This is a genomic window from Oceanobacillus indicireducens (assembly GCF_014647195.1).
GTDB lineage: Bacteria > Bacillota > Bacilli > Bacillales > Amphibacillaceae > Oceanobacillus > Oceanobacillus indicireducens.
The window spans coordinates 741-58,411 of record NZ_BMOS01000005.1; the positions used below are offsets into that span (position 1 = coordinate 741).

The window sequence follows — 57,671 nt, forward strand, 5'->3', positions numbered from 1 at the left end:
TTTCCAAGAAGTGGATAAACGCTTTGATAAAATTGATCAAAAGTTCGATAGCCTAAACCAAAAAGTAGGTGGAATTCGGATTGAACTTCACGAAACGCAGGAAACAGCTGAATTTGCCGCAAGTAAAGTTATTCAACACGAGAAAGAACTTCGCCACATTAACACACAATAACTGTCCCCCCATACGATAATATTTCCTTACAATAAAGCCCTTGGCAACTTCCATTGAAGTCTTCAAGGGCTTAAAAGTCTCCAGGGAACGTTACGAATTCTTGCTTCATATAGTTGAACCGCCGTATAAGGAACGGTACGTACTTGCTTAGGACGCGATATTCTTGTTTTCTCCATTTCTCATCGACAGTTAACATTTCCAGTAACTTTTTCTAAAATATTTTTATCTATTTGTTTACCGTTTACATTCCCATCATTTCAACCAAACGCTCAAAACGATGGCTTTGTTTGCCATTTTTCCCCACTTGAGCAATAAACTTCAATAAGCTATGATAATAAGCATTATAAGCATTTTTTTGATTCTTTAATCAGCAAGATTTTTACATCTAAGAGGGAAGTGATCGTTTGGAATGGATAAAGTTAATTGGTATTGTCGTTATCGTAGTCGGCTTTTTACTGAAATTTGACACGATAGCAATTGTAATCATCGCAGCTCTTGCAACTGCACTTGTTTCTGGTTTATCTTTCCCGGAATTTTTGTCCAGTTTAGGGCAAGCATTCGTGGATAACCGCATTGTTACCTTATTCTTACTTACGCTGCCATTGATTGGACTAGCTGAATCGCATGGGTTAAAAGAACAAGCAGTAAAAATCATTCAAAAGGTGAAAAGTTTAACAGCAGGGAAATTCTTAAGCGTTTATTTATTTATCCGCGAATTGGCGGGATTGTTCTCGATCCGTCTAGGTGGACATCCGCAATTTGTTCGTCCATTAGTTCAACCAATGGCGGAGGCTGCTGCAAAAACTACTGTTGGTGAATTAGATGAGAAAGAAAAAGAACAAATTAAAGCTCGATCCGCAGCTATGGAAAACTACGGTAATTTCTTTGGTCAAAATACGTTCGTTGCAGCGGGTGGTGTCCTATTAATCTCTGGTTCACTAGAGTCACTAGGCTATCATGCACCAGCTATTGAAATTGCAAAAGCCTCTATTCCTATTGCAATTATCATGATTATCGTTGGGATTATAGATAACCAGCGATTTGATAAAAAACTTAAAAACAATCAATCTAAAAGGAATAGGGGGTAGAGGTTATGGAAACATTTTTCGCTAATTTATTAGAATTTTTCTTTATTCTTATCGGAATTCAATTAGTTTATACAGCAGTTCGCGTATTTATGGATGAAACAAACCCTACCCGCTTAGGCAGTGGTTTATTCTGGTTGATTATCGGGGTTCTATTCGCTGTAGGTGAATACATCCCTTCTATGATAAGTGGTATTTTAGTAGTCATTCTTGGTGTGTTGACACTGTTCAAACAAGTAAATATGGGAGACGTCTATAATCCGGATCCGAAGAAAGCTGATGCTGAATCCGACCGTTTGAATAACAAAATTTTTATCCCGGTCATTTTACTAGCATTAATTGCATTAGTGGTTGCTACAATAATACCTGAATCTAGTGCATCGGTAATCGGTATTTCATCTGTCATTGCGACGATCGTTGCTGTTGTTATTATTAAACCTAAAAATAGAGAGATTCTTATTGAAAGTGATCGGATGGTACAGCAAGTCGGTACAACAGGTATGCTGCCGCAATTACTTGCAGCCCTTGGAGTCATTTTTACGATCTCTGGTGTTGGAGACGTTATTGCTGATATAATTGGTGGTATTGTTCCCGAGGGCAGCCAGTTAGCAGGTGTTATTGCATACGTCATGGGGATGGTTATCTTTTCGATGATTATGGGTAATGCATTTGCGGCATTCACGGTTATTACAGCAGGAATTGGAGTTCCGTTTGTCATGGCCGCGGGCGGTGACCCTGTTATTGCCAGTGCGCTCGCCATGACTGCCGGATTCTGCGGGACGCTCTTAACACCGATGGCTGGGAACTTCAATGCTCTCCCGGTTGCACTCCTGCAAATGAAGGATCAATTTGGCGTCATAAAAGCTCAAGCACCAGTTGCTGTTACAATGATCGTTATCCATATCGGGTTAATGTATTTCTGGGCATTTTAGTATTCATTAACACACACAACATGAGATATAGGAGATGAAAGAAATGAAAATTTTAGTTACAGGTTTTGATCCATTCGGTGGAGATACGACGAACCCTGCGATTGAAGCAGTGAAAAGACTGCCTGATGAAATCAAAGGGGCTACAATCATCAAATTGGAAATCCCGACTGTTTTCTTTAAAAGTGCTGAAGTTGTAAAAGACGCAATGAAGAAAGAGGAGCCGGATTATATACTAAACATTGGCCAGGCAGGAGGCCGTTTCGGGTTAACACCTGAGCGTGTAGCAATCAACCAAGATGATGCACGCATTCCTGATAATGAAGGGAATCAGCCAATTGATACGCCGATTCAGCCAGACGGAGAAAGTGCTTATTTCTCCCAATTGCCGATAAAAGCGATGGTCGATGCGATGAAGAATGCAGGTGTTCCAGCATCTATTTCCAATACGGCAGGTACTTTCGTTTGTAACCACATCATGTACCAAACACTTTATTTGACGCATACAGAATTTCCAAATGCGAAGGCTGGTTTCATGCATATCCCGTTCTTAACGGATCAAGTGATTGATCGCCCGGAGACAGCATCGATGAGCCTGGATGATTTAGTAAAAGGGATCACAGCTGCAATCGAAGCAATTGTTGAATTTGATGGAAAAGAAGATGTGAAAGTGGTTGGTGGGGCGACGCACTAATCATCTATAACGATTAAGGAAACCACAGGGATGTTATCCTCCCTGTGGTTTTTTACTATAGAAAAAAGTAACACATAGCATAAATGGACGGATAAAATTTGATGTCAGGACAGTTCTTGTGGTTTATTTTAACAAGAACTGTCCTTAGGTAATTGAATCATCTAGTATCGTAACATTCTTGCTTTAAACCATCTCTTCATTCCTATACTCAAAAATGCGAAATCCTAATGGAGAGACTTTTATCTTATCCAACGCTGTCAGTTGAACAGGCTCCCGAGAATAGACTGTATCTATACGAGTTCCAACAACTAGTTCGCTACGATATTTTTCGGGAAAATCTGGTAAACCTAACGTCTGTTCCTCCGTGCTATTATTTATAACAAAAAGGATACGCCGGTTATCTGCTTTCTTTTGATAAACCAATGTATTTGCTTCATTATCGTACATAACGATTTGGAATGTACCATCATTCCCAAAAGCAGGAATTGTTTTTCGCATTGCAATCAGATTTTTAACATACGTAAACAGCTCTCGATTCTGCTTCGTTTCGTCCCATATCATACATGCGCGGCAACCCGGATCTTGACCGCCTTCCATCCCAATTTCATCCCCATAATAGATACAAGGTGTACCAATGAAAGAGAGTTGAAAGAGATATAGAAGTTTCACACGATCTATCTCGCCATCTGCTAATGTCAAAATCCGCGGTGTGTCGTGACTATCAAGCAAATTAAAGGCAACTTCATTTACATTCGCCGGATACATATGCAATACATTGGTAATGGAATTCGCGAAGTCTTCAGGAGAGCGCTCATTTTTTGCAAGGAAATTGATTGCACTATTTGTAAACGGATAATTCATGACAGCATCGAATTGATCGCCGCCAAGCCAAGGCATTGAATCATGCCAAATTTCTCCTAATATATAAGCGTCCGGTTTCACTGCTTTTACTACACTTCTGAAATCTCTCCAAAAATGGTGATCCACCTCATTCGCGACATCTAAACGCCACCCGTCAATATCAAATTCTTCAATCCAGTAGCGGGCAACTTTCAATAAATAGGCTTTCACTTCCGGATTTTCCGTATTGAGCTTCGGCATGGATCCAACAAAGCCAAACGCATGATAGTTTGGTACTGGCTCTGGTTTTACAGGGAATTCTCGAAGATGGAACCACTCCGTATAAGCTGATTTCTCTTGTTTATCCAGTACATCTTGAAATGGTGGGAAATAATAGCCGCTATGATTAAATACCGCATCAAGCATGACACGAATTCCCCGCTGGTGACATTCACGAACAAGGCGGCGGAACGTTTCCTTATCCCCAAATTGCGGATCAATTTCCATGTAATCAATCGTGTCATATTTATGATTGGAATACGCTTTAAAAATCGGTGTGAAATAGATGCCATTAATTCCTAAATCAACAAGATAATCCAGGGAATCAATAACACCTTGGAAATCACCGCCAAAGAAGTTTGTTGCAGTCGGTGCAGCTGACCCCCATGGTAAAGTTCCCTCTGGATTTAATGATGGGTCGCCGTTTCCAAATCGTTCCGGGAAAATTTGATACCAAACAGTGTCCTTAACCCAGTCTGGTGCCTGGAAGACATCGATTTGATTCAAGTACGGGAAGCAGAAGTAATTGGAGATTTCTGCTGGAGGATCAGAATAAATACCACTCTCCGTGTAATAGCATGTTTCACTAGAATCCGTGCAGCGAAATCCATAGCGCATCCGGTAGAACTCAGGTTTTACCGCGATAAACCAATAATCATGTAAGGCGGTCGATCCCGACTTGATCATTTCAACCGTTTGCGTCTGCCATACCTCATCTTTCCAGTCATACGGGTCTCCAAACAGAAGTGCAACAGACTCCATATCATTCTTTTTCGTTTGCAGTACGATATGTAATGTGTCTTTGTCATAAGCGTATGCGAAGTTATTCTTTGGACGGTGGTAGATTGCTTCTTTTAGCATTTAATTTTTCTCCTTTCTGAAATAAAAACCCCGATTTCCATAGTGTTGGAAATCGGGGTTGTTGTCATTTGTACAAAGCATTGCCCTTAAGTTGTTCTCCATTTAATGTAATGTAAGCGGATTAGGTTGTCAACAAAATTTATTGTTGCCAGTCTACAATTACTGTATCAGTCCCATCGTGAGGAGTTGTAACAGAATGGTTAATACCGGACTCCCACTCCACGTTTCCTACAGCGTCTTTTTTAATGAATTTAAACTCTATGCTTTCATTGGCAGGAACACTTATATCATAATACCAACTAGGATACTCATATACAACCTGATTAAACATTGGCCCTATTGCTTCATCAGGATTCCAATTTCCTAGTTCACTTACATTACCAACAATATAAACGTTCGAACCAAGAGTAGTAAATGCGTTATTTACCACAAAACGCATCGTTATTTGTTTACCAGTTAGTAATTCGAAATCATTATATGAATTACTACTATTATTATTTGCTGTGTTTACGGTTATATCATGTTTACCAGGATTGATGTTTGGAAGAAGAATTTCTATCTCTGTGTCAGACCAAGATTGAATCTCTACAGTAGATGAACCTAATTGAACTGTTCCCTCTTCAGTACCAAATCCCTCCCCATTTATCGTAACCGTATTTCCAGCTTTACCTACCATCGGACCGACATGTCCTATAAGTGGTGTAGTAGAAGACTCAGTGTACTGCCAAACCGATACGGCTCTTGGGCTGAGATTAAACGAATCAACTGAACTATTTGAACTTACGGTTATATTAGCACCGTCTAATAGAGTGTTCAGTTCATCATTATACCCTCCCTCTGGTAAAGAGGTATTCAAATTGGTAATATTATAACTTTCATGTCCACGATTTACAGCGGTAACAACAACATTATTTCCAAATTTTCTTTCATAAATATAAACATCAGAGTTTATCCAACGTTCATTGGTATCTCCGTATCCAAGTGCAGGGTTGGATTGTCTCAGCGATGTAAGTTGACTAGTAATTTGATAGGCGTTTGTTGATGTATCAAAATTAGTCAGCGGTTTTCTGTTATCAGGATCGCTATCTCCAGTTAAATACTGTTCAGTTCCATAATATATAGTCGGAACACCTCGAGAGGTAAGTAATACAGCAAGGGCGATATCTGTATGTCTATTCGAGGATGCTTCTTCTGAAAACCTGCTCATGTCATGATTGTCTATAAAAGTTACTTGATCGATAACTTCATTATAATCTACAGCAGAGCTGTCAATCATTTCATGGAAATCGTACCAGTCAGAACTCCCGTCTTTCAATACATCACGGATTGATTGTCCGAATTGAAAATCCAGAAGACTCATGCCGCTCTCATTTGCAAAATGATGATTTTGTGGATCAATCTCACCCGATCCTAAAAACCACTCACCAAATGTAAAAACGGGTTCATAAGCATATATCTCACTCATTAAAGAAGTTTGCCAACCCTCTGGCATATGTTTAACAGCATCAACTCTGATTCCATCTATGCCTTTATCTAACCATAGCTTAATAGAATCTTTTAAATATTGATCCATTGTATCATTATGCAAGTTATAATCTGCCAAATCGTATAAGTTTCTATAGATACTGTCTTCATAGGAGGAAAAGTCTGTCCCGCCATTATGATGAAATATATTTAATGGATCATTTGAATAGCTTCCCAATAATGTTCCGTTATCGTATATGGCGCCATTTTCTGCATAAGAAGGATCAGTCTCTAAAGCAGGGGAAGAATGATTAGGCGTGAAATCTACAATGACTTTTATATTATTTGCATGTGCCGTTTCGATTAAACGGTCAAAATCATTGAAATCTCCATAATAAGGATTCGTTTTCTTATAATCTCTAGCCCAATACCCATGATAAGATGTATACCCACTGGGATGAAGTGCATAAACGTTTTCAACAGGTTGTGAGATCCAAAGTGCAGTTATTCCTAATCCAGTTAGGTAACCATCGTCTATTTTATCGATAATCCCTTGCCAGTCTCCTCCACAATATTTGTGAAGATTACTGCAGTCTGAACTATAAATATTGCCAGATGGATTATTTGTTGAATCTCCGTCGTAAAATCTATCAGTTACTATTTGATAGATAACATCTCTAGAATAATCAACCTTGTTTGAAACATCAGACTGCGCAGCCGTTGAAAAAGAAAAAGTGAAAAATAAAAATAAACTTAATGCAATCGATTTCATTAAAAGTCTTCTTTTATTCACCATATCACTCCTTAATAGTATGAGATTTTTTAACTACACTCTCCTTCCTAGCAATATAATTAACCCCGGCTTTTAATTGAATAAAAGCCGGGGTTGTCTGTGATAACAAATCATTGCCCTCAAATTTTATATTTAAGTATTTTCATGGATGTTACTCAATTAATATCATAAATAAAGGGACTTATCAATGGGTATTTAGTATTGCTTTTATCATTTTTGAAAAGTTTATGAAAACGCTTGCCAAATTAAATAGCTCGTTATAGAATGATATCAAAGCTAGAGCAAACGTTTGCGCAAAGCTATTGTACTAATCTGATTTAGGCATATGTTTCGTTGCTAGCTAAATTAATTTAAAAGGGGAGAGGAATTGAGATGAAGAAAAGATACTTGTTATTATCGTTCGTTATGTTTTTGTCCCTATTTGTTTTTTTGGCAGCCTGTGCACCAGACCGGGAGGAAGAAGTGAACAGTGGAAGTGAAGGTGAAGATAATGGAGAACAGGCGGAAAAACCAGAGGAGTTAACAGTCTGGGCAAATGATCAAGAAGAACAACTAGAAGCTGTTCGGAAAATAGCTGCCGATTATGAAGAGCAAGAAGGAATTAAAGTTAATGTGGAAGCGAAAAGTATGCTGGATCAATTACAAGAATTGTCATTAGCTGGCCCAGAAGGAAATGGCCCAGATTTATTCTATCAACCGCATGACCAAATAGGGAATATTGTGGCTCAAGGTCTTGCAGACCCGATTAATCTGACAGATGATGAACTAAGTCCCTATGCTGATGCTGCAGTGGAAGCAGTAACGTACAACTTTGATGGTGAAACTGATATATACGGAATCCCGGCAGTATTTGAAACATATGGGTTATTTTACAATACTGATATTGTGCCAGAAGCTCCTGAAACGATAGAAGACTTGAAGACGATCTTAGAAGAGAATACGAATGCAGCTGAGGACAAATATGGATTCTTAATGAAACCAGATGATTTATACTTTGCTTATCCGTTCTTCAAAAATTATGGTGGTTATATTTTTGGTGGAGATATAGGGGAGTATGATACTTCCGATATTGGTTTAAATAATAAGGGCGCTATAGAAGGTGGAGAGCTATTCCAATCATTCTTTGGGAAAGGATTGATTCCTTCATCAACAACAATTGATGTAATTGATGGATTATTCTCAGAAGGAAAAGTAGGCGCAGTTATTAACGGACCGTGGAGTATACCAGGTTATAAAGAAGCAATTGGTGATAGTCTTGGATTTGCTCCATTTCCTGCAATTAATGGTGAACCAAGTTCCACTTTAGTTGGAGTAAAGGCTTGGATGGTATCTTATTACTCTGAAAATAAAGATTGGGCTAAAGATTTAGCTTTGTTTATGACAAATGAGGAGAATTTGGAATATTACTTTGATGTGGCAGGAGAGCTCCCTCCAAATACGGCAGCATTAGAAAGTATTGATGACCCAATTTATGCTGCGTTTGCAGAACAAATTGAATATGGCGTACCAATGCCAAGTACACCTCAAATGTCTCAAGTTTGGGAACCAATGAACAATGCTTTACAATTCCTTGCTGAGGGTGAAGAAGCGCAAGCAGTTCTTGACGAAGCAGCTGAGCAAATTCAAACAAATATAAATGCAAGTGGTGGAGGTCAATAAAAGCAAAATAATAATGGGAAGGTTATTCTTCCCATTATTACTTTTAATGTTTAATAGAAAAAAGGAGGCAAACCGTTTTGTCTACTCCAGCAAAGAAAAATCCAGATGAAAATATAGAACAAAAGAAAGTAAGGAAGAATGACAAATGGAAGAAACATAGTCCGAAAGTGGCAATGATATTATCGATTGTTTTTGCAGGGTTCGGTCAATTATACAATAGGCGATATCTAAAAGGAACAATCTTTATTATCATGGAATTAGCTTTCCTTGTTGCATTTTTAGAATCTATTAACTATGGTTTATGGGGTCTACGTACATTAGGAACTATTCCCGGTACGGACCATTCTATCAGATTGTTAGTTTTAGGTGTATTGTCATTGATTGTAACCGTTATTGTGATCACTCTTTATGTATTTAATGTTATCGATGCAAAAAAACAAGCTGAAAAATTACGAGATGGTTGGAAGCCATTAAAGTTGAGAGCATCATTTAAAGAATTTTATGACCGTGCATTTCCTTATATAATGACGTTTCCCGGTTTACTACTTATGATTTTTGTTGTTATCTTCCCTTTATTATTTTCTGTGCTTTTGGCTTTTACGAATTATGATTTATATAATTCACCACCTCGTAATCTAGTCGATTGGGTAGGATTTGATAATTTTAAAAACTTGGTCACAGTACCAATCTGGCAAGATACATTTATAAGTGTGTTTTCGTGGACTATTGTATGGACAGTTGTTGCAACTACATTACAAATTGCACTTGGTTTCTTTTTGGCTGTTCTTGTAAATGATCCACGAGTTAAATTTAAAAAATTGATTCGTACCATTTTAATTCTACCTTGGGCAGTACCAGCGTTTGTAACTATACTAGTGTTCTCAGCGATGTTTAATGATGATTTTGGAGCTATAAACAGGGATATTATTATTCCGTTATTAGGTGGAAATGGCGTATCTTGGTTGAGCGATCCTTTATATACTAGAATAGCTATTGTCATGATTCAAACGTGGCTTGGATTTCCGTTTATTTTTGCTTTAATTACTGGGATATTACAGAGTATTTCCAAAGATTGGTACGAAGCAGCTGACATGGATGGTGCCTCGCGTTTTCAAAAGTTTAGAAACATAACATTTCCCCACGTGATGTTTGCTACTGCACCATTATTAATTATGCAATATGCTTCAAACTTTAATAATTTCAATGTCATTTATTTATTTAATGAAGGTGGCCCACCTATTCGAGGGCAGAATGCTGGAGGAACGGATATATTAATTTCCTGGGTATATAAGCTAACTTTTGATACAAATAATTACTCTATGGCTGCAGTAATCTCAATTATAATGGGGTTAATTGTTTCAGGATTTGCATTTTATCAATTCAGAAAGACAAGATCATTTAAAGAAGAGGGTGAAATCTAATGAATAGAAAGCAAAAGTCCAGAATGGAGTTAGCCTTCATTTATATAATAATTGCAGTTGTAGCAATTATTATATTTTATCCTTTAGTATGGACAGTTGGTATGTCTTTCAACCAAAGTACTAGTCTATATTCATCCAGTTTAATACCAGAAAATTTCTCATTAGATCATTATAAATGGCTATTTAGTCCAGACAGTGATTATTTAGTATGGTACAAAAATTCATTAATTGTTTCTATTGCAAATGCAATAGGAAGTGTAGTTCTAACTTCATTAGTTGCTTATGCATTTTCTCGATATAAATTTGTTGGAAGGAAAAATGGTTTATATATCTTCTTACTCTTGCAAATGTTTCCAGTTATGATGGCGATGGTTGCTTTGTATATCTTTTTGAATATGCTAGGTTTATTAGACACCCTGTCTGGTTTGATTTTAATATATCTTGGTGGTCAAATTCCGTTTAATGCATGGCTTGTTAAAGGATATTTTGATACAATACCTCGCGAATTAGATGAGGCAGCAAGAATAGACGGAGCAGGACATCTAAGGGTGTTTTGGAGTGTAATGCTACCACTCGCAAAACCCATTCTTGCAGTAGTAGCTTTATTCAACTTTATGACTCCTTTATTTGATTTTTTGCTACCCTCAATTGTACTTTCAAGTGAGGAAAATTATACATTAGCGGTTGGTCTATACAACTTTATTAATGATCAATTTTCAAATAACTTTACTAGGTTTGCCGCAGGATCTGTCTTAGTGGCAGTACCTATTGCAGCAGTATATTTATTCTTGCAGCGATATCTGATATCAGGACTGGCAGCTGGGGGAACGAAAGGTTAAACTTCTTAATAGAAACACTAAAAATTCTTAAAGTCTTGGAATCCTGTCCATTCTATGATGAATTATTGATTTCATTAATTATACCAGAGGACAGCTTGCTATTTCAGACTGCAAAAGTTGAATGATAAATAAACAGGAGGGTGAAATGGAAAATGGTAACAATAAAAGACATAGCAAAGGCAACAGGTGTATCACCCTCTACTGTTTCTAGGGTAATTGCCGATAATCCGAGAATTAGTCCAGATACAAAGAAAAAAGTACGAAAAGCAATGAAAAAGCTAGGTTATCATCCGAATATCCATGCACGAAACTTAGTTGCCAAATCAACAAAGGCAATCGGTGTTATCTTGCCGTCATCTGCTGACAAAGCATTGCAAAACCCATTTTTCCCAGAAGTATTGCGGGGAATTGGATCTGTTACACATAAGGAACAATATACGATGATGCTTTCCAGCGGACAAACAGAGGAAGAAATACTTGCGGAAGTTGAACGTATGGTTTATGGCAGTTATGTTGACGGCATGATCTTACTTTATTCCCGAATGAATGATCCTGTTACGCAGTTCCTGAGGGAAAGAGAATTTCCATTTGTCATCGTTGGAAAACCCTATGAGAACATCAGCGAAACAACCCATGTCGATAATGATAACTTTTCAGCAGGAAAAGAAATTACCGAACATCTTATTGAACAAGGGCATAAAAAAATCGCATTTATTGGTGGGGCGAGGGATTTATTCGTAACAGTTGACCGTGAGGAAGGCTATAAAGCAGCACTGGATGAAGCTGGGCTAGAAAATAAAGAAGCGTATCAGATTCATACCGAATTTCTGAAATCAGGAGGGCGGGAAGCTGTAGAGAGTTTATTAGCGCTCGAGACCCCTCCGACAGCGATTGTAATTAGTGATGATTTAATTAGCTTAGGTGTTTTAAGCATGCTTGAAGATTCAGGATTGCATGTTCCAAAGGATATTTCGTTAGTAAGCTTCAATAATGTATATTTATCAGAAATTACGCGTCCTGCGTTAACAACAATTGATATACAAATCTATGAATTAGGCGCACAATCAGCTAAAGCGTTAATAGAAAAGACAGTTAATAAAAAGGAACCGGCAAAACGGATCATCATTCCGCACAACGTAATTTACCGTGAATCCGTAAGTGAATATAAGTCTGAGTGAATATGGAAGATTGACTAAACCCCTGCGCATGGAAAAGCGGATTCACCAGAGAAATAGCCGAGAAATAAACGAAGGAGGAATCGTCCTATGACAAAAATTCGTGTTGCTGTCATTGGCTGTGGAAGTATTGCAAAACACCGCCACTTAATCGAATACAACAATAACCCACATGTGGAGATTGTCGCAGTGTGTGACATTAATGAAGCAAGAGTAAAAGAAACTGCTGAAAAATATCATGCTAAAGCATATACAAGTTATGAAGCATTGCTGGAATCAGAAAATATCGATGCAGTGAGCGTCTGTCTCCCTAACTATTTACATGCAACAGTAAGTATCGCTGCCCTAAATGCAGGCGCTCATGTCTTATGTGAAAAACCGATGGCAACTTCCCGTGAAGAAGCTGAACAGATGATTGAAGCAGCCGAGAGAAATAATAAGAAACTCATGATCGGCCATAATCAGCGCTTCGTTTCTTCTCATCAAAAAGCAAGGAAATTAATCGAACAAGGTGAAGTTGGAAAAATTTATAGTTTCCGTACGAGTTTTGGACATGGTGGTCCAGAAGGCTGGAGTGCAGACGGAGCGGACAGTTGGTTCTTCAAAAAGGATCAGGCCTTTATCGGAGCAATGGGTGACCTTGGTGTACATAAAGCGGATTTACTGCGTTATCTGTTAGGTGAGGAATTCGTAGAGGTAGGAGCTTTTGTCGAAACGAATGCGAAAGAAAATATCGATGTCGATGATAATGCAACGTTAATTTTAAAAACAACAAGCGGCATCGTCGGTACACTGGCAGCAAGCTGGGCATATACCGCAAAAGAAGATAATTCAACGATTCTTTATGGGGAAAATGCAACGTTAAGGCTTGAGGATGACCCCGAATATTCCCTTATTGTGCAATACAATAATGGGGAGGTAGTGAAGTATGAGTTGGATGGCATTCAATCGAATGAAGATGGTGGTCAAACAACCTCACATACAATCGATCATTTCGTCGAATCCATTCTTCATGATACAAATCCATTGATTGATGGCGAGGAAGGCAAGAAATCATTGCAAGTGATTCTAGGTGCTTTGGAATCAGTGGAAACGAAACGAATTATCAGCTTGGAGAAGTGAAATTGATGCGGAAATTGAAAATGGGAATCATCGGACTAGGTGGGATAGCGCAAGATCGCCATATCCCAGCCTACCAGGCATTATCAGACAAAGTAGAAATTACCGCAATACAAGATCTTAAAATTACAAAAGCAAAAGAAGTAGCGAAAAAATTTAATATCCCTTACGTGTTTTCCAATTATGAAGAACTTTTTGCCGCCGTTGATGCGGTGACAATTTGCACACCGAATAAATTCCATGCAGAAATCTCTATCGCGGCATTAGAAGCGGGAGTCCATGTTTTATGTGAAAAACCCATGGCCATCACGGCCAAAGAGTGCGATTTAATGATTGAAGCAGCAAAGAAAGCGAATAAATGTTTAAGCATTGCGTATCATTATCGGTTCATGGACTCTGTTCAGCTGGCCAAACAAACGATGAAAGAAGTCGGGGACCCGCTTGTAGCAAGGGTCCAGGCATTGAGGTGCCGGAAAGTTCCAGGCTGGGGTGTGTTTACGAATAAACAATTACAAGGCGGAGGAAGTCTGATAGATTGGGGTTGCCATTTTTTGGATGCAGCACTTTGGCTATTAGATGAACCCAACGCAGTAGAAGTAACAGGAACAACGTATAACAGATTAAGCAAAACGCCAAATCAGCTCAACGACTGGGGCAGTTTTGATCATGAATCTTTTGATGTGGATGATCATGTATCTTCCTATATCCGATTTGAGAATGGTGCCTCTATGTTATTTGAATGCTCTTGGGCAGCAAATATAAAAGAAGATACGACAAATGTAAGCATATCCGGTTCGGATGGGGGATTGAATGTATTCCCATTTGAATTCTACCAGTCAAAAACTGGAGCATACCTAACAACCACAGCAAAAGTGGAAGATGATCAAGCAAAAGCAGGATATCTTCAGGCTAAAAACTTTATTGAAAGCTGTCTTGGGGAAGCTGAATTAGTGAACAAACCTGAGCAAGCGAGAACGGTTACCAAAATAATTGAAGCGATTTACAAAAGTAGTGAAAGCAAATCAAGTATAACATTAAATTAACTGGAGGCGGTATCCATGAAATTAGGCGTATTTACAGTATTATTTAATGAAAAACCTTTTGAAGAAATGTTGGATCATGTAAAGCAAGCTGGATTACAAGCAGTTGAAATTGGTACTGGTGGGAACCCTGGTACTGCTCATTGTGATGTGGATGAACTACTCGCGAGTGAGGATAAACGGAAGGAGTTTATCGATAAAGTTCATTCAAGGGGCTTAACGATCAGTGCATTCAGCTGTCACGATAACCCGGTTTCCCCAAATAAAGAACATGCAAAAAAATCCCATGATACGTTCGTGAAAACCGTGAAACTTGCGCAAATGTTGGATGTACCAGTCGTCAACACGTTTTCCGGTACACCAGGAGCGCATGAAGATTCCAAATACCCTAACTGGCCTGTCACACCATGGCCAACCGAATACACGGATATTTTAAATTGGCAATGGGAGAAAAAATTGATTCCTTATTGGAAAGAGCAAGCCCAATTTGCAAAAGATCATGGGGTGAAAGTTGGATTGGAACTTCATGCAGGTTTTCTCGTTCATACTCCTTATACATTACTGAAACTGCGAGATGCAACGAACGACGCAATCGGTGCTAATCTGGACCCAAGTCATTTATGGTGGCAAGGCATTGACCCGGTTGCAGCGATTAAAATATTAGGTAAGGAAAATGCGATTCATCATTTCCATGCGAAAGACACATATATTGATCAAGATAATGTAAACATGTATGGCCTGACAGACATGCAGCCATATGCAGATGTAAAGACGCGTGCATGGAGTTTCCGTTCAGTCGGGTACGGTCATAGTATCCAAGAATGGTCTAACATTGTGAGTGCGTTACGGACGTATGGTTATGATTATGTCATGAGCATTGAACATGAAGATCCGATCATGTCGATTGATGAAGGCTTTCGCGCAGCAGTTCGAAACTTGAAAGCTATCAATATGGAAGAGGCCCCCGCTAATATGTGGTGGGCATAATCTTGCTTTACAGGAAAACAATTAGCTGATGTTTGATATCAAACCGTTCAGCTAAAGGAGGAAATAAGTATGACTAGCCAGTGGTGGAAGGAAGCGGTAGCCTATCAAATTTATCCGCGAAGTTTTATGGATTCAAATGGAGATGGCATCGGGGATATCCAGGGTATCATCTCGAAATTGGATTATTTACAGGATTTAGGGATTGATGTCATTTGGGTCTCACCAATCTATCCGTCTCCGAACATTGATAATGGTTATGATATTAGCGATTACCAAGGGATTTCAGCCGAATACGGAACGATGGAAGATTTCGATGAATTGCTGCGGAAGGTACATGCCCGTGGTATGAAATTGATTATGGACCTTGTCATTAACCATACATCAGATGAGCATGAATGGTTCATTGAATCCCGTTCTTCAAAGGACAATGCCTACCGGGATTATTATATTTGGCATCCTGGAAAAAACGGCAAAGCCCCGAATAATTGGGAATCTATCTTTGGAGGATCCGCCTGGGAGTACGATGAGAAGACTGGAGAATATTACATGCATGTTTTCGCCAGTAAACAACCAGACCTCAACTGGGAAAACCCGGAAGTTCGTCACGATTTGTATAAAATGGTGAATTGGTGGTTGGACAAAGGAATCGATGGTTTCCGGGTCGATGCGATTTCACATATTAAAAAAGTTCCCGGGTTTCCAGATATGCCGAATCCCGACAATCTAAAATATGTTCCTTCGTATGAGGGACATATGAATCGACCTGGAATTGAAGTTTTCCTGGAGGAACTGAGAAAAGAAACGTTTGATAACTATGATATTATGACCGTCGGAGAAGCGAACGGAGTCAAAGTTGAACAAGCGGATGCATGGGTCGGTGAGGAGAATGGCTTTTTCAATATGATCTTCCAATTTGAACACTTGGACCTTTGGGGCAAGAGTGCAACAGGCGGACTCGATATGCAAGGACTTAAAAAAGCGCTCAGTAAATGGCAAAAAGGTCTGGATGGTGTCGGTTGGAATGCGCTGTTCTTAGAAAACCATGACCAGCCTCGTTCTGTTTCCACATGGGGAAATGATACGGACTTGCGGGAAAAATCGGCAAAGAGCTTTGCAACCATGTACTTTTTAATGCAAGGAACACCGTTTATTTATCAAGGGCAAGAGATTGGGATGACGAACGTCGAGTTTGATTCCATTGATGATTATAATGATGTTGCAATTAAAACACTTTATAAAGAAGAACGGGAAGCCGGTAAGAGTCATGAAGAGGTAATGAAAATCATCTGGAAGAGCGGCCGGGACAACTCCCGAACACCGATGCAATGGAATAGTAAGGAAAACGGCGGATTTACAACGGGAACACCATGGATGAAAGTAAACCCAAATGTGAAGGAAATTAATGTAGAAGCCGAGCTGAAAGATCCTGATTCGATTTATCATTACTATAAAAAGTTGATTGAGCTGCGCCGTGGAAATGAGACACTCATATACGGCAGCTATGAACTTATCTTAGAAGAACATGAGCAAATCTATGCTTACGTACGAACGTTAGGCGAGGAGCAGTATGTTATTTTAACAAACTTATTGGATGGTACTGCTGATTTCGAGTTCCCTGAAGATTTACTAGGGAAGCAGGCGGAATTGCGATTAAGCAACTATCAGGTGGAAGAGGCTCATGAAACACTGGATACGATGACTTTCCGTCCGTATGAAGCCCGAGTGTATCAAATAAAATAAGATGTTGCTTGATCATTCAGGAGTAACCTGCTCATAAGGAAGCAATCCGCTAATCTTACATGATAAGGAGTACATCTAAATGGATGAGTTGATGATAGGTATAGATATTGGAGGCACTACTGTAAAAATCGGCTTAATCAATCATAATGGAGAACTTTTAGTTAAATGGCAAATACCAACGAACAAAGATAATGCAGGAAAGACAATTGTAAAAGATATTTGGGCATCGATAACGGATACCTTATCAAAGCACAAAATAGAAAATAAAATAATAGGAATAGGTGTGGGCGCTCCCGGTTTTATACATCCAGAAACTGGTATCGTTGAAGAGGCTGTGAATATTGGCTGGAAAAACTTCAATCTGACAGAAGAACTTCACCGATTATCAAGTTTACCTGTATTTATAGAAAATGATGCTAATTTAGCAGCATTAGCAGAGAACTGGAAAGGGAGCGGCAACTCTGCTGAAAACCTTATATTCATTACGCTTGGCACCGGAGTTGGTGGCGGAATTATCGCAAATGGAGAGATTTTGAACGGAACGAATGGCACTGCCGGTGAAATTGGACACATCTTGGTTGCGCCAAACGAATACCGCTGTAATTGCGGAAGAATGGGATGTTTGGAAACAATAGCTTCAGCAACAGGGATTGTGCACATGGCCATGGATCATATAAAAGAAGCTCCTCACGGTGTGTTGGCTGAGCGTTATAATCAACAGGGTACGTTGGAAGCGAAAGATGTTTTTGATTGTGCAACGTCCGGAGATGAAGCGAGTCAAAGGATTATTGATCGAATGAGCGATATGTTAGGTATGGCAATGGCAAATATGGCAGTTACGATCAACCCTAGTCAGATCATAATTGGTGGCGGCGTCTCTAAAGCAGGGGAGCCGCTGCTCGCTAAAATAACAGCAGCATTCAAAAAGTATGCCCTCCCTAGGGTAAGTGAATGTTGTGAAGTGAAGCTCGCACAATTGGACAATGATGCAGGAATGATTGGTGCGGCTTATCTTGTGAAAAGTCGATTTGAGAAGCAAGGGATTAAGCTGTAGTTTTTACTGAAATTGAAAATGATGCAGGGACATAACGATTCTAACTTGGATTAAATCTGAACAAATCTACTGACTAGTTCCAGAATATAAGGAGAATACTGTAGTAAGAAAGGCATCAATGAGACCTCGCAGTGCACCGCGCCTGAGGAGACTAATCAGCCGCTAAAGGAAGCGCGAACTTATATTCCTGGAGCGGCTGTTGCTGTTCCTGCACTTTGTTTAGATCGATCGCCATATTTGGAAGTTATGTCTCGGCTATTATATAACTGGACAAACTGTTAGCTATAAATTTCAGAATACTAAATATAGATGATATATACATAATAATCAATCTTGTGGTAAACTATAAAGTAAACTTGCTGAAAGGGAGGCAGGATTGATAGAAAACATGGCTGTTCTTGTAGTAGAATTTAAAAATTCCGAGGGGGAATGACGGATGCAACAGATGCTTTTCAGCGACCCAATCAAATTAAATGCAATTCGCTATGGAGAAAAAGAAGCAATATCCTTTATGGAGAAGAGATTTACATATCACCAATTCAATAACCGTATTAATCAGCTGGGACATGCCTTGCAGCATATTGGAGTTAAAAAAGGTGATAAAGTAGCGTTTATGTTAATGAATTGCAATCAGTTATTTGAAATTGTCTTTGCATGCAGTAAAATTGGTGCAGTTTTTGTTCCGATTAATTCCAGGTTTGTTGGCCCGGAGATTAAACACGTACTTGATGATTCAGATTCGCTTGTTCTTATTTTCGATAGTCGGTTTTCAAATGAAATGATGGCTATTTCAAATGAGGTTCGAACGACAAGGCATTTTATAAGTGTTGGGGGTGCAGCAGATATCGCAGCTTTCGAGTATGAAGCATGGATTTCTGGTTTTTCGAATGAGGAGCCTGTCCCATCTGAAACTTTACATGAACTTCATAGGATATCGATCATGTATACTGGTGGAACAACTGGCCGTCCAAAAGGAGCTGTAAGAACGCATCGAAGTTTATATTTGGTTGCTTTGCTTTTCAGTATCGAGTTCTCTATAGGAAGAAATGGTAAAGGCTTGGCATCAGGTCCATTATATGGTGCAGCAGCCTTTTCAATTGCGTTGCCAAACTTTTTTGTCGGAAACCCGGTTCATATCCTAGAAAAGTTTCATCCGATTGAAGTTCTAGAAGCAATTGAAAGAGAAAAGCCGACTTCTACTTTCCTAGCCCCGCCAATGTTTGATGCCATTTTTTCGTTGCCGGAAAACATTCAAAATAAGTATGATGTTTCATCCTTGCAATCTATAATCTCTGTGGGAGCACCTCTCCATACAAGTACAAAAAATGAAATCATGAAACACTTCAATACTGCGGACCTTAACGAATTTTACGGAGCAACGGAACTTGGTGGTGCTGCAAACTTATTCCCGGAAAACCAAAGGGATAAAAACCGTTCTGTTGGAGTACCAATGCTTGGCATGGAGGTGAAGCTTCTGGATAAAGCAGGGAATACTGTCCAATCAGGCGAGGCGGGAGCATTTTACGTAAAGGGAATTACATTGTTTGATGAGTATTATAATAGACCTGAGGCAACAGCCGAATCATTTAAAGGCGAATGGCTCGGTTTAGGCGATATAGGTGTACAGGATGAAGAGGGATTTTACTATATCGTTGATAGGGAACAGGATATGATTCTTTCAGGTGCTATAAATGTTTACCCTGCAGAGATTGAAGAAGTTCTACATGAGCATCCTAAAGTTGCAGACGTGGCAGTCATTGGTCTACCTCATGAAAAATGGGGAGAGATACCAATTGCCATTATAGTTTTAGGAGAAGGTGAATCTGCAAATCAAGAGGAAATAATAGATTTTTGTTCCGGGAAATTAGCTAAATATAAGATCCCGCACCGCGTTGATTTTGTAGATGAACTGCCGCGAAGTCTACAAGGAAAGTTACTAAAATATCAGTTACGTGAGAAATATATAAACAATGTAACGAGTGAATAAGCCGATTTTCAATTGATAGGTAAAGGCTCGAATAAAATACTTAAGTTAGAAATCAAGGAGGTATATTTCATGGAGAACATCGGAAACAAGATTCAATTTGATATTTATTCAACGATGCACAGTCCTGATCCCGAAAGACTTCCAGTGATTCTAGAAGATTGGGAAAAACTTGCCCGTGAAAAATTAGCAGATGGCCCATATTATTATATCGCGGGTGGAGCTGGTGGAGAACATACAATGCGAGAAAATTTGAAAGCGTTTACTGACGTGAAAATTGTTCCGCGAATGCTTCGGGATGTTGATAAGCGGGACTTGTCGATAAATTTATTCGGTGATATTTTCCCGTCTCCTGTTCTGCATGCGCCCATTGGTGTGCAATCGATTATTCATAAAGATGGAGAAATTGGTTCGGCATTAGCTTGCGCGGAATTGGGCGTACCTTATATAGCTAGTTCTGCATCGACTGTTCCCATGGAAAAAATTGCGGAGGCCATGGGCGATGCACCACGTTGGTTCCAGCTTTATTGGAGCAGAGATCCGGATATTACTGCAAGCTTTTTAAAACGGGCAGAAGCGTCTGGCTATTCAGCAATTGTTGTTACGTTAGATACGCCAATGATGGCTTGGCGGGAGTATGATTTGAAGAATGTATATCTACCGTTTCTTGCTGGTGAAGGAGTAGGGAATTATTTTACCGATCCAGCATTCCAAGCAAAACTTGAAAAAAATCCTCAAGAAGACCCACAAGCCGCGATTATGCATTGGACGAAAGTTTTCGGAAACACATCTTTATCGTGGAAGGATATTGCTTTTTTACGAGAGCATACGAACCTTCCTATCATTTTAAAAGGAATCCTCCATCCGGATGATGCGAAACTTGCTATGGAGCAGGGAGTCGACGGTATTATTGTATCTAATCATGGGGGACGCCAGGTAGATGGCGCAATCGGAGCATTGGATGCTCTTCCAGAGATTGTAGATGTAGTCGAAGGAAATATCCCTGTACTCATGGATAGTGGAATTCGCCGAGGTTCGGATATTATAAAAGCAATAGCTCTAGGAGCGGAGGGGGTATTAATTGGTCGCCCCCTTATGTATGGTCTTGCAGTTGCCGGTCAGCGGGGAGTTAAGGAAGTATTGCAGCATATGCTCGCCGATTTGGATATTACAATGGGACTTGCCGGACAAAGTTCTGTAAGTCGGCTGGATAATTCGATTTTAAGAAAAAGTGAGTAGGGGCGTTTTAGATGCGATTTCTTTCGCATATACTTACGATTTTGAAAAACATGTCCCAAATGACAATATTGATTTCTTGATTGTTGTAAAAGAAAAATAGCTATATATTGAGATATGATATGCTCCCCCGTATAGTATATTAGACTGAGAAATAATATAAGTCTCTTCTCCTGTAGGGGGAGCATATGAGTGTTGTTGCTCTTTTATTATACAGTTTAGATTAAATACTCAAGTGGTGGTACGATGTCATTTTCATAGTTTGTTCCTCTTGTCTTACTTACTGACATTTACTTCAATTGGTTTGGAAACCAAATTCCAGTCTTCATCCAACATATTAAATGTATGCACAGCGAAGACTTCAGCTCTCCCCGGTGCCAGTGCTGTTATAGTATTGCCGCTCACATTTACATAACTATCATTATCGTGGCTATAAAGAGTAGTTTCCAGATTTTCTGAACGATCCATTCGATAGTTTACAAATGTTTTTGCTTGAATGGTTGCGGATTTACCAACTTTTAAATTCCGTTTTTTTATTGGCGTTTCAATAAATGTCGGTCCGTCGCTCAACCATTGTGTATAGTCAGTGATTGGGCCTATTAAGCCTTTTTTCAATAAATCCTTAAAAGGTTCTTGACTGCGGAAAGTCCAGTGCATATTGATTAATCCCCGTTGTCTCATATATGTTATAGATTCTTCAGAAAGGCTGCCATAACTTGCATTCAAGCGGGCGCCAATACTTGTTGCATAGTTCAACATTCGTTCAGCATCTTCTATTCGTTGTTCCGGTGAATCGGGAACTGATGTAGAGTAAAGATAACCTACACTGATTTGCGGTGCGATTTCCCGAAATTTTTTCACACTTTCCATGTCAAAGCTTTGCAGGACGACATTTTCTTCCATGCCAATCTCGATGATTTCCTGAAGTACTTGTTCTTCTATTCCAATTCCTTTCAATTCCACAAGGAGCAGCACATCTTTGCCCTTGAAGCCTTCTAAAAACTCGCGGAAAGTAGGAACTTTTTCACCTGCGAATTCTTCATCGAAGTGACTGCCGGCATCAAGCCCACGAATTTCTTCCAGTGTCAATTCACTTACTGCACCTGTACCATTTGTTGTACGGTCGACTGTAGTATCGTGCATGATCACAAGATGACCGTCTTTTGTACGCTGGACGTCTGTTTCAATTAAATCAGTACCCAATTCATATGATAAGTGGTAACCAGCCATTGTATTTTCAGGTGCCAGGGATGGAACACCTCGGTGTGCGACTACTATTGGACGTTGAACAATCGTTCTTTCAGGGTAATTTTCGAAAACTGCTGTAGTTTCTGCAGGATTACTGGAAATTATTCCATCGACCCCAGCATGAATTAAATCACTAGCATTTTCTCCAATGCCCCACACAGAAATTGCCCGGGTATGGAAGTAGTGTGTATTGTCAATGGAAATATGTTTCTCCGGAAGAACTACTGTAAAGGAACGACTAATATTTGCATCTTCCACTAATTTCTTCAAGTCATGTTTATTCAAATGATTTTTCTCATAGAGAATGGCTCCACGAGCGATTGGATAAGCAGATTTAATATTTTCCAATATGTCTACATTGGCTGATAATATATGCACATCATTGATTGATGTGGATTGTAAAGCATCAATGACACCTTCAACCGCATTCGGATCATCCACTTGAATGATTGGGATGACTTTTTCTTTTGAAGCGGCTAGAATATCCGTTAAAGGGGAGCCCTCGACCGTAACATGTCCATCATCATTTAATTCTGCTGGAAATAATACAGATGATACTCCTTCAAGTTCATCAAATTGATTAGGAATCTCACTTGATATTACAGTTGGTGCGTTGACGATATTTGTTTCAGGTTCATCTGGCAGAAAGGCATTTGATTCTTCCAGTGGCGGGAGTTCCTGGGTTCTTGTTGTAACTTTAACATTGTCAAAAGCAACCGTGGCACCGGAAACTTGAAATCCTAGATCTCCTTCTAAATAGGTGCCGACAAGATCTGAGTCGATCACTAATTGATCATTGATATATTGTTGTACACGATCATGCTTTGCAATTACCTTTAACCGATATGTCTCATTATATTGGAAATCCTCTGGATAAAAGTTTGTCGCTTGTACATCCCACGTATTGGAAGGAGTACGTAAAGCCAACTCTATACCATTTAGTGCAGCTGTGCCTTTTCTAACAGCAAATTGGTAGTATGGATAGTCTTCATCTTGAATTCTATACATCAGAGAAGCCCAGCGACCATCATTCACTGCTGATTTAAAAGAGACATCAGCCTCAAAGATATAATCACCCAGATCCTCCCCAACTGAAAATATAACTCGTGAAGGTTGAGACGTACTTGGTGACGTCAGCTCAAGCGCCCCATCTACAACGGATGCATTACCCTCAATTACTTCAAAACCATCTGGTAATCCTTCTTTTTCGAAGTCTTCTTCCAGCAGGATTTGCTCACTTGCTGCGGTACTTTGGGAATTCAGAAAACAAACACATAGAAAGGTAACGGTGAATGTTAATAGAAATGATAAGAATTTCTTCAATTTAAATCCTCCTTGTATATTTGTTTCTGTCTATTCTAAGAGGTCTACGTTCCTGGGTTAATCCCTCCTTTACAAAAAAAATAGAGAAGACACCGAAGAGCCCCCATAAAAGGGTGACTCACGGTATCTTCTCTAAGACTCTACCTAAGTAATTATGAAATTACCATCAGTATAGCTGCGAAATAAATCCCTTGTCTATGGGGTTAATGGTTCATTTTGGAAAAATATCTAAGGAATAGGTAATGGATATCTCAATATTTCACTTTAACGCAATATTTTAACGGTTATGTATTTACAAATATGTAAGCGTTCGCTATAATGTTGATTAATCGAATAACTCTCGGAGATTAGAAGAGAAGAGAATGAAATAATACTTCTGCCACAGGAGTATGTTTTTTCAATCTCTTCTCTATTCATTTCCGAAAGTTTTTCGTAAATAGCAAAAGGGGGATGTAACATGAAGAAATTTCTATTGACTTTATTATTTTTAGTTTTATTTGTAGGGGCTCTTACAGCATGTGCAGGTGAAGAGTCTGAGTCTGAAGATGGGGAAGGCTCTTCAAGTGATCCAATAACATTGTATTCACCGGAGACACCGGATTTAACTAATGAACTTGCTGCAAAATATGAAGAATTATACGGACAGAAGGTTAATGTTCACTATGCGGGAACAAACGTTTTAGTGAATCAAATGATGGCGGAAAAAGGTAATCCCCAGGCGGATGTATGGTATGGGGGAGGAGGAATCCTTCCATTTGAATCTGCAGTCGAAAAAGACATCATAACACAGTATATACCGGAAAGTGCAGAGGATTGGGAGGTAGTCGAAAATGGAATTAAGATGAAACATGAAGACGACTATTATGTCGGAACAGAATTATTTGTTCTAGGATTTTCTTATAATACTGACTTTGTGACGGAAGAAGAAGCTCCAAAGACATGGGAGGATTTATTAGATCCGAAATGGGAAGGGAAAATTCAGTTTCCCAATCCAGCAGCATCGGGAACGGCTACTTTAATGGTACTTAGTTATATGATGCAACATGGAGAGGAAGAAGGTTGGGAATATTTTCAGCAGCTAGCTGCCCATTCCAATTCTATTCCTGACTCCGGGTCAGCTCCAACAAAAGCTGTAGCTATGGGGGAAGCCCATGTTGCAATTGGTTTTGACTTTATGGCGTATGAACATCAAGCTAAAGGAGAAACAGTAGATTTTGTTGTGCCGGATAAAACTCCTATTTTAGTAAATCCAGCCACTCTAGTTAAAGATGGGCCAAACCCAGAGGGTGGTAAGAAATTCATAGACTTCATGTTAGAGGAAGAAGCACAGCAAATTTTAGCGAATTGGTATCATATCCCTATCAACCCAGAAGTAGAGTCTCAGACACCATTAAATATTGATTCCATAAAGGATAATGCGGTGGACTTGGATATTGATTGGGTTAATGAACATTATGACCGAATTCGTAACGAGTGGACCAATAAAATAAACTAAAGGATGTTGATAAAATGGGGTCAGTTTTAATTGAGCAACTTAGAAAGGATTTTTCGGGATTAACTGTACTTCAAGATATAAACCTGGACATTAAAGAGGGCGAGTTTTTTGCCCTCCTCGGTCCATCCGGCTGTGGGAAAACAACGACAATGAGATGTATAGCAGGTTTTGAAACACCAACTAGTGGCACCATTAAAATTGGAGATAAAAATGTGGCGAATTTAGCACCAAACGAACGAAATTGTGGAATGGTTTTCCAGAGCTACGCACTTTTTCCCCATATGAATGTATTCGATAATGTCGCTTATAGTTTAAATATTAAGGAATTGAAAAAGAGCAATTTCTTTAAAAAAGCTGGAGTTTATACACGAATGCTAAATAGTAAAATTGTAAAATATCCACAACATATCGAGAGAAAGGTAATGGACATATTAGAGTACGTCGAATTAACAGAACATGCAAAAAAGCTTACCAGTGAATTATCTGGAGGGCAACAACAGCGTGTGGCATTGGCAAGAGCACTAGTAATGGAGCCTGAAGTACTTTTAATGGATGAGCCTTTGTCCAATCTGGATTTAAAGCTACGTCATACAATGCGAAATACAATTCGGCGAATCCAACAGGATTTAAAAATAACTACAATTTTTGTAACTCATGACCAGGAAGAGGCAATGAGCATGGCAGACCGGATAGCTGTAATGAAGGATGGAAAGATATTACAGGTAGGAACGCCTACCGATTTATACAGCAATCCCAACACGCCATTCATTGCAGATTTTGTGGGTACGTCTAACATCTTATCTGGTAAAGTTGTTGGAAGTGAAAAGGGAGAGACAATTGTTCAGATCGGTAATCAACAAATTAAGTCATCCGCCCAAACGGATAAGAAAGATGTACAGGTAATCATTCGACCTGAAAATATTAATGTGTTAAATGGTGCTCCGGATAACTTTGGTAATTCCTTTGAGGGGACCATCCATTTAGCGACCTATCTTGGCTCAATTGTTCGCTACGATGTAAGAGTCGGTGAACATCAATTACTAATAGATACGACATATGAATCAGGTGACAGCATTAAGAAAAATGGTTCAACTATCCGTTTAGGTGTATCACCTGAAAGGGTGTTACTAATATGAACAAATTCAAACAAAACTTTATGGGATTGGGTTTAATTAAATTATTAATATACGGATTTTTTCTTTTGTTTTTAATCATCCCTTTATTATCTGTTTTTTTAGTCGCTTTTACAGATGAACCTATTAATGTGTTTGGTTCGCTCGTTAGCTGGGAGCAAATGCAAATTACAATTGACCAGTTAAAGAACGCTACATTAGATAATTTTAAAGCTATGTTTACTTATGGAAGTTATTTTAGAGGATTAATTAATAGTTTAAAGCTTTCTTTAATAGTTTCTTTATGGGTACTTATTATTTGTATTCCAATAGCATATGGAATTGCACGCACAAAGATGCCGTTTAAAAGGACGATTAGCGCATTATGCACCGTGCCTCTAGTTATCCCGACATTTATTTCTGCCTATGCGTTCATTATTATGTTTGGACGTTCCGGATGGGTTACTTATATTTATGAAAAAATGGGTGGAGAAGGAATGTTGATTGATCCGTATTCGATGACTGGGATAGCGATTGTGCAAATTTTCTTTTTCTTCCCGTATGCACTTTGGCCAATGGTCGCGGCTTTTAAGATTAGTGATATATCCTTGGAAGAAGCCTCCCGTAATATGGGTTCTAGGGGTTGGTTAACATTTATAACAGTCACATTTCCACTGGCTTTGCCCGGTATGCTTTCGACTTTATTAGTAATATTTGCTGTCAGTTTTTCAGATTTCGGAACACCGATTATTTTGGCGCCAAATGATTTAAATCTTATCGTTGTGGATGCTTATCGGGAAATCTCTGGGTTCTTTAACTGGGGCGGGGCTGCTATTCTAACTGTAATTATGATTGCGGTTGCTGGGGTTGTCTATTGGTTGCAAAACTATCTTCTTAAAGATAAAAATTATGACGTACTTTCTGGCAAGCCGAAACAAGTGAAACTTAATAAAAATAAAGCTTTAACAATTCCGCTTACTATATTCTCAGGCATAGTTGTATTGATTCCAATTCTTGCTATGATTACAGTTTTCTTGCAGTCCATAGCGACAACCTGGGGAAGGGATCCATTACCTAGTGGATATACATTTGATCATTATCGTACCATATTTACTTCTTCTTTGGGGAATATCCAAAATAGTTTAGTCCTAGCAGGTGGAGCACTTATTCTAAGTGCGGTTATCGCTACATTTGTATCGTACTTTGTTGTCCGTCAGCGCTCTACAACCTTAGATTTTATGACAACTATTCCGTTGATTGTACCGGGAATTGCTTTTGGTATCGCCTTAATTCAAACCTTTAATACTGCACCTTTACAGTTGACTGGAACCGCATTAATTTTAATCATTGCCTATAGTATCCGTAGATTACCATATATGGTTCGTTCTACAGTAGGAACGATGAGAGCTATAAAACAAGATATTGAAGAAGCTGCTGTCAGCCTAGGAGCTTCTACATTAACGGCAGCTACAACAGTCGTTGGTCCATTAATGCTTCCAGGTATTGCTGCTGGTTCTATTTTAGTATTTGTAACAGTTATAAAGGAAACCAGTGTTTCTATTTTAATGGCTCCTGCTGAATGGGCACCCATGAGTCTGGCGATTTTTCAAAATGTATTGAGAGCTGAATACTACTCAGCGGCAGCGATGTCAGTTATTTTAGTTATTATAGTTCTCGTACTGCAAGCTATCGCAAATAAGTTATCTGGAGGAAATAAGTCACACGAATAAAAAGGGAACATTTTTGATAAATTTTAAGGGAGGATTAAGGTGAAAAGGGGATTTATCTTTGATTTGGATGGAACTGTTTATATTGATGATCAATTAATTGAGGGTGCACGAGAGGCTATCCAAGAATTAAAAGAACGTGGCGATAAAATAGTATTTTTAACAAATAAATCAATTGAAACAATTGCAAGCTATGTGAAAAAACTAAGGAAACTAGGAATAGATGTAAATCAAGAAAATGTCGTTAACTCAAACTATCTTACAGCTCGCTATTTAAAATCCAAATTACTTCCAAACGAGAAGGTGATGGTCATTGGGGAACAACCATTATATGACGAAATAACGAATATGGGGATAAAAATTTCAGGAAATGAGAATGAAGTTCGTTACGTTGTAATAGGATGGGACAGGAAGTTTACCTATGACAAGTTGAATCAAGCTTTTCAAGCCTGGAAAAATGGAGCGATCGTAATTGCTACAAATCCGGATCGAACTTGCCCTATTGAAGGAGGGCAAATACCGGATTGTGGCGCAATGATAGGAGCCCTGGAAGGGGCAACCGGTGAAAAAGTAGAACTCATTCTCGGAAAGCCCTCCCAGTTAGCGGCCAAATTCATTGTTGAGGATATACTTAAGCTCCCGCATCGTAGTTGTTACATGGTTGGAGATCGATTAGAGACGGATATTCGAATGGGAAATGACTATGGTTTGAATTCAGTTCTTGTCCTAACAGGCATAACAGAAAAAGCAATGTTAGAGCACGCAGAAGATCAACCAGACTTTATAATTAATAGTATTAAAGATTTACCAGAGTTAACTAAAGACTCAAATTCCAAAGCTTTGAATCACCTGCGGACATAGCCAAAGCGCCCGCTTGCAATCCATCTGTAATTTGCTTTTTATTACTTACTAGCCCACCTGCTATGATTGGAAGGTGGGTTAGTTTTGTCAAATTGTCAATGATATCGGGCATGATTCCGGGAAGAACTTCAATCGCATCAGGTTTACTTGAATGAGCAATTTCAATACCTTTTTTCATCGCATTTCCATCGATTAGGAATATACGCTGTATAGCCATAAGTCCTTCCTCCTTCGCAAATTTAATTAGATTACTTTTCGTCGTAATAATTCCTTTCGGTTGCCAGATATTTGCAATATACTCAATCGCACTTCTCGTATTTGCTAATCCATCAATAAAATCTATATGAACAAATATTATCTTATTATATTTTTTTAAATGATTTATGTATTTTTTCGTCGTAATAAGATTTCCAGTTAATAAAAAAACAATATTAGCCTTAGAATTGGCTGCGAATTCTAACTGTTGTTTACTTTTTACAGAAGCAATTACTTGAGATTCAACTAAATCAACGATACTACTCACAAATATTCCTCCTAGTCATAAGATTTTATATTATTATACCATAGTGATTATACGGTGGGTTGTGTAGAAGAAAATGCTTCGTAATTAATTTTTGATAAGATTTTCTGTCATATCTGATATAGGCAAATATATCACTTCTAATATTCTTTGATATTTTCCTGTAAATTGAAGAAACTAACAGGCAGAAAGGAGGTATTACAATGTCTATTAAAAATCCGTTAATAAGGTTAGTTAGTGTATTTGCGGTGATCATGGTTCTTTCTAGTTTTGGCTCGCTACATGGGGTTGCGGAAACTGAAGCTCAGAATGCAGATAATGAGGTCGTGGTCGAATTGAACGATGATTTCTTTAATCCGGACGTAATTACGCTTCCCAATGAAGAAACCACAATTCTACTGCTTCAGAATAAAGGAATGAAAGAACATACCTTCACTGTAAAAGGACTAGCCATTGATGTGGAACTTCAACCGGGAGAAGAGAAAAAAATATCGATAAAGCCTGGAAAGACCGGCACGTATGAATTGATATGCCGATACCATGAGCAGGAAGGCATGGTTGGAGAAGTAGTGGTTGAATAATGAGGATTTGTTAACCATTGTTCTAATTACGCGTGTAGCATGACATCTCGGACAGAGAGGGTCATGCTTTTTTTATCGACAGGTGCTAGATACTTGCTGAAATAAGCTGCCGTTTTACCTGTTCTATTTATTCATCTAGGATGAGGGAAAAGGTCGTAATCGCCGGGTGGAAATATTGCTGGAGTATGAGGTGGATGAAAATTAAGGGACAAACTGTTCTTATCCCGCCAAAGAGTGTATGATGGAACCATCACAACTTCAATATTTTAAGGAGCATACCACATGCCTAAAAAGAAATCTAACTTCCGGCAAGATGCCAAATCTATCATCGTCCAGGTGAAAGAACCCGATGAATTATTATCTTTTTTATTCAAAGTAATGCCCAACCGAAGCAGGAATTCGGTAAAATCAATCCTGGGCAGAGGGCAAGTAATGATTGATGACACGATCGAAAAACAGTTCAATTATAAATTAAAACCTGGTCAAACGGTCACCATTTTAAAAAACAAAGCTGCCATCAAACAAGATGCGTTAATTGGGTTGCAGATTCTTTATGAAGACGATGATATTCTTGTTATTAACAAAGAAGCCGGATTATTGTCAATCGCTACTGAGAAAGAGAAAAGACATACCGCCCTGCATCAATTAATGAAATATGTGAAAAGGGAAAATCCTGATAACCGAATTTTTATCGTGCATCGTTTAGACAAGGATACGTCGGGGATTATGCTGTTTGCCAAGTCGAATGACGTGAAAAGAAAACTGCAGGATAATTGGAAGACTATGGTGAAAGAACGGACATATGTGGCTCTCGTGGAAGGAAAAGTTTCAAAAAAAGAAGGCTATATCACGTCTTGGCTCAGGGAAACGAAAACGCATGTTATGTACTCCAGTCAAACGCCAAATGATGGATTACTCGCAAAAACCCGTTATAAATTTATACAGGGTAATGCAGATTTTTCTTTATTGGAAGTGAATCTTGAAACGGGCAGGAAAAATCAAATTAGAGTTCATATGCAAGACCTGGGTCACCCGGTTGTAGGGGATAAAAAGTATGGATCAAAGGAAAGAAATGCAATCGGCAGGCTCGGATTACATGCGAAGCTCTTAGCAATGCATCACCCAACGACAAATAAATTGATGACGTTTGAAGCTGATGTACCAGCATCTTTCATAAAAAAGTCTAAATAATAAGAGAAGGGTGCAGTTTATCTGTCACTCTCCTCTTTATCACGTATTAACGGTCTGTAATACTCCCACATCTAAACATGAGGTAAGCCCAACATGTGAAGGTGGGGGATATACAGTCCGTAAATACCTGATTCTGTTCAACTAACATTCAGTGGGGAGGTAAGGAATTCCCCACTGAATGAAGTTTCACTTTATCACGTATTAACGGTCTGTAATATCCCCACATCTAAACATGAGGTAAGTCCAACATGTGAAGGTGGGGGCTATACAGTCCGTAAATCCCTGATTCTGTTCAACTAACATTCAGCGGAGGAGGTAAGGAAACCTCCACTGAATGAAGTTTCACTTTATAAATGAAATTTCCTGGCGATTTTTTGCTTGATTCGTTCGGGCATGCCATATTTGACATAAAGCATAATTAATAAGACAGGCAGTAATTGCAGGGCAGTAACAATAATCCAATTCAAGGGATTTGTTTTATTTTGATAACTTTGAATGAAGAAGTTAATCCACATCGTCAGAATAACAATTGCGATGAATAAGAATCCAATCACATTAAAGCCTCTAACCGATAACGCCCGAATCACACTCCAGTAACAGATTCCGATAACCGTTGTGCCAGTTACAATTGGAAATGCTAATGGGATAAACCAATCCAAGCTGCCGTCGAACCTATCCAATCCAAATAATAATATAAGAGCGTCTATGCCGATACCGATAATTATTTTATAATAATTTTTCACATATCCGAACGAAAAGTAAATCAAGACCCAACCTGCAAGCACGCTTAAGTTACTATATCTAGACCATGTAAATGTATTATTCAGTTCATAGTCGATGTAAAACATAAGACTGACAGCTACGAATACTAATAACGTTATAAAGATGAAGATTCGATTTAGAACTCTTCTCGTATAAGTGGGATAGGGGTTTGTCGTTTTAGGGAATTTCTTGACCCTTAGAACTTCATCACTTTCTTCATGCACTTTTGGGATATGGAAGTTGCATAGTGGACATGGCCGGTTATCCCTCTCCACTTTTATACCGCATTTTGGACAATAGGCCATTTTAATTCTCCTCATCGTTTGTTTCTACAGTTACTTCAATTCCGAGCTGCCTGAGACTCCGGAAAAATTCTCGCTCAACCACTCGATCTCTGGATAGATTTCCAAATGAAATATACATATGCTGTTTGTAGCTAATTAGTATGACCTTAACTTTATTTCCAATACTAGGAGGCGGATAGCATTCGATCCTTTCGATGAATTCCTCCATCTCACTAGGGACTTGAACAATCCCCAAGTTGGATAAGCCACTTGTATATTGACCCTCGCCAAAAAATGAATATATGGACGGAGCAACAATGTCTTTAATTGGTGAGGGCATTAAGCGTAACGCCAAAGATTTCTCGCTGATAACACTACGCTTGATGTACTGTTTTAATTTTTTCGGTGTCAATAGGCGGCTGAATTCAATGTTTAACTCTTGAATAATTTCTTCAAAATCGTATTCGCCGAGCCGCGCATCAATCGAAGGTGTAATACTTACAAAAAAGTTCCGCATCGTGTCGCTTGGAAAAAAAGCACGCATATTAACTGGAACATTGATGACAATCGGCCGTTTACGCCTTGACGTTTTTTCTTGAATTTTTAACAGACACTGGATATAAACAGCGGTAAGAAAAATCGTAATCGAGACATTATATTCTTTCGCTTTTTGCTTTAAAGCTTCTACCGAGACAATTCCCGTTACGATATGATAATATCCCTTCTTATCTAGTTCCAGCGGCAGTTTGTATGAACTTCCCACACGCGTTCTGGGAGCAGGAATTTTTTTATCATAATATTTGCGGAAAGCATTTTCTGTCTCCAATTGCAATTGCTCATTACTTATATTCTCTACCTCAATAGGGATAGATTCTTGCAAATGCAAGTATTGTTTGATGAGTTCATTTAAAAATTGCAACCCGCCAGTACCATCCGTCATGCTATGCGACAATTCCAAAGCAATTCTATTGTTATAATAATATACCCGGTAAGGGAAAGAACCACGCTTTTTAATCGATAAACTGATACAAGGATAATACATTTCCTTTTCTACTTTCGGCATTTGTTCGGTACCTTCAAAATAATACCAAAAAAAGCCTTGTTTTAATTGAACTTTGAAAAAAGGATAGCGTTCCAGTGTTAATTCGAGTGCTCGCTGTAAATAGGTTGGATCAATTTGGCTTGTAAGTGTGGCAGAAAGTCGGAATAAGGTTGTCGCGCGCGAGGATATGATAGAGGAATACAGTTTCCCAGCATTATCTAATTTATACCATGATTTTTCATTACCCATAGCTCCGAGCTCCTTCCTGCAGTATCTTTATTACCTGGTCATTATACCATAGAAACTGGGACAGGGGGTCAGAGCATTTGTCCCAAAATTCTGGGACAAATGCTCTGACCCCCTGTCCCGATGCCTGACCCCTTTTTCATCACCTCGTATTTTCCGAAGATGTTTGAGCTAAGTTCTCCTGCAAATCTTTAACAGCTCCTTTATTGCGAACAAACATAAAGTAGGAGGCGACAGTAAATACGGCTACTAGTGAAGTAAGAATCGCTTGGATTCTTAACGATTCAATAAAGAACATCGCACCGTAAATTCCAACAATAAATAGAATGGTTGCGTAGGTTAAATACGGGAATAACCACATTTTTATTTTCAGAGATCCCGGGTCTTCCGCTTCTAGCTTTCTTCTCATTCGTAAATGGGAGAAGGCAATTACAAGATAAACGAGTAATGCAACCGCTCCTGACGAATTTACGAGGAAGAGAAACAGTGTATCTGGTGAAATGTAACTGAAAATCACAGCAACATAAGCAAATGACGTACTGAATAAAATAGCTCGAGCTGGTACACCTTTTTTACTCAACTTCTGGAAAGCTTTCGGTGCTTCACCTTTCTGCGCCATTCCGAATAACATCCGGGAATTGGCATAGAGTGCTGAGTTCAAACATGAAAGGACAGCCGTTAGTACGACGAAATTCATAATCTGAGCTGCGGCCGGTATGCCGACATAGTCAAGCACAGCAACAAATGGGCTGACTAAGATATTTGCTGAGTTCCATGGTAAAAGTGTTACAACGATTGCGATTGAACCAATATAGAAGATAAGTATTCTCCAAATGACACTATTCGTTGCGATTCGAACGGATTTTGCTGGGTGTTTCGATTCGCCTGCCGCAATGGCGACAATTTCAGTTCCCATAAATGAAAAGATTACAACGGTTATTCCAATTAAGACGGAACTAAAACCGGTTGGCATGAACCCGCCATTACCGAATAGGTTGGATGTACCAGGTGCTGCGATCCCCGGGTACCAGCCGAAAATAACGCAGAGTCCTAATATTAGAAATGCAACAATACTAACAACCTTGATGAGGGAGAACCAATATTCAAATTCACCAAAGGATTTGACGGAAAATAAATTCGTCATAGTAAGGGAAACGGTTAGTATAAGTGCCATTAACCAGAGTGGAAAATCTGGAATCCAGTACTGGATAATGGCTGCACCAGCAATCGCTTCTATCGCAATTACAACCGTCCAGAAAAACCAGTATAACCAACCAATCGTAAATCCTGCCCAGGGTCCAATTGCTTCACTTGCATATGTAGAAAATGATCCACTTGTTGGACGAGCTGCTGCCATTTCGCCAAGCATTCTCATAACGAGGACGACAACCAGCCCGGCAAAGGCGTAGGATAGAAGCGCGCCTGGTCCTGAGGAATTAATGACTGCACCACTACCAATAAATAATCCTGCCCCGATAACACCTGCTATTGAAATCATGCTTATATGTCTAACTTTTAAATCTGATTTCAATTGTCCTTGTTGATTACCCACTAAAACCCCTCCCACTGTAATAGAGTTATAATCTTGCTTCTTTAAATAAAAGATAACGCTTACAAGTAAGCGGGTTGTTTAAAGTACTTTAAATAATCATATAAAAAATCGAGGATAAAAGCTATAGATGAATTGAAAAAAGTGGGGTCAGAGCAATTGTCCCATCGGAATTTGGGACAAATGCTCTGACCCCATGTCCCACCGGAATTCGGGACAAATGCTCTGACCCCAATGTCCCATTGACAACTTGATTAGTTCTAGTGTATTATTTAAGTAGTACACTAATACAACATTTGGGAGGATGAAAAAATGAGTGCTTGGTTGGCGTTAACGAAGAAGGAGTTCAGGCTTGGTTTTCCAGTTTTTATTACTGCTTTGATTTTATATGCTGGAATGATGGTTGGTGCGTATTTTTTAGGGAAACAAATTAATCATGAAGAGGCGATAATGATGACGGCCTTTACAATTGTAATAGCCCTTCATGTTCTTTTCCTAGTTTTTTATCTTTACTATACCTTGAGTTCTGAAAGAAAAAGATTACACCTCTGGTTGCATACACCGATGTCCATTGCTGAGTTACTCCTATCGAAATTGTTCACAGGGATCGTGTTTATGGCTATCACCTTTATTGTTAGCTTGTCAGTAGCTGCCATGTTTTTCAATCAGCATTTTGACTTTTTCAATGAGCAAACAATCTTTAACATTATGGGACTGTCAACGATAACTGTCTTTAATGGGGCGATATGGTTAGCGGTCACATTTGTCTTCTTCTGGTCGATATTTCTAACCTTTAGTCAGCGGATAAATGATTTTTTTAGTTTCATATTGACATTTATCCTTTTTCTTATCATCGGATGGATTTATAGTCTGATCTTGAGTATCGGATTTGTTGAAACGATTACGACGTGGGGGCCAATTAACGTTGGCGATATTCTAGTTGGCTTTGAGTTTGGTTATATGGATAATGCTTTCGAAGCGAACACGCTGAGTGAAACTTCCATTTTCTATATTGGACATTTTATAAGAGACCTTATTGTTACCATTATTATGTTTTTCGCAGCTTGTTGGATGATTGACAGAAAAGTTGAGGTGTAGTGGAATGGCAGATTTATTCCATTCCTCAAAGCCGATTTATGAACAGATCGCGGAATTGATCAAGAAGCAAATTATTCGAGGGGAATTACATGCGGGTGATAAGCTACCGTCTGTTCGTGAGATGGCGATTGAGGTGAATGTTAACCCTAACACGGTACAACGAACATATAGGGAGTTGGAATCGATGGAAATTGCTCGGTCGAAACGAGGACAGGGAACTTTCGTTACGGAGGATACTGAGGTGCTTGCTGCAATCCGGGAAGAAATGAAAGCTGAAATTTTGCAGAATTTCACGCAACAAATGTATGAAATGGGCTATTCAAAAGAGGAAATCAAACGGGGACTGGCGGATTTTTTAAAAGAGAGGGAGGACTAAGGGATGATTAAACTAACGGATGTCACGAAAAAATATGGGACGAAAACGGCATTGGAACAAGTGAATTTAACACTATCTAAAGGGAAATTAATTGGTCTTGTCGGGGAGAATGGGAGCGGTAAATCGACGACATTGAAACTGATTGCTGGATTGAATCACCCGACGAACGGAGAAATTACGGTAAACGGTGAAAAAGTTACGCGGAAAATTGCTTCATCCGTTTCCTATCTATCGGAGCTGGATGAATATTACCGTTTCTTTACTGTAAAGGATGCGATTGAATTTCAAGCAAGTCAATTTGCGGATTTTGATATGGAGAAAGCGTATGAAATTATGAAGTTTATGAAGCTTGACCCGGAGAAGAAGTTGAAACATTTATCAAAAGGGAATCGAGGTCGGGTGAAAATTGTGCTCACTTTGGGACGGAATGCACCAGTCGTTTTGATGGATGAACCATTTTCTGGGCTTGATCCAATGGTGCGAAATTCAATTGTTAAAGGGCTTATTTCTTTTGTCGATTTAGAGAAGCAGCTTATCTTAATTACAACGCATGAAGTTATGGAAGTGGAAAATATCTTGGACGAAATTGTAGCAATCAAAGATGGAAGCATTATCGCGCACGATAACGTCGACGATATCCGAAAAGAAAACGAACAAAGCATCGTCGACTGGATGACAGAAATCTATGAATGATTGAGAGGGACAAAGGGGGTCAGAGCAAGTGTCCCAATTACTGGGACACTTGCTCTGACCCCCTGTCCCACTTATCCATTCATTGGAAAGAATATGAGTTGCAGGAGGAATAGGAATGCGAATAGGTAAATGAGCCAATGGACTTCTTTGCCTTTTCCTCTTGCTAGTTTCATGAGTGGGTAGGTGATGAAACCGACGGCGATCCCAGTTGCGATGCTTGATGTAAATGGCATGGCAATCATTGTGATAAAGGTTGGAAATGCTTCATCAAATGATTTCCAGTCAATTTTTGCCAAGCCTTGCATCATAAATGAACCAACGATTATCAAGACTGGTGATGTAATTGCCGGAACCCCAGCTACCACACTAATAATCGGCGTAAAGAATATTGATATTGCGAACAGCAAGGAAACGAAAAGGCTAGTCAGTCCTGTTCTTCCACCAGCCGCAACTCCTGAAGTTGACTCAATATAAGCTGTTGCCGGGCTCGTCCCGAATACAGAACCTACTGTTGTGGCTGTTGCATCTGCCAGTAATGCTTGTTTCGAGCGTGGTAATTTACCATTTTTCATGAACCCGCCTTGTTCAGCTACCCCAATAATTGTTCCGGTTGTATCAAATAATGTTACAAGTAAAAATGCGATAATAATTGTATAAAGTCCGTGTGAGAACACGCCAGCTATGTCTAAATCGAAAAAGACAGGGGTTGGTGGCGTCGATATGACACCTTCAAATTGGATTTGCCCCATGAAGTAAGCAAGAATTCCAGTAATAACCATTCCGAGAAATAAAGCGCCTCGAATGTTTAACACATAGAACACCAATGTAAGGAATAGCCCTGCAATCGTAAGCATCACCATCGGATTGGTCAAATCGCCCATCCCGATAATATTTGCTTCATTTGGAACGACAAGTCCTGAATTTTTTAAGCCGACGAAAGCAATGAAAAGCCCAATACCTGCAGTAATACCAAATTTTAAGCTGTCTGGAATTTTATTGATTAATGTCTCCCGTAAAGTCGTAAAGCTAAGGAGAAGAAATAAAATACCGGCGATGAATACAGTTCCGAACACGGTTTGATAGGACAATCCTTGTGTGGCAACAACCGAGGCGAAATATGCGTTCAACCCCATGCCTGGTGCAATGGCAATCGGATAATTCGCAAGCAACCCCATCATTAACGAGCCAACGATGGCGGTGATGACCGTTGCCATAAATACTTGTTCAAAAGGTACTCCCGCACTATGAAGGATTGCCGGATTTACCACAACAATATAAGCCATCGTCAGGAAAGTTGTGAGCCCTGCGGTGAACTCCGTCCGCACCGTAGTATTATTTTCTCTCAGTTTAAAGAAGCTCTCTAACATACACACCATTCTCTCTTCAGTTTATTGATCAACATTCCATATCATATATATTATTCCCCCATTAATCAACAAAAAATATCTATGATTAATCCATCGCTAATCCGGGAAAGTACATGCGAACGTACTTGGCAATCTTACATTCAAGGAGGCAATTCAACAATGGAAATGGAAAATAAGAATGGAAAGATAACCCCGCCTGCTCAGGTGCAGAACAAGCAGCCGGGAATTGAAGCGGAAATGAAGCCGGAACCGGAATATGCAGATCCGAATTATAAAGGAAGCGGTAAGTTGGAAGGAAAAGTAGCAATCATTACCGGGGGAGATAGTGGAATCGAGCGAGCTGTCAGTGTGTATTTTGCTAAAGAAGGGGCAGATGTTGCGATTATCTATTTGGATGAGCATGAGGATGCCGAGAATACGAAGCGGTTGGTGGAGCAGGAGGGACAGAACTGCTTGCTTATTAGTGGAGATACTGGCAGTCAGACGTTTTGTGAATCAGCAGTGACACAAGTGTTAAAAGAGTATAAAAAAATTGATATTCTAGTAAATAACGCAGGAGAGCAGCACCAACAGAAGGATTTTATGAATATTACAAGCGAACAATTGGAGCAAACCTTTCGTACAAATGTGTTCGGCATGTTTTATATGACGAAGGCCGTCTTGCCTAATTTGAAAAAAGGCAGCACCATCATTAACACTTCTTCTATCACTGCGTATCAAGGGAATGTGGATTTAATAGATTATTCTGCAACAAAAGGTGCTATCAATTCCTTCACACGTTCTCTATCCCAATCACTTGTGGAGAAGGGAATCCGCGTGAATGCCGTAGCGCCAGGACCTATTTGGACACCACTTATTCCGGCATCATTTGATAAAGAGAAAGTCGGAAAGTTTGGCGGCGATTCACCAATGAAACGACCTGGGCAACCGAAAGAGTTAGCACCTGCCTATGTATATTTGGCAAGTAACGACTCCAGCTATGTTACAGGGCAAACAATCCACGTAAATGGAGGAACCATCGTAAACGGATAAAAAAGTGGGACAGGGGGTCAGTGCTAGGCCACTGAAAAAGTGACGTTTAAGAAAAATAAAAAAATCAGTTCCCAATTTTTAGCTGTTTTTAGATATAAAAGTGGGGAATAACAACCTAAATTCTTTAGTTTTGGATATCTAAGTGGTGTCTGATAATTTGGAATTATGGTTTTTCGGTGGCCTAGGTCAGTGCAAGTGTCCCAATTGGGACATTTGCACTGACCCCTTGTCCCGATTCTAATAATAGTTACTGAATGTGTTTAGTTGTTCTAGGTTTGTGATATCTTGGGAAAGTAATGGTACGTGGATGAGTTTTTGCTGCTTGAATGTATGTTGAATTTGTTTCAAGTACCGCTTTTCGTATTCTTTTCTCTTTATGAGAAATGCACCGTCTGCTTCTTCTGGCAGTATTTTATTCACGACGACTGTACGGACATGCAGGTCATATTTAGCTAATAAATCAATTGCTTTTTTCGTTTCTAAAATTGGCAGCCTTTCTGGATTGAGTACAAAGATAAAGCCTGTCTTATTTTGATTCAACAGAATTTCCCGCGCTTTACCGAAACGATTTTTTCTTTCCAACAATACTTCATAAATTGGATCTTCAATTGGTTCCCCATCATTCAATAACTGTACATAGTTTTCATTTGTTTTTTTTCTTTTCTTAAGCATTCCTTCTATCCAAACCCCCATCAGTTCCGGCAAGGTTAAGAGCCTGATTGTATGTCCAGTAGGTGCAGTATCGAATACAAGATGATCATAATCTTCACTTCCCTCAATAATAATGGAGATGAGCTTATCGAATAATGCTGCCTCATCTGCACCGGGTGAAGCTTTTGCTGTGTCCAGCTGGCGGTATACTTCGTCAGCCATACTGGAATGAACGACTCCTTTTATATTAGCTTTGACTGAATTAATATATTTCGTCGTCTCATACTCCGGATCAATTTCAAGTGCATATAAGTTCGAAACGATTCTTCTAGCTTCTCCTCCAATCTTTACGGAGAAAATATCACCGAGATTATGAGCGGGATCAGTGGAAATAAGTAAGGTTTTTTTCCCTGCTGCGGCAAGTTTCCAGGCGATGGCTGAAGCTGAAGTTGATTTCCCTACACCGCCCTTACCGCCAATAAATAAAATCTTCTTCGTATCGTTTAGCATGTAAACCCACCTTTCAAGAATAATTCAACAGCAGCGAATACCAGATAGGGGAGACTTCTCCATGCCCATCCGTAAATGCCAGTCATGGAACTTTTCAATCATGTAAGGATAGAGTTCCAACGTATAGTAATAGACGGGATTGGGAATTCCGATCATCTCTGAGTATAGTAAGAGTAAAAATATATCATCCTCTTCCCGTAATTCACGAGCGATTTCGGTACGATGGGGCATACGGAGGATTTCTTCGTATATCTCAATAATCCGTTTCACACGGTCCAACATGATAACACCTTCTTTTTTCATTAATTAACTCAACTTTCACACCCTGAAAATATTAAAGCAAAATCATCCTAATTAAGCGCTCCTAACCTTCGATGTTGTACCCAGCCGTTATTAATTAAAAAAGTCTTCTCAAAATGAATGAATGCTTTCATTCAACGTAAGTATCTTGCTCGGCTATTATTTTGGTGCCCTGATTACCGTTAAGTTGCCCGGCGGACGGATACTTTCCCAATTAAGTAAGATAATCATGCGTATGGGAAAATGAAACCAAGTTGTTTTCCCATTAAAGTAAGATGAATATGCGAATGGGAGAATAAAACTGATTGTTTTCCCATTAAAGTAATATGAACATGCTAACGGGAGAATAAAACCTAGTTGTTTTCCTATTAAAGTAAGATGAACATGCTAAAGGGAGAATAACCCCCAGTTGTTTTCCCGTTAAAGTAAGATGAACATGCTAATGGGAAAATAAACCCTCGTTGTTTTCCCATTAAAGTAAGATGAACATGCTAACGGGAGAATAACCCCCGGTTGTTTTCCCATAAAGCCAGATGAAACGCTAATGGGAAAATAAAACTGACAGTTGCCAGAGGAGGCGAGGCTCACCAGCCGCTCAGCAGGTGCGAAAGGTGTCGGGACTGCGGACCTCCAGATAGCCAAGGAATACATAACTGTTTCAGACTGCGAATGTTGAGTATATAGGAAAAGGGACCAAATGAATGATCCCTTTACAATTACTTATCCATCGCTTAATCGTCCGTGTTCTCTTGCTCAAATTTCCCTCTAAATACCTGTATCGCTGTTAGTGTTATCCATACGGCAAAGACGAAGATAATTGCTCCAAGGACAAAGAGTAAATTATCCGCTTTATTTCCGAACCAAATCCATTCAAAGAACACTTGTTGGAACATGGCGTACAAGGTCATGAACATGACGAAAATCATCGGGATGAGTGTAACAGCATAGTTTATGCCTCTACGCTTCAACCAAATGGAGATGAGTAGTAAACTGATCCCCGCAAGTAATTGATTTGATGTTCCAAAGAGTGGCCAGATCAAATATCCACCAGAACCAAATCCGCTCGGGCCTTGAGGAAGGATTGCTAAGGCAGCACTAGATAGAACGGCAACAGATGTTGCAACATGTTTCCTCGTAAGTGGTTGTACGTTATATTCCGCACCAATCTCCGCAATAATATACCGCATCAGTCGCACTGCTGTGTCTAACGTCGTCGCCGCGAAACTTACAACAATGATCGAAACGATCGTTACTGAAATGTGAGCGGGTATTCCGAGTCCGCCTGCAAGTACGGATGCACCTTCGACGAAATTCCCAAGCCCACCAGCATTTGCAGCACTGAAACTGGAATATGCTTCTTTAAAAGCAGCTGTATTGTTAAATAATGTTGCGACTGCAAGGATGGAGATAAGAGCTAATATACCTTCTCCAACTGCTCCTAAATAGCCAACAAACCGAGCATCCGTTTCTTTATTCAATTGCTTCGCCGATGTTCCTGATGAAACAAGACCGTGGAAACCGGAAATGGCACCACAAGCGATCGTGATGAAGAGTAATGGCAGCCACGGAGTATCCGGATTTGCATTTGTTGCTGGTGCCGTAATCGTAGGATTTGTAAATAAGAGACCGAGGTAAAGAATACCTAGGCCAACAACAAGTTGATGAGAATTAATAAAGTCCCTTGGCTGAAGGAGCATCCAAACCGGCAAAGTTGAAGCAAAGTAGACATAAATCATTAATATGACGATCCAGATCATAAACGCTGTTCCAACTGCACCTAAACCGAAGAGACCGGCTCCATTTTCACCGCCCATGTATTGGACAAGATCGATTTGCAAAAATTGGTATTCAGCAGCAAGAATTGCAGCTAAATACATTACAGCAAGGGCAATTAACGAGGGAACGAGCATTTTCGCTTTCCGCTTGTACACCGCAAAACCAATCCAGATGGCTAAAGGAATTTGAATGAATACAGGGAATACACTTGCTGGATAGGAAATAAATAGATTAGCAATCACCCAAGCAAAGACAGCATTAACCATTAGAACGAGCGTAAGAATGATAAATAAAAACAGGATTTTCCCTCGTCTACCGATTAATTTTTCCGCAATGGTCCCGATGGATTGTCCTTTATTTCGCACTGAAATTGCCAGTGTTCCGAAATCATGGACCCCTGCTGCGAAAACCGTACCAAGGATAACCCATAAAAATGCCGGAAGCCAGCCCCAATATAATGCTATTGCTGGACCTAAAATCGGGGCAGCCCCCGCTACCGAGGTGAAATGATGTCCCCATAGAATAATTTTATTTGTCGGAACATAATCGACCCCGTCATTGTACCTGTGGGCAGGTGTGACATAGTTCGGGTCAAGTTTGAAAATTCTTTCCGCCACAAATCTGGAGTAATAGCGATAACCGAGTGCCAAAATAAGCATTCCAATTATGGCTACTAAAATTGCATTCACAGCATGTCTTCCTCCTTTATCATAAGCTACTACTATATATATTTTATTGGCTATAAAACATGCGAGATAATAATTTTAATCATAAATAATTTGGAGAATATATAGAAAATCTACTCAACTTTGTTGACTTTTCTTTCTGAATAGATATATTATTAGAACAAGTGAATAAAGAAGATACATCTACTTGGAAGCGTTTGCAGATTGAGTTGTTTTGTTTCCAGGAAAATTATCCAAAGGGAGGCTACATACATGCATACGGATGTTGGGGGAATTCAAGAAATCGTAAGGGAGAGCCAGTTGGTCCAGCCGACAGAGGAGGAACAGCGGAAAACGGAGCTTGGCAACAGTGAAGCTTTTACTGCATTTTTGAAACGTTCACAAGAAGAGCCGGAAGCGTTTTGGGCGGAAGTTGCGCGAGAGTTGCACTGGTTTAAACCCTGGGAAGAAACGATGACGGGTGAATTGCCGGACTTTGAATTCTTTAAGGGCGGAATCAGTAACCCGTGTTATAACCTGCTAGACCGTCATGTTGAAAATGGCGCCGCTAATAGGACCGCTCTTATCTGGGAAGGGGAAGACGGGAAGACTAACTTTTATACGTATCAGATGCTTTTAGCTGAAGTAAGTCGTTTTGCCAATGTCCTAAAGTCTTTTGGAATTAAAAAAGGTGACCCGGTTGCGATTTATTTGCCGAATCTTGCGGAATCCTTTATTGCGATTCTAGCATGTTTCCGGCTTGGAGCAGTATATAGCACAATTTTTTCCGGTTTTTCTGAACAATCTTTACGTGACCGTCTACAAGCCTTTGAGCCAAAAGTAGTTGTAACTGCCGATGCAGCTGTCCGGCGCGGGCAAACAATTCCGCTTAAGCGTAAAGTGGACCAGGTTGTTCGGGATATTACAAGTGTTGCTGGTGTGATTGTTGTCGACCGGTTAGGAACCGAAATTGCAATGAAAAAAGGGCGAGATGTATGGTGGCATGAGGAACGTAAAAAAGTATCGCTCCATTGTGAACCGACGCCAATTGAGGCGAATGAGCCTGGAATCGTGTTTTATACGAGTGGTACAACTGGGAAGCCTAAAGGGGTAGTACACTCGGGAATGGCTTTTGTCATTCAGAATTATATTTATGCAAAATATCATATGAACCATCGTCCTGATGATGTGTTTTGGTGTACGGCGGATGTTGGCTGGCTGACGATGCATATCTGGGGTGTCGCAGGTTCCTTGGCTAATGGGGTAACGACGGTTGTTTATGACGGGGCACCAAACTATCCAAATCAGGACCGAATCTATCAAATTATTGAAAAGTACCGTGTCAATAAGCTTTTTACAGCTCCTACAGCGCTAAGGATGCTGCGGAGTCTTGGGGAGAAGACGCTTGAAGCGTATGATTTATCTTGCCTGGATGTTGTATCGCTCGTCGGGGAGCCATTTGATCCAGATACGTGGCACTGGACAAGGGATGTTTTTGGCGCTGGCAAAATATGTGTGAATAATACGTGGGGGCAAACAGAAACGGCGGGGACTCCTCTTGCAGGAGCAGCTTGGTTGACACCGATGAAACCTGGTTCTGCCGGAGTTGGCTTTCTTGGAATTGACGCGGCCGTTGTCGATGCTGCAGGTGAACCGGTTCCAGCAGGTACACTCGGAAACCTTGTCATCCGTAAGCCATTCCCGATGCTCTGCCGGACGTTATGGAAAGAACCGGAGCGTTATCATGCGACTTATTTTAGCCAAGTAAAAGGGAGTTATTATGCGAGTGATATTGCTCTAGTGGATGAGGATGGTTATTTCTGGGTTGTCGGTCGTTCCGATGATGCCTTTAATGTATCCGGCCACCGCTTGAGTACAATGGAAATTGAAAGTGCTGTACTTGAAGTTCCAGGCGTGTCGGAAGCTGCAGTAATTGGTGCGCCGGATAAAATTAAAGGGGAAGTACCGGTTGTTTTTGTGACGGTTGCAGACGGTTATGTTGGCAATGAAGAATTAAGGGAAAATATTGAAGCGAGTATTGTTAAGGGGATTGGGCAAATAGCAAGACCACGTGATGTTTTCTTTGTCGAGGCGATGCCGAAAACAGTCAGTGGTAAAATTATGCGCCGACTATTAAAAGAACTGCAAGTAAAGGGGGATGTCGCTGGGGACTTAACCGGTCTAGAGGACCCGACAGCAATCCAGCAGATCAAGAAAATAGTCACTGCAAAGAAAAACTGAACGCGGGACATTGGGGTCAGAGCATTTGTCCCACTGGGACAAACGCTCTGACCCCATGTTTCAATTATCAGAAGGTGAGTTATAGATAAAACAATTAGATACCCAGGGCTAGCCACGTCCGGCTCCAGCGCCCAGCAACTATCAAACTTCACACTCCTCCAATCGATAAGTCAACATCAACTCACTATCGTTCGCTGTGTTTCCTTTATCTCATTCCGGAGTGCTCCAGTTTGTACGTTGCTAAACGGGCGCTTACGCCTTCGAAAGGTTTCAATTATCAGAAAGTAGGTTATAGATAAAATGTAGCATTACATAGTTGGCGGTGGGTGAACGGATTGCCATTGTGGCTACAAAAAACATAAGGGGAGAGGATTTTAGATGGAAAAAGGGTTAAGAAAGCTTGGGGTCTTAGCATTTTTGTTCGGGCTAGTAGCACTGCTTGCGGCATGTGGAACGTCCGATGATGGAGATTCAGACTCCGCTACGGAAGATGGGGATTATGACTTGGAAGAAGCTTATACGGTTGTTAGTGATAATTCCTTCGTGCCCTTTGAATTCGTGGAAGACGGGGAACTTGTTGGTTTTGATATTGAATTAATTAAAGCGATTGCGGAAGAAGCAGGCTTTGCAATTGAAAATGATGAAATTGAGACGACGAACTTTGATGGAATTATCCCGGGACTACAGACCGGTCAATTTGAAATTGCAATTGCAGGGATGAGTATTACGGAAGAACGCGCAGAAGTGATTGATTTCTCCGATCCATACTATGAATCTGGGATTGCTATTGGTGTGTTATCTGATCGGGATGATATTAACGGGCTGGAAGATTTGGATGGGAAAACGGTAGCAACTCGCCTCGGAACTACTTCTGGGAACTATTTAAGAGAGCATGTTCCGGGCGCGGAAATCAATGAATATGAGCAAATGGATCAAGTTTATCTTGCAGTGGAAAATGGGAGCGCCGATGCAGTTATGTATGATCTACCGAATATTGAATATTATATTGCAACAGAAGGAAATGGCAGATTGAAGGTCGTTGGTGATCTTTATCAGGCAGAAGACTACGGGATTGGCATCACTGCGGGGAATGAAGATTTAGTTGCCGCGATTAACGATGCATTAGCTACATTAAAAGAAAACGGAACATATGATGAGATTTATAATAAATGGTTCGGTGATGCAGAAGGTGACAACGGAGAAGAGGCGGAAGAAGACTAGACAAAACATGTAAATAATAAGGCTTATCCATTCTGATAAGATAAGCCTTATTTTAATTGGAGAGGTGAAAAGATGCTGGAGCGATTGGAGCGTTTTAATTGGGCAAGTGTGATTGATTTCTTACCAAACTTAGGGACGGGGCTTTATTATACTCTATTAATCTCAGTAGTTGGACTGTTAATCGGTTTTATTTTAGGCGGGATTTTCGGCCTCGGACGGATTTCTAAGAATAAATTTTTCTATGTAGTGTCTTCCGTTTATATAGAAGTGGTGCGCGGTACTCCAGTGCTTGTGCAAGCGATTTGGGTCTTTTATGCCTTACCGCTTATTACCGGGTACAATATGGCTTCCGTAGCAGCTGGGATAGTCGTTATTTCGATTAACTCTGGTGCTTATATTGCGGAAATTGTCCGTGGGGCCGTTCAATCGATCGATAAAGGTCAGCATGAAGCAGGACGTTCCTTAGGGCTCAATCAGTCACAGACGATGCAATATATCATTTGGCCGCAAGCATTTAAACGGATGATTCCTCCCTTAGGTAACCAGTTTATCATTAGTATTAAAGACACGTCGCTATTATCTGTTATTCTAGTTCCGGAGTTGATGTTCCAGGGTAGATTAATAGCTTCAAACCATTTTAATGCCGTGGAGATATATACGACAGTAGCGGTATTTTACTTGGTGATTACATTGTCCCTTTCTTATATATTACGTTACGTTGAAAGAAGGTTGGATATCCAATGATTACGGTGAAGAATTTGCATAAATCGTTTGGAAACAATGAAGTTTTAAAGGGAATTAATTGTGAGATTGCCGAGGAAGAAGTAGTTTGTGTGATTGGACCGAGTGGGTCTGGTAAGAGTACATTTTTACGTTGCTTGAACTTACTTGAAGCTATTACGGATGGGGAAGTAATTATAGATGGAGATAACCTAGGTGATCCGAAAATAAATATTAATAAGATCCGGACAGAAGTTGGGATGGTGTTTCAGCATTTTAATCTATTCCCCCATAAATCGGTTATTGAAAATTTAATGCTTGCACCAATGAAAGTTAGAAAAATATCTAAAGCGGAGGCGAGGAAACGGGGTATGGATTTGCTTGAAAAGGTGGGACTTGCGGAGAAAGCGGAACAATATCCCTCCCAACTTTCAGGCGGTCAGCAGCAACGGGTAGCTATCGCCCGGTCCCTTGCAATGGAACCGAAACTGATGTTATTTGATGAACCGACATCAGCCCTCGACCCAGAGCTTGTTGGGGAAGTGCTTGAAGTAATGAAACGCCTCGCCATGGACGGGATGACGATGGTAGTTGTTACCCATGAGATGGGTTTTGCCCGTGAAGTGTGCGATCGGGTCTTCTTTATGGATGAAGGGGTCATTATGGAGGAAGGAAACCCTAATCAAATCTTCACCGATCCGCAAAACAAACGAACCCAAGCATTCCTGAACAAGATCCTTTAAAGAATCGGGACATCGGGGTCAGAGCATTTGTCCCACTGGGACAAACACTCTGACCCCGATTGTCCCATTTTTTAATCATCTCATGTAGAACTTCATGCATGTTATACACCTTCTCGTTTTTTTTATAAGAATTTTTGTCATAATGAAATCGATAAGAAAAGGAAGGTGATGGAAGTGCTGAAGGTGGATCAGATAACAAAGAAGTATGAAAAGAAGACTGCTTTGGCAAATATCTCATTGGAAATTCCGGCAGGTGTATGTTTTGGATTGGTCGGTCCGAACGGGGCTGGTAAATCTACTTTGTTGAAAATCATTGCCAGCGTCATTCGCAATTTTCAAGGGAAGATTCGGCTGACGAATCCACGGATGAAGATTGGTTATGTTCCCCAGGAAATAGCTCTTGAAGAAACAGTCACCGCACAGGATAATCTTGTTTTTTTCGGTAAGCTTTATGGACTTTCCGGGAAGGCATTGACGTTAAGGATAGAGGAAGTCTTGGAAGAAATCGGTCTTACGGAACGCGCGAAAGATAAAGTGACGACCTTTTCCGGTGGGATGAAGCGCAGGTTAAATATCGGCTGCGCCCTCTTGCATCAACCTGATCTCATCATTATGGATGAGCCGACGGTCGGAATTGACCCGCAGTCTCGGCGGTATATTTTTCAGATGATTGAGCGGTTGAAACAGAAGGGCGCAACGATTATTTATGCGAGTCATTATATGGAAGAGATTGAACGAATTTGTGATGAAGCTGCATTTCTCGATCACGGTAAAGTTGTGGAAAATGGCAGGATTTCAATGATTTTAGAAAAACATGGTAAACCTTCAATTTTCGTAAGTGGAAATGACTGCATGCCGTCCGGACTAGAAAGCTTCGGAATGCTTCAAGAAAAAGCAGAAAGTTATTTGCTTATTACGCGTGATCCGCTTCAGGCAATGGAATATATCGTGGAATATTGTAAGCGGAGCGGCAGTCATCCGGAACGACTGGAGCTTGCGAAACCACGTCTGGAAGATATTTTCTTTTCTTTAACAGGAAGTCAATTAAGAGAATAAAGGGAGGGGCACACCATGAACGCAATCATCAAGTTAGAATTAAAAAAGAACATTCAAGACCGGGGAATGATTTTTTGGACGCTTGTTTTACCGATTTTGTTTACCGTATTATTTATCTCGGTATTCACCTCAGGACTTAATGAAGCAGAGAGCCAGCCTGTGATACTATCCATTGTTCCTGGCTATACCGTAATGTTCGTCTTCTTTATTATGATAACGATGACAGAATCGATGATAAAGGACCAAAACAATGGTCTTGTTGCTCGGATTGCAAGCACCCCACTATCAAGTTATTTATATTTACTAGGCAAATGGGTTCCCTACATGTATATTGTTTTTATACAGATTGTTATATTGTTATTGTTTGGTAAAGTTGTTTATAACGTTCCAATTGAACAGTTGTTTTATATCATTGTTCTTGCGTTCATTTTGACATTTATGGTGACTGGGCTAGGTCTCGCGCTCGCCATTCTTGTAAAAACGACAAATATGGGGATCGCACTTACTCAGGTGCTTGCATTAGGTGGCGCCTTAATTGGGGGATTGTGGATGCCGCTTGAAATGATGCCTGAACTATTGCAGACAATCAGCAGGTTCACACCGCAATATTGGGGACACCAAGGTTTTCGCGAGGCGATGACCGGGACGCTCGCGATGGGAGATTTCTTTAAAATCTCAAGTGTGCTGCTAGGTTTCGGTATCTTGGGATTTATACTAGCGCTCATCGGTTATCCGAACTTTCTTAAACGAACAACGGGATAGGGAAAAGGGGGAGCTTCGTGAAGATCAATATCGAAATTGATGATCAATATGATGAAACTTCCATCACGATTCAGACAAATGAATGGACAGAAGAATTGGAAGAGATTGTAAAGATCTTAAGGCGGAAAAATAGAAAGCGAATATTCGGGATAGAGGATGAGCAGACGATCCTCCTTGACCCGAAAAAGATTGATTTCGTTTATGCGGAAAGACGGAAAGTGTTTGCTTGTATGGGAAAGCGCCAAGTGGAAATTCGCATGAAACTGTACGAAGTCGAGGAGTTGCTAGCTCCGCATCAGTTCATGCGCTTTTCCAAATCGGTCATCGGAAATTTAAATAGAATTGAACGGTTTGAATTAGCTTTTAACGGGAATCTATGTGTGTTTTTCCAGTCGGGAAATAAAGAATATATTACACGAAAATATGTGACGGCAGTGAAGAACAAGTTAGAGATGGGAGGCGATAACGGTGGTAATGGAAGCAATTAAAAGAAGTATGATGGGAATAGCGTTTGCAGGTATCATTTCATTAATTGTGATAACGATTCTGAAATTCACCGAGACGGAAACGACAATTTCTGAAATCTGGCTGGCTATGCTTCTATCATACGTACTCGGTATTTATTTCGGCTTATCTTCTTTCATCTTTACAGAAAATGGCTTAAGTATGCTTAAGCAAACGATAATCCACTACTGTATGTCCGTTGTCGTTTATTTCATCATCGCATTGTTCGGTGGTTGGGTACCGTTCAAATTTGTACCCATACTTGTGACAACACTCGTGTTTACTGGAGTATATTCGATATACTGGACAGCTTATTACCTCTATTTTAAAAAGGTAGAAGAGAATTTAAATAAGAGTTTACAGCGAGGCAGGGGGTCAGGTTCAGATGAGACGTGACCCTGTTTCTCCCCGCACGAACCTTAGCACATGCTTCATCTGTTGATTCTGTTGCAAGGGAAGATATGCTTGAAATGGACACCCGATATCCTGCACGCGCCGGGCTACTGTTTCGATTGTAAACTCGGACGGATTTAAATCTGTATCGACTTCATCCCAAAATAAAGGAGTGGCAACGGTACCTTCTTTTGTTAGTCTTGGGGAATAAGGAGCGATAATCGTTTTCCCTTCTCCATGCTGTACATAATCAATATATAATCTCCCGGCTCTTTTCTTTTTCATCCGCTCTGTTGTGAAATCATCTGGATAGTTTGTTGCCAATGTTTTTGCAATCGCCTCTGTAAAAATTGCTGTTTCCTCATATGTCATACTGCCTTCACGGATTGGAATATGAATCTGGAGTCCTTTATTTCCCGATGTTTTAATAAACGAATGAAGCTTCAGTTCATCAAGAAGAATCTTAATTAATTGTGCCGCTTGAACCGCCAGATGAAGGTGTTCCCTGTCTGGTGGATCAAGGTCAAAGACAATCTCACACGGAACTGTGCTGCTGCTTCTCTCAAAAGGAATATGGTATTCGATTGCCCCGTGATTAGCGAACCAGCTCAGTGTTTCCAAGTTGTCACAACTAAAGAAAGTTTCTTCCTGTTGTCGTATCGCAGTTACAAATTCCGGAGCATAGCTTGGCAGGTGTCTTTGGAAAAAACTTTCTTTATCAACCCCATCAGGTGCCCGGATAATCGTGAGCAAGCGACTATTTAAAAATGGAAGGATATAAGGGGAGACTTCCCTCATGTAGGTGAGAAGGTCTCCTTTCGTAAGCTTGGGTTCTTTCCAGAGCAGTTTGTCTGTATTGGTAAGGGTAATTTCTTTAGGAAGCATGGCTAAATCAAGCCGCATTTTCTGAAGTGTACAGGCTTCCGGTATCATCTCTGGTATAAGTTGAACAAATTCAGGTTCCCGTAATTCATTGTCATATAAATCGAGTGTGTGGACCGCCGTGCAAATCGCTGGGGGAACGGTGTAACGATTCCCAGCCTTTTTTCCATTTTCAATAAAAAATTGTTTTACCGTTGTGTAAGTTTCTGGATCTAATCCATGCTTGCATTTTCCAATACCTATTACGTTTCCGTTATGAAAAACGCCGACATTGAAATAGCCGTTTTCCGTGTCGAAAGCCGTTAAGAATGTGAAAATCTGTCGCCAATTTTTTACTTTTTTCCAATCCTGATGGTTTTTCCCGTTTTTATATTTGCTAGTTAGCCGTTTGGCGACGATACCTTCCGCCTTCGAGTCGAGCATTGTTTTTATAATTTCTTCTTTACTGTAATAAATCCTTACCGGAAAGACCCGCGCGGTATATGTTGTTAATATTTCTTCCAAAATAGCTTTTCGGAAGCTAAGTTTTTCTTCGGTATAGTTCTTTCCATTTGCTTGGAGGACATCGAACACAATAAAGTTTGCCGGGCGTGAGGCTGCTGCTTGTTTGATTTTTACATCGTTCCTCATTCTGCCGCGGATTTGAATTTCGGCAAAATTAGCCTGATAGCGGTTGTTTAACACAACAAGCTCCCCATCTAAGGTGAGTGGCAGAAACTTTTTCAAAGATGGCAGCATATCCTCAAGGCTTGCGGTAATTTCCGGAAACTTTTCGGTGAGGTTATGATTATTTTTACTCTGTAATTGAATCTGTTCATCCGTCGTTATCGAAAGAATAGCGCGGAAACCATCATATTTAATTTCATATAACCATTCATCCCCTGTAGGTACATCCTTTATGTAGATAGGTTTCATAATCATCTTTGGCACCTCCTTTCCTTAAATTATGTAATTTGCGTCATAATAAACTGCATAAATAATTTTCGACTATACAAACTAGCTGTAAAGGAGGGATTGTCAGTGCATACGATGTGGAAAGGAACAATCAGCTTCGGGTTAGTCAGTATCCCTGTGAAGATGCATGCAGCAACAGAAAATAAAGATGTGAAGCTCCGACAATTGCATAAAGAATGTCAATCACCGATCAAGTATGAGAAAGTTTGCCCGGTTTGCGATGTTGAGTTGAAGAATGAGGATATCGTAAAGGCTTATGAATATACGAAAAATAAATTTGTTGTCCTCGATGATGAGGACTTGGAAAATTTGCGAAAAGAGCAGGAAGATAAAGCGGTTGAAATTATCGATTTTGTGAGTCTCGAGGATATTGATCCGATTTATTTTGAGAAAAGTTATTATCTATCCCCGAATGAAGGGGGAGGTAAAGCTTACGGATTACTGCGAAGTGCGTTAGAAGATACAGGTAAAATCGGCATCGCGAAAATAATTATCCGCCAGAAGGAACAACTAGCTGTTATTCGAGTATATAAAAATACAATCGTAGTGGAAACGATTCATTATCCGGATGAAGTGCGGAATGTGGCAGATGTACCGAATGTACCGGAAGAAGTGAAGATTGTGAAGAAAGAATTGGATGTCGCAAAAATGCTGATTGAACAGTTGACAACGAGCTTTGATCCGGAGAAATATCAGGATGATTATCGCACAGCTTTACTTGAGTTAATTGAAGAGAGAAAAAATAATGCTGAAACAACAACTGCAAAAGAAAAGCCGTCACCGGATAATGTAACGAATTTGATGGATGCACTCCAAGCATCGCTAGATCGGGCTAAAAAAGATAAACCAAAACAAACGAAACGGAAAACCATACCGAAGAAAAAAGTTGCAACCTAAATCGGAACAGGGACAAATGCTCTGACCCCATGTCCCTGTTCCGAAGATTTAACACTTTGTTAACAAAAATTCATCAATTGTTCATCGTTCGTTCATAATACTCCTGTATATAAGCTCTCCCTTATGGTAGATTAGGATATGTGGCAAATAAAACGTTATAAACAGGGATATGAGGAAAATATAGGATAGATATGTGAATGCGCTTTCCTATTACCAAAATCTACTAATCTACTGTTTATCGTAAATATTAAGGAGGAAAAGCAATGAAGTTTAGATTTCCACTTGGTATGTTGTTAGCTGCAATCATTTTCATTTTAGTTGCAACACCAGTGTCTGCACAAATTGCAGATGGTACATATCAAGTGCCTTATGAAATGAAGGAAAAAAGCAGTGACAATACGTCCATTGCCGATGGATACTTTGTCAGCCCCGCTACCTTAACGGTGGAAAATGGTGTACAGACTATTACGTTAACGGTAACGGGCAGTAATTACATCAAATCTCTATCTACACCTGCTGGAGCAGTCTCTGTAGTAAATGAAGACACAGCTAATGAAACGAGAACGGTGAGTTTCCGAGTAGATGGAGATCTAACCGCACCCCTGAACATGGACATGCATATCGTTGTTCCAGATTTATACGATACAGTACATACGGCTCGTGCAGTTTTCAATGTCAGCGGATTACCACAAGCTGGTGCTGCAGCTAGTACAGATGCGGGCGAAACGGCCACACCTGGTGACACAAGTAGTGCAACAGATGAGGCTCCAGCAACTGACGGGGGCGAAGCAGTCGAGAATCCAAAAACTGGAGAGAATACACCGATCGGATTGTACGCAGTCCTTCTACTCGTATCCGGAGTCGCATTGATTACAATTTGGAAATTCCGACCTGCACGTAACTAATTGAACACACAAGGGAGAGTATAAAATGAGAAAATGGTTTCTTGTTTTAATTGCCGCAGTACTGGCTCTGCCGCTTTTCGGCACATCGGTGTTTGCGGAAGAGGAAGTTGTTTATGAAGATGGGGATCATGCAATAAAAGCAATTTCCCTTAAAAAAGATTCAGATGATCCATCTGGTGCAGCTGGGTTCATTAATGAAAAAGCTGTATTAAAGATAGTGGATGGAAAAGCTATCTTGGTTATTACAGTGCCACATAATGAAATGGCTGAAGTTACAGGTATTCAAATTGAAGGGACTAAAGCTACTGTAACCGAGGATGCTGCTGCAAAGTATATGGCATTTCCGCTAGAAACTATTAAAGCAGAACTCAATGCCCAAGTGCAATATGAGGTTCCGGCAATTGATATGAAAGGTGACGAACCATTCCGATTTATTTTAGAGGGTTTGCAGGAAATACCAGTTGTTGAAGAGGAACCAGAAGAACCGGAAGAAGATCCAGCTCCTGAACAACCAGAAGAGCCTGCCAAACCGGAAAATCCAGAGCCTACTAAACCTGAACAACCAACAGAACCAGAAGATGACAACGAAGCGGATCAAGAAAAAGAAAACGTTGATTCAGAGTTTGCTCCAGATGAAGCATACACGATTACGTATAAATCAGATATTCCTTTAGAACGTTATTTCCATAATCCAGCTGCGTTATTATATAAAGATGGAAAAGCATACATCCAAATTGTTGGTAATATGGGGCAATACGTTGATTATCTGACGATCAATGGTGAGAAAATTACATTAAGTGATGTAGATACTAATGATAATTATATTGCCCAGTTCGAAGTTGCTTCACTGGATGCAACATATGAACTTGGTATGTACATAGACACTCCGATAGGCCCTATGGAACATACTGCAGAGATTTCGTTTGTAGAAAAAACGAAACAGGAAGTTGACGTGAATAACTACTCTTTGTTAGCACCAGAGCAAGGTAAGAAGCCAGGAAAAGATCCAAAAGAAGATAAAGACAAAGAAAAAGCACCAAAAGAAGACAAAGATAAGAATAAAGTAACACCAACAAAACCTGAAAAACCTGCAGGTAAAGATAAAGACAACAAAAAAACACCTAAAACTAAAGCACCGAAAAAAGATGATGGATTAGTCCCAGATAAAGCATATGAGATTAATTATGTAATCAAACATGAAACAGAGGATCGCCCATCTGCTGCAGACAGTTTCTTTGTTAAACCAGCTATTCTTTTAGAAAAAGATGGTGTCTACTACTTGCAAGTCACTGTTAAAGGAAGCGAGTTTATCAACTCCATCAAAAATGAGTTTGGCGAGTTCGTTTTCGTTCGAGAAAATGTGGATGGTTCTGTTGTTTATCAGCTAAAGATTGGCGGTAAATTAACGGACGAAATTATTCTTGATATGGTACTTACCGTTCCAGGAGTTTATGAAAACCAGGAGCACACTGCAAGGCTCATACTTGATCCGGGCAGTATGAAAGCTATTGATGTAAGCAATTATCTGTTAGTTGCATCAACAAATGCAAACGGACCTGATGCTGAAAATGCGCAAGATCCGGAAGAAAATGCTGGTATAACTCCAGGAAATAACAATCCAGGAAATAATAATGATACCAAATCTGGTAATAAAAAATTAGATCCAAACACACCGGAAAAACCGCTACTAGGTGATTCCAATAATATCACGGGAAATAAGTCTGTTGATACGAACACCAACTCAAGCGGGCCTAACCCAAAAACAGGCGAAGAAACAAACATTATGTTGTACTTGCTATTATTGATTGCATCAGCAATTCCGTTAGCTGTGCAACTGAAAAAACGCTTTGCGTAGAGTGAAACTTCATTTAGAAGGGGGAGACGCAAAAGATTTGCCGGGCCGTCGTAAAGACAGCTGCCCGTGCTTAAGTCGAGCGTTCTTTTCCCCACTAAATGTTAGTTGAACCAATCGAGCCGTTACTGGCTGTTAATCTACGCAAGACGGGACATGCAGAACCTGACGAACACCAGGATCTGAATTGTCCCGACTTGTATTTTAACTCCCCAACTTTCTAGCGCCTCAGATTATTTCTCCTTCTATCCTTTATACATAATGATGCGCAATTTTTTAAAAGAGGTGTAAACAGTGAAAAATAAATTATATGTATTTTTAATGCTTTTATTTATGATTGTACTAGCTGCCTGCGGATCTGATGAATCAGCAGCGAACCCGGACGAAAGTGCAGACTCAGAAGAAGCTGCTGAAACAACAGAGGAAACAGGAACAGAGGAAGAAGCTGAACCGGCCCTGGAAACAGATGGTGACATCATTGCAACAACCGTGGCAATCGTAGAAATGATGGACGAACTGGAATTAGATCTTGTAGGGGTTCCAACATCTTATAAAGATCTCCCAGCCCGTTATGAAGGCGTTACAGAAATCGGTATGGCGATGGAGCCGGATATGGAAGTCATCCTTTCCTTAAAACCAACAGATGTGCTTACCGTAACGACATTGGCCGATTATGTGCAAGATTCCTTTGCCCAAGCAGATGTACCAGCTACATATATGAATTTAGACAGTGTGGAAAATATGTATGAAGAAATTGAAGC

Annotated in this window: 48 protein-coding genes (1 of these 48 only partly in view); 36 read left to right on the forward strand and 12 right to left on the reverse strand. The window is 39.9% G+C overall.

The features are described from left to right. Nucleotides 1–576 precede the first annotated feature (576 nt). Genes IEX94_RS04580 through pcp form a run of 3 tightly spaced genes read left to right on the forward strand, consistent with a single transcriptional unit; the run spans nt 577 to nt 2,880 of the window. Nucleotides 577–1,260 (forward strand): DUF969 domain-containing protein, encoded by a 684-nt coding sequence (locus IEX94_RS04580; protein ID WP_188856220.1) that lies wholly within the window; start codon nt 577–579, stop codon nt 1,258–1,260. Nucleotides 1,261–1,265: 5 nt separating this feature from the next. After that, nucleotides 1,266–2,189, forward strand: a complete 924-nt coding sequence (locus IEX94_RS04585) for a DUF979 domain-containing protein (protein WP_188856221.1) — start codon at nt 1,266–1,268, stop codon at nt 2,187–2,189. Between the two features lie 43 nt (nt 2,190–2,232). Then, the gene (gene pcp / locus IEX94_RS04590) at nt 2,233–2,880 is read left to right on the forward strand and encodes a pyroglutamyl-peptidase I (RefSeq protein WP_188856222.1); all 648 of its coding nucleotides are present in this window, start codon (nt 2,233–2,235) and stop codon (nt 2,878–2,880) included. A gap of 183 nt (nt 2,881–3,063) precedes the next feature. Here the strand turns inward: pcp and IEX94_RS04595 are convergent, their stop codons facing one another. Both IEX94_RS04595 and IEX94_RS04600 read right to left on the reverse strand, forming a co-directional pair. Then, on the reverse strand, nt 3,064–4,860 hold the full coding sequence (locus tag IEX94_RS04595) for an alpha-glycosidase (protein WP_188856223.1): 1,797 nt from the start codon (nt 4,858–4,860) through the stop codon (nt 3,064–3,066). Between the two features lie 139 nt (nt 4,861–4,999). Next, nucleotides 5,000–7,120, reverse strand: a complete 2,121-nt coding sequence (locus IEX94_RS04600; protein ID WP_188856224.1) for an alpha-amylase family glycosyl hydrolase — start codon at nt 7,118–7,120, stop codon at nt 5,000–5,002. A gap of 369 nt (nt 7,121–7,489) precedes the next feature. Here IEX94_RS04600 and IEX94_RS04605 point away from each other — a divergent pair, with 369 nt between their 5' ends. The 11 genes from IEX94_RS04605 (at nt 7,490) to IEX94_RS04655 (ending at nt 21,374) form a co-directional block, all read left to right on the forward strand. Then, nucleotides 7,490–8,776 (forward strand): sugar ABC transporter substrate-binding protein, encoded by a 1,287-nt coding sequence (locus tag IEX94_RS04605; protein WP_188856225.1) that lies wholly within the window; start codon nt 7,490–7,492, stop codon nt 8,774–8,776. Between the two features lie 173 nt (nt 8,777–8,949). After that, the gene (locus IEX94_RS04610) at nt 8,950–10,197 is read left to right on the forward strand and encodes a carbohydrate ABC transporter permease (RefSeq protein WP_156857171.1); all 1,248 of its coding nucleotides are present in this window, start codon (nt 8,950–8,952) and stop codon (nt 10,195–10,197) included. Continuing rightward, entirely contained in the window at nt 10,197–11,036 is an 840-nt protein-coding gene (locus IEX94_RS04615; RefSeq protein ID WP_156857142.1) for a sugar ABC transporter permease, read from the forward strand. Before IEX94_RS04610 ends, IEX94_RS04615 begins: the two co-directional genes overlap by 1 nt. A 152-nt stretch (nt 11,037–11,188) precedes the next feature. After that, nucleotides 11,189–12,214, forward strand: coding sequence for a LacI family DNA-binding transcriptional regulator (locus IEX94_RS04620; RefSeq protein WP_188856226.1), 1,026 nt, complete (start codon nt 11,189–11,191; stop codon nt 12,212–12,214). An 87-nt stretch (nt 12,215–12,301) separates the two neighbouring features. After that, nucleotides 12,302–13,333 carry a Gfo/Idh/MocA family protein gene (locus IEX94_RS04625; protein WP_188856227.1) on the forward strand — a complete coding sequence of 344 codons (1,032 nt, stop codon included), beginning with the start codon at nt 12,302–12,304 and terminating at the stop codon, nt 13,331–13,333. Between the two features lie 5 nt (nt 13,334–13,338). Continuing rightward, the gene (locus tag IEX94_RS04630) at nt 13,339–14,373 is read left to right on the forward strand and encodes a Gfo/Idh/MocA family protein (RefSeq protein ID WP_188856330.1); all 1,035 of its coding nucleotides are present in this window, start codon (nt 13,339–13,341) and stop codon (nt 14,371–14,373) included. A gap of 15 nt (nt 14,374–14,388) precedes the next feature. Further along, nucleotides 14,389–15,357, forward strand: coding sequence for a sugar phosphate isomerase/epimerase family protein (locus IEX94_RS04635; RefSeq protein WP_188856228.1), 969 nt, complete (start codon nt 14,389–14,391; stop codon nt 15,355–15,357). 69 nt (nt 15,358–15,426) lie between these two features. Then, a complete protein-coding gene (locus IEX94_RS04640) occupies nt 15,427–17,097 on the forward strand; it encodes a glycoside hydrolase family 13 protein (RefSeq protein ID WP_188856229.1) in 1,671 nt (556 codons plus the stop codon). Between the two features lie 79 nt (nt 17,098–17,176). Beyond that, nucleotides 17,177–18,151 (forward strand): ROK family glucokinase, encoded by a 975-nt coding sequence (locus IEX94_RS04645; protein WP_188856230.1) that lies wholly within the window; start codon nt 17,177–17,179, stop codon nt 18,149–18,151. Between the two features lie 436 nt (nt 18,152–18,587). Beyond that, complete coding sequence (locus IEX94_RS04650; RefSeq protein ID WP_188856231.1) at nt 18,588–20,138, forward strand: class I adenylate-forming enzyme family protein; 1,551 nt, start codon at nt 18,588–18,590, stop codon at nt 20,136–20,138. Between the two features lie 69 nt (nt 20,139–20,207). Continuing rightward, on the forward strand, nt 20,208–21,374 hold the full coding sequence (locus tag IEX94_RS04655) for a lactate 2-monooxygenase (protein ID WP_188856232.1): 1,167 nt from the start codon (nt 20,208–20,210) through the stop codon (nt 21,372–21,374). A 273-nt stretch (nt 21,375–21,647) separates the two neighbouring features. On the opposite strand, the gene IEX94_RS04660 is transcribed toward IEX94_RS04655, so the two are convergent. Next, nucleotides 21,648–23,942: a glycerophosphodiester phosphodiesterase family protein gene (locus tag IEX94_RS04660; protein ID WP_188856233.1), complete on the reverse strand. Its 2,295-nt coding sequence runs from the start codon at nt 23,940–23,942 to the stop codon at nt 21,648–21,650. A gap of 457 nt (nt 23,943–24,399) precedes the next feature. On the opposite strand from IEX94_RS04660, the gene IEX94_RS04665 reads away from it, so the two are divergent. Genes IEX94_RS04665 through IEX94_RS04680 form a run of 4 tightly spaced genes read left to right on the forward strand, consistent with a single transcriptional unit; the run spans nt 24,400 to nt 29,137 of the window. Further along, nucleotides 24,400–25,437 carry an ABC transporter substrate-binding protein gene (locus tag IEX94_RS04665; protein WP_188856234.1) on the forward strand — a complete coding sequence of 346 codons (1,038 nt, stop codon included), beginning with the start codon at nt 24,400–24,402 and terminating at the stop codon, nt 25,435–25,437. Nucleotides 25,438–25,451: 14 nt separating this feature from the next. After that, a complete protein-coding gene (locus IEX94_RS04670) occupies nt 25,452–26,573 on the forward strand; it encodes an ABC transporter ATP-binding protein (RefSeq protein ID WP_188856235.1) in 1,122 nt (373 codons plus the stop codon). After that, nucleotides 26,570–28,279, forward strand: coding sequence for an ABC transporter permease (locus IEX94_RS04675; RefSeq protein WP_188856236.1), 1,710 nt, complete (start codon nt 26,570–26,572; stop codon nt 28,277–28,279). Before IEX94_RS04670 ends, IEX94_RS04675 begins: the two co-directional genes overlap by 4 nt. Before the next feature lie 39 nt (nt 28,280–28,318). Beyond that, on the forward strand, nt 28,319–29,137 hold the full coding sequence (locus IEX94_RS04680) for an HAD-IIA family hydrolase (protein WP_188856237.1): 819 nt from the start codon (nt 28,319–28,321) through the stop codon (nt 29,135–29,137). On the opposite strand, the gene IEX94_RS04685 is transcribed toward IEX94_RS04680, so the two are convergent. After that, on the reverse strand, nt 29,094–29,660 hold the full coding sequence (locus IEX94_RS04685; RefSeq protein WP_188856238.1) for a glycerol-3-phosphate responsive antiterminator: 567 nt from the start codon (nt 29,658–29,660) through the stop codon (nt 29,094–29,096). The two genes, IEX94_RS04680 and IEX94_RS04685, sit on opposite strands and share 44 nt — an antisense overlap. A 200-nt stretch (nt 29,661–29,860) precedes the next feature. Here IEX94_RS04685 and IEX94_RS04690 point away from each other — a divergent pair, with 200 nt between their 5' ends. Next, a complete protein-coding gene (locus IEX94_RS04690; protein WP_188856239.1) occupies nt 29,861–30,238 on the forward strand; it encodes a cupredoxin domain-containing protein in 378 nt (125 codons plus the stop codon). 282 nt (nt 30,239–30,520) lie between these two features. Next, entirely contained in the window at nt 30,521–31,429 is a 909-nt protein-coding gene (locus tag IEX94_RS04695; protein ID WP_188856240.1) for an RluA family pseudouridine synthase, read from the forward strand. Between the two features lie 347 nt (nt 31,430–31,776). Here the strand turns inward: IEX94_RS04695 and IEX94_RS04700 are convergent, their stop codons facing one another. The 3 genes from IEX94_RS04700 to IEX94_RS04710 form a co-directional block, all read right to left on the reverse strand. After that, nucleotides 31,777–32,496, reverse strand: a complete 720-nt coding sequence (locus tag IEX94_RS04700) for a DUF6320 domain-containing protein (RefSeq protein WP_188856241.1) — start codon at nt 32,494–32,496, stop codon at nt 31,777–31,779. 1 nt (nt 32,497) lies between these two features. Next, the gene (locus IEX94_RS04705) at nt 32,498–33,766 is read right to left on the reverse strand and encodes an alcohol acetyltransferase (RefSeq protein WP_188856242.1); all 1,269 of its coding nucleotides are present in this window, start codon (nt 33,764–33,766) and stop codon (nt 32,498–32,500) included. A 139-nt stretch (nt 33,767–33,905) separates the two neighbouring features. Further along, nucleotides 33,906–35,261, reverse strand: coding sequence for an amino acid permease (locus tag IEX94_RS04710; RefSeq protein ID WP_188856331.1), 1,356 nt, complete (start codon nt 35,259–35,261; stop codon nt 33,906–33,908). A gap of 363 nt (nt 35,262–35,624) precedes the next feature. Here IEX94_RS04710 and IEX94_RS04715 point away from each other — a divergent pair, with 363 nt between their 5' ends. Genes IEX94_RS04715 through IEX94_RS04725 form a run of 3 tightly spaced genes read left to right on the forward strand, consistent with a single transcriptional unit; the run spans nt 35,625 to nt 37,479 of the window. Further along, on the forward strand, nt 35,625–36,410 hold the full coding sequence (locus tag IEX94_RS04715; protein WP_188856243.1) for an ABC transporter permease: 786 nt from the start codon (nt 35,625–35,627) through the stop codon (nt 36,408–36,410). A gap of 4 nt (nt 36,411–36,414) precedes the next feature. Beyond that, entirely contained in the window at nt 36,415–36,786 is a 372-nt protein-coding gene (locus IEX94_RS04720; protein WP_188856244.1) for a GntR family transcriptional regulator, read from the forward strand. A 3-nt stretch (nt 36,787–36,789) separates the two neighbouring features. After that, the gene (locus tag IEX94_RS04725) at nt 36,790–37,479 is read left to right on the forward strand and encodes an ABC transporter ATP-binding protein (protein WP_188856245.1); all 690 of its coding nucleotides are present in this window, start codon (nt 36,790–36,792) and stop codon (nt 37,477–37,479) included. Nucleotides 37,480–37,550: 71 nt separating this feature from the next. Here IEX94_RS04725 and IEX94_RS04730 read toward each other — a convergent pair whose 3' ends face one another. Continuing rightward, nucleotides 37,551–38,846 carry an NCS2 family permease gene (locus IEX94_RS04730; RefSeq protein WP_188856332.1) on the reverse strand — a complete coding sequence of 432 codons (1,296 nt, stop codon included), beginning with the start codon at nt 38,844–38,846 and terminating at the stop codon, nt 37,551–37,553. A 159-nt stretch (nt 38,847–39,005) separates the two neighbouring features. Between IEX94_RS04730 and IEX94_RS04735 the strand changes: the two genes are divergently transcribed. Next, nucleotides 39,006–39,878, forward strand: a complete 873-nt coding sequence (locus IEX94_RS04735; protein ID WP_188856246.1) for an SDR family oxidoreductase — start codon at nt 39,006–39,008, stop codon at nt 39,876–39,878. 237 nt (nt 39,879–40,115) lie between these two features. Here the strand turns inward: IEX94_RS04735 and IEX94_RS04740 are convergent, their stop codons facing one another. From IEX94_RS04740 to IEX94_RS04750, 3 genes are all read right to left on the reverse strand, one after another. After that, nucleotides 40,116–41,039 (reverse strand): ArsA family ATPase, encoded by a 924-nt coding sequence (locus IEX94_RS04740; RefSeq protein WP_188856247.1) that lies wholly within the window; start codon nt 41,037–41,039, stop codon nt 40,116–40,118. Nucleotides 41,040–41,063: 24 nt separating this feature from the next. Next, nucleotides 41,064–41,342, reverse strand: a complete 279-nt coding sequence (locus IEX94_RS04745; RefSeq protein ID WP_373290797.1) for a cory-CC-star protein — start codon at nt 41,340–41,342, stop codon at nt 41,064–41,066. Between the two features lie 728 nt (nt 41,343–42,070). Continuing rightward, complete coding sequence (locus IEX94_RS04750) at nt 42,071–43,804, reverse strand: carbon starvation CstA family protein (RefSeq protein WP_188856248.1); 1,734 nt, start codon at nt 43,802–43,804, stop codon at nt 42,071–42,073. 249 nt (nt 43,805–44,053) lie between these two features. On the opposite strand from IEX94_RS04750, the gene acs reads away from it, so the two are divergent. From acs to IEX94_RS04790, 8 genes are all read left to right on the forward strand, one after another. Beyond that, complete coding sequence (gene acs / locus IEX94_RS04755) at nt 44,054–46,021, forward strand: acetate--CoA ligase (RefSeq protein ID WP_188856249.1); 1,968 nt, start codon at nt 44,054–44,056, stop codon at nt 46,019–46,021. Between the two features lie 378 nt (nt 46,022–46,399). Then, nucleotides 46,400–47,242 carry a transporter substrate-binding domain-containing protein gene (locus IEX94_RS04760; RefSeq protein WP_188856250.1) on the forward strand — a complete coding sequence of 281 codons (843 nt, stop codon included), beginning with the start codon at nt 46,400–46,402 and terminating at the stop codon, nt 47,240–47,242. A gap of 72 nt (nt 47,243–47,314) precedes the next feature. Then, on the forward strand, nt 47,315–47,986 hold the full coding sequence (locus tag IEX94_RS04765) for an amino acid ABC transporter permease (RefSeq protein ID WP_188856251.1): 672 nt from the start codon (nt 47,315–47,317) through the stop codon (nt 47,984–47,986). Next, nucleotides 47,983–48,705 (forward strand): amino acid ABC transporter ATP-binding protein, encoded by a 723-nt coding sequence (locus IEX94_RS04770; RefSeq protein ID WP_188856252.1) that lies wholly within the window; start codon nt 47,983–47,985, stop codon nt 48,703–48,705. Before IEX94_RS04765 ends, IEX94_RS04770 begins: the two co-directional genes overlap by 4 nt. A gap of 174 nt (nt 48,706–48,879) precedes the next feature. After that, the gene (locus tag IEX94_RS04775; protein ID WP_188856253.1) at nt 48,880–49,761 is read left to right on the forward strand and encodes an ABC transporter ATP-binding protein; all 882 of its coding nucleotides are present in this window, start codon (nt 48,880–48,882) and stop codon (nt 49,759–49,761) included. A 15-nt stretch (nt 49,762–49,776) separates the two neighbouring features. After that, complete coding sequence (locus IEX94_RS04780) at nt 49,777–50,523, forward strand: ABC transporter permease (RefSeq protein ID WP_188856254.1); 747 nt, start codon at nt 49,777–49,779, stop codon at nt 50,521–50,523. 17 nt (nt 50,524–50,540) lie between these two features. Then, nucleotides 50,541–51,011: a LytTR family DNA-binding domain-containing protein gene (locus IEX94_RS04785; RefSeq protein ID WP_188856255.1), complete on the forward strand. Its 471-nt coding sequence runs from the start codon at nt 50,541–50,543 to the stop codon at nt 51,009–51,011. Continuing rightward, nucleotides 50,998–51,423, forward strand: coding sequence for a DUF3021 domain-containing protein (locus IEX94_RS04790; protein WP_229782580.1), 426 nt, complete (start codon nt 50,998–51,000; stop codon nt 51,421–51,423). Before IEX94_RS04785 ends, IEX94_RS04790 begins: the two co-directional genes overlap by 14 nt. Here IEX94_RS04790 and IEX94_RS04795 read toward each other — a convergent pair. After that, complete coding sequence (locus IEX94_RS04795) at nt 51,409–53,223, reverse strand: DNA ligase D (RefSeq protein WP_229782568.1); 1,815 nt, start codon at nt 53,221–53,223, stop codon at nt 51,409–51,411. The genes IEX94_RS04790 and IEX94_RS04795 overlap by 15 nt on opposite strands. 99 nt (nt 53,224–53,322) lie before the next feature. Here IEX94_RS04795 and ku point away from each other — a divergent pair, with 99 nt between their 5' ends. The 4 genes from ku to isdE all read left to right on the forward strand — a co-directional run. After that, the gene (gene ku, locus IEX94_RS04800) at nt 53,323–54,153 is read left to right on the forward strand and encodes a non-homologous end joining protein Ku (RefSeq protein WP_188856257.1); all 831 of its coding nucleotides are present in this window, start codon (nt 53,323–53,325) and stop codon (nt 54,151–54,153) included. A 263-nt stretch (nt 54,154–54,416) separates the two neighbouring features. Next, entirely contained in the window at nt 54,417–55,058 is a 642-nt protein-coding gene (locus IEX94_RS04805) for an NEAT domain-containing protein (protein ID WP_188856335.1), read from the forward strand. Between the two features lie 25 nt (nt 55,059–55,083). Beyond that, a complete protein-coding gene (locus IEX94_RS04810; protein ID WP_188856258.1) occupies nt 55,084–56,913 on the forward strand; it encodes an NEAT domain-containing protein in 1,830 nt (609 codons plus the stop codon). Between the two features lie 291 nt (nt 56,914–57,204). Further along, on the forward strand, nt 57,205–57,671 hold the beginning of the coding sequence (gene isdE / locus IEX94_RS04815; RefSeq protein ID WP_268239577.1) for a heme ABC transporter substrate-binding protein IsdE. It continues 487 nt past the right edge of the window; only the first 467 of its 954 coding nucleotides appear in the window; its start codon is at nt 57,205–57,207; its stop codon lies beyond the right edge, outside the window.

Excerpts from the sequence above, each read along its gene's own strand:
- IEX94_RS04740 (WP_188856247.1), bottom strand. The coding sequence starts at position 41,039 with ATGCTAAACGATACGAAGAAGATTTTATTTATTGGCGGTAAGGGCGGT.
- IEX94_RS04650 (WP_188856231.1), top strand. The coding sequence starts at position 18,588 with ATGCAACAGATGCTTTTCAGCGACCCAATCAAATTAAATGCAATTCGC.
- IEX94_RS04790 (WP_229782580.1), top strand. The coding sequence starts at position 50,998 with ATGGAAGCAATTAAAAGAAGTATGATGGGAATAGCGTTTGCAGGTATC.
- IEX94_RS04635 (WP_188856228.1), top strand. The coding sequence starts at position 14,389 with ATGAAATTAGGCGTATTTACAGTATTATTTAATGAAAAACCTTTTGAA.
- IEX94_RS04720 (WP_188856244.1), top strand. The coding sequence starts at position 36,415 with ATGGCAGATTTATTCCATTCCTCAAAGCCGATTTATGAACAGATCGCG.
- IEX94_RS04665 (WP_188856234.1), top strand. The coding sequence starts at position 24,400 with ATGAAGAAATTTCTATTGACTTTATTATTTTTAGTTTTATTTGTAGGG.
- IEX94_RS04730 (WP_188856332.1), bottom strand. The coding sequence starts at position 38,846 with ATGTTAGAGAGCTTCTTTAAACTGAGAGAAAATAATACTACGGTGCGG.
- acs (WP_188856249.1), top strand. The coding sequence starts at position 44,054 with ATGCATACGGATGTTGGGGGAATTCAAGAAATCGTAAGGGAGAGCCAG.
- IEX94_RS04595 (WP_188856223.1), bottom strand. The coding sequence starts at position 4,860 with ATGCTAAAAGAAGCAATCTACCACCGTCCAAAGAATAACTTCGCATAC.
- IEX94_RS04655 (WP_188856232.1), top strand. The coding sequence starts at position 20,208 with ATGGAGAACATCGGAAACAAGATTCAATTTGATATTTATTCAACGATG.
- IEX94_RS04770 (WP_188856252.1), top strand. The coding sequence starts at position 47,983 with ATGATTACGGTGAAGAATTTGCATAAATCGTTTGGAAACAATGAAGTT.
- IEX94_RS04690 (WP_188856239.1), top strand. The coding sequence starts at position 29,861 with ATGTCTATTAAAAATCCGTTAATAAGGTTAGTTAGTGTATTTGCGGTG.
- IEX94_RS04705 (WP_188856242.1), bottom strand. The coding sequence starts at position 33,766 with ATGGGTAATGAAAAATCATGGTATAAATTAGATAATGCTGGGAAACTG.
- IEX94_RS04615 (WP_156857142.1), top strand. The coding sequence starts at position 10,197 with ATGAATAGAAAGCAAAAGTCCAGAATGGAGTTAGCCTTCATTTATATA.
- IEX94_RS04640 (WP_188856229.1), top strand. The coding sequence starts at position 15,427 with ATGACTAGCCAGTGGTGGAAGGAAGCGGTAGCCTATCAAATTTATCCG.
- IEX94_RS04765 (WP_188856251.1), top strand. The coding sequence starts at position 47,315 with ATGCTGGAGCGATTGGAGCGTTTTAATTGGGCAAGTGTGATTGATTTC.
- IEX94_RS04710 (WP_188856331.1), bottom strand. The coding sequence starts at position 35,261 with ATGATTTCAATAGCAGGTGTTATCGGGGCAGGATTATTTATTGGTAGT.
- IEX94_RS04695 (WP_188856240.1), top strand. The coding sequence starts at position 30,521 with ATGCCTAAAAAGAAATCTAACTTCCGGCAAGATGCCAAATCTATCATC.
- IEX94_RS04700 (WP_188856241.1), bottom strand. The coding sequence starts at position 32,496 with ATGGCCTATTGTCCAAAATGCGGTATAAAAGTGGAGAGGGATAACCGG.
- IEX94_RS04670 (WP_188856235.1), top strand. The coding sequence starts at position 25,452 with ATGGGGTCAGTTTTAATTGAGCAACTTAGAAAGGATTTTTCGGGATTA.
- IEX94_RS04795 (WP_229782568.1), bottom strand. The coding sequence starts at position 53,223 with ATGATTATGAAACCTATCTACATAAAGGATGTACCTACAGGGGATGAA.
- IEX94_RS04600 (WP_188856224.1), bottom strand. The coding sequence starts at position 7,120 with ATGGTGAATAAAAGAAGACTTTTAATGAAATCGATTGCATTAAGTTTA.
- IEX94_RS04780 (WP_188856254.1), top strand. The coding sequence starts at position 49,777 with ATGAACGCAATCATCAAGTTAGAATTAAAAAAGAACATTCAAGACCGG.
- IEX94_RS04675 (WP_188856236.1), top strand. The coding sequence starts at position 26,570 with ATGAACAAATTCAAACAAAACTTTATGGGATTGGGTTTAATTAAATTA.
- IEX94_RS04645 (WP_188856230.1), top strand. The coding sequence starts at position 17,177 with ATGGATGAGTTGATGATAGGTATAGATATTGGAGGCACTACTGTAAAA.
- IEX94_RS04605 (WP_188856225.1), top strand. The coding sequence starts at position 7,490 with ATGAAGAAAAGATACTTGTTATTATCGTTCGTTATGTTTTTGTCCCTA.
- IEX94_RS04610 (WP_156857171.1), top strand. The coding sequence starts at position 8,950 with ATGATATTATCGATTGTTTTTGCAGGGTTCGGTCAATTATACAATAGG.
- IEX94_RS04630 (WP_188856330.1), top strand. The coding sequence starts at position 13,339 with ATGCGGAAATTGAAAATGGGAATCATCGGACTAGGTGGGATAGCGCAA.
- IEX94_RS04735 (WP_188856246.1), top strand. The coding sequence starts at position 39,006 with ATGGAAATGGAAAATAAGAATGGAAAGATAACCCCGCCTGCTCAGGTG.
- pcp (WP_188856222.1), top strand. The coding sequence starts at position 2,233 with ATGAAAATTTTAGTTACAGGTTTTGATCCATTCGGTGGAGATACGACG.
- IEX94_RS04585 (WP_188856221.1), top strand. The coding sequence starts at position 1,266 with ATGGAAACATTTTTCGCTAATTTATTAGAATTTTTCTTTATTCTTATC.
- IEX94_RS04620 (WP_188856226.1), top strand. The coding sequence starts at position 11,189 with ATGGTAACAATAAAAGACATAGCAAAGGCAACAGGTGTATCACCCTCT.
- IEX94_RS04715 (WP_188856243.1), top strand. The coding sequence starts at position 35,625 with ATGAGTGCTTGGTTGGCGTTAACGAAGAAGGAGTTCAGGCTTGGTTTT.
- IEX94_RS04805 (WP_188856335.1), top strand. The coding sequence starts at position 54,417 with ATGAAGTTTAGATTTCCACTTGGTATGTTGTTAGCTGCAATCATTTTC.
- IEX94_RS04725 (WP_188856245.1), top strand. The coding sequence starts at position 36,790 with ATGATTAAACTAACGGATGTCACGAAAAAATATGGGACGAAAACGGCA.
- IEX94_RS04810 (WP_188856258.1), top strand. The coding sequence starts at position 55,084 with ATGAGAAAATGGTTTCTTGTTTTAATTGCCGCAGTACTGGCTCTGCCG.
- IEX94_RS04625 (WP_188856227.1), top strand. The coding sequence starts at position 12,302 with ATGACAAAAATTCGTGTTGCTGTCATTGGCTGTGGAAGTATTGCAAAA.
- IEX94_RS04760 (WP_188856250.1), top strand. The coding sequence starts at position 46,400 with ATGGAAAAAGGGTTAAGAAAGCTTGGGGTCTTAGCATTTTTGTTCGGG.
- IEX94_RS04745 (WP_373290797.1), bottom strand. The coding sequence starts at position 41,342 with ATGAAAAAAGAAGGTGTTATCATGTTGGACCGTGTGAAACGGATTATT.